Raw genomic sequence first — 55,512 nt, forward strand, 5'->3', positions numbered from 1 at the left:
GGTGGCGAGGTGATCGAGTTTCACCTGGACGCACGGTCCGGGGTCGCGCCGTACATGCAGCTCATCCGACAGGTACGGCACGCGCTCCGGCTCGGAGTTCTGAACGAGGGCGACAAGCTGCCCACCGTCAAGGAGGTGGTGGCCCGGGTCGCGATCAACCCGAACACGGTGTCCAAGGCGTACCGCGAGTTGGAGTACGAGGGCCTGGTCACCGCCCGGCCGGGGCTGGGCACGTTCGTCACCCGCACGCTGGTCGGCGACTCACTGAGCAAGCACGAACCGCTGCGGCAGGGCCTGGCCCGCTGGCTGACCGAGGCACGGGAGGCGGGCCTGGACGACGAGAGCATCGAGGCGCTCTTCCTCAGCAGCTTTCGGGCATTTTCGGAGGCCCGAGGATGACTAGTGCCCTGATCACGGACTGTCTGACCAAGCGGTACGGGCGGCGCTCCGCACTGAAGGACTGCACCCTGGACATTCCGGCCGGCCACGTAGTGGGCCTGGTCGGGCCGAACGGCGCTGGCAAGTCCACGCTGCTGCAACTCGCCTGTGGGCTGCTCGACCCGACCGCGGGGCGGATCGAGGTGCTCGGCGCGCGGCCGGTCAGCGGCTCCCCGCGGGTCGGGTTCGTCGCACAGGACACCCCGGTCTATGCCGGCCTGACCGTCGCCGACCACCTGCGGATGGGGGCGCACCTGAACCCGTCCTGGGACGGTGCGCTCGCTGAGCGGCGCATCGCCCAGGTCGGTCTGGACCCGGCACAGAAGGCGGGCAAGCTCTCCGGTGGACAGCGCGCCCAACTGGCCCTGACCGTCGCCGCGGCGAAGCGTCCCACTCTGCTGCTGCTCGACGAGCCGGTGGCAGCACTCGACCCGCTCGCCCGGCGCAACTTTCTGCAGGGGCTGATGGAGCTGGCCGCCGAGCAGGGCATGAGCATCGTGATGTCCTCGCACCTGGTCGCCGACCTGGAACGGGTCTGCGACCACCTGATCGTGCTTGTCGCCTCCCGGGTGCGGGTGGCCGGCGACGTGGACGACCTGCTCGCCACCCACCACCGCCTGGTCGGGCGGCGGCGCGACACCGCAGACCTGGGCGCCGGGCGAGCCCTGGTCGAGCAGAGTCACACCGAGGTGCAGTCGACCCTCGTGGTGCGCAGCACCGCGCCGATCGTCGACCCGTCCTGGCAGGTCGACCGGCTGGACCTGGAGGACATCGTGCTGGCGTACATGAGCGGTGCTACCGGCGACGGTCGGGTTCTGGAGGGACAACGATGATCTGGATGACCTGGCGGCAGTTCCGCACCCCGGCCCTGGCCACCGGCACCCTGTTGCTTGCGCTGCTGGGCGCTCTGGCGCTGACCTGGTCGGAGGTGACCGAGCTGGCCACGCAGACCGGATACACCGGCTGCCAGGGCGACGGCTGTCGTGCCGCCGCCGAGGCGTTCCTCCAGGCGCTGCAACCGGGATGGGCGAGTGAGGTCCACATCGCCTCCATTGGGTCCCTCTACCTACTGCCTGCCCTGGTGGGCATCTTCTGGGGCGCGCCGCTGGTGGCCCGAGAGTTGGAGTCCGGCACGTACCGCATGGTTTTCAGCCAGTCCGTCAGCCGCGGCCGCTGGCTGCTGGTCAAACTGGCGATCGGCGGCGCTGCCGCCGCGCTCGGTGCCGGCCTGCTCAGCCTGGTGCTGACCGAGTGGGCGCAGCCGATCGACGGGGCCTCGGCGGACCGGATGAACCCGCTGGTGTTCGCGGCCCGGGGGGTCGTCCCGGTTGGCTACGCGACGCTGGCCTTCGTGGTGGGTGTCGCCACCGGGCTGCTGCTGCGGCGGACCCTGGGCGCCATGGCGGTGACCCTGCTGGTGGTGGTCAGCCTCCAGATCGCCGCGCCGTTCGTGGTGCGCCCCTGGCTGGCCCAGCCGGTCACCACGGTCACTCCTCTGACGTTCGACGGTGACTTTGGGATCTCGATGAGCCCCGACACCGGGCGGATGACGGTCCACGTCGAGCCCGACCGCAGGGGTGACTGGGTCGTGTCCAGCACCACGATCACCTCGACCGGAGCGGAGTTCACTGGTCCGGCCGACATGACCAAGTGCGGTCCGAAAGTGTCCGGTGGGCGCGAGGCGTGCCAGAAATGGCTGGGGGAGCAGAACCTCAGCCTTCAGGTGAGCTACGTGCCCGGCTCGAAGTTCTGGGGCCTGCAATGGCGGGAGTTCGGCGTGCTGTTCGCGCTGACCGTCGTGCTGTCCCTGTTCTCCCTCTGGTGGGTCCGCCGCCGACTCGTCTGACGGCAGGGCTGTTGGGGCGCACGCCGAAATTGGCGGCCGAGGTCTGAAAGCACCTCGTTGACCGGGCGTACTCCTGGATCAACCGCTGGGCCGGTCGAGCTGGTGGAGTCGGCCGGTTTCCAGGTGGGAGATGTCGCCTTGGGAGTCGAGGGCGGCGTTGAGCAGCTGCGCGAGCGAGGTGCCGTACACGGGGACGTCGGCGGGCTCGTCGATCAGGCGCGCGAGGGCTTCGAACTCGTCCGACTGTGCGGCCGTCACCTCCTCGGCTCGGCAGAGGACCCAGTGGGTCGACTGCGTTTCGTCGTCGACGGCAGCGCAGATCTTTCGGCCGTCGGCGAGGTCGATGATCGTCAGGAGCGACCGCTCGTCCTCGCGGTAGATCCAACGGTGCTCGGCAACCGGCAGCAGCCGCCACGTGCCGAACAGGGTGGCGGCACCGATGCGCTGGTAGAGCGCCACGAGCTCGGCGGGCGCGTTGAACAGGTGTAGGGGCTGGGGCGGCGTGGTTTCGTGGTCGCGCACGATCCGGTCGATGACGTCGTCGATCTCCACCGCGCTCGGCGCGAGGTACCAGCCGGCGATGGGTCGCAGTCCACCGTCGTCGTCCTGCGCGACGCCGACCAGGCCGGCGTGCAGGGCGACCGCCCGGTTTTCGCCCGCCACCCGATCGTTGACGTTCACTGTCACCCGCGACAACGTCGCGGGGACCTGATCGGTGCGGAGGCCGGCACCCCGGTAGAAGCCGCGTCCGTCGGCTGTCGCGTCGCGCGGCTCGTCGATGGGCAGCTCCAGCATCGGATTCGGCCGGTCGAACATGCCCTCACCGCGAAGGTACGGGTACAGGCGCGTGGCCCAACCGGTGACCACGTCACCGCCGTAGGCGTCGACGGGGTTGTAGATGCGCCGCCAGAACGTCACGTCCTCATCCCCTGCCGCGGCGCGGACGAACTGGTCTGCGATTGGCGCGAGCGAGCGGCACCACTTCTGCAGGCCGAACCCGGCGAGCGCGTCCACCCGCGCGCGAATCTTCTGCCAGTCCGCCACGTCGCCGGTCAACGTGATCGACGGGATTCCGCACACGCATACCAGCCAGAGCGAGAAGTACGGCGAGTAGGCGTCGAGCAGGGCAACTCGTCCCGCGATCCGGTCGACGTCAGTGCTGGTGGAGAAGTCGCACTCGAACAGGTCTGCGTCGGTGATCTCGGCGGCGAGCAGTTCATGGAAGGACGCCACCAGGTCCTGCCAGGAAGCCTCGTCCTGCGGCATCTGCCCATCGACGGTGACGGTGAGCCGCTTACGGCCGGCGTGATTCACCAAGCGGGGGCGCAACTCCTCGGCGTGCAGCCGGATGTGTTGTGCGACCCCCTGCGCGATGGTCAACCACACCGCGTCGGGGGACAACACCAGCGGGCGATGATCGGCGAACGCCCGCCCGACGGCGTCGAGCAGTGGATGCACCCCGTCGGGCACGAGCACCGGCAACGTCGGATCGCCGCCAAACACCAACGCGTCATCGAACAGTTCGTTGAGCGGCCGGGTGGGCAGGCGCACGGTCGAGGGGCTCACCTCGTCGACCCGGAAGATCACCATCGCGAGACTCTAGCGCTCCTTCGCCCGGACCGGCGCCCGCCCTGTCAGCGCAGCTACTGCGATCGTCGGACCGCTGTCAGTCGGCGAGCGTCTGGCGGAACTCGGGGTCGTCGCATCGGTGCCGATCGGGCATGATGCTCTTCGCACCGAATCTGGCGGGGCCTTTCAACCCGTGCGACGTATCCGCGAAACCCCGCTCAGCTGGCCTGGCGAAGGCTTGGTTGCGCCGCCGATGGAGAACATTTTGCACTGCACGAAATGTGGAGCCGAACTTGAACACCCCGGCCAAGGCCACATGTGCCGGTCCTCGACACCTCCGCCCGCGCTCAGGACAGCAGGTTGGAACGTCGCGACCTGGTTCGTCGTCGGGTTTGCCGTTCTTCTCGCCCTAGCCGCGATCGCTGCGGCCGTCTTCGGCAGCATCCCGAGCGGCCGTGCTCGGCCACTACCCCCGTCCGGCGCTGGCGCAGCGATCGGTTTCGTCCTGGCCAACCTGATCCTGGTCGCCGCCTTCATCGGTCTAGCTGTCAGCGGGCTGATCTGGGGCCGCGGCACTCGCCAGCTTGCCGAGGCGCACGGCTCCTCCGGCCGCTCGTACAGCCGTCACTGGGGAATCCGCGTCTTCTCCTCCTGCGTCGTCTTCAGCACCCTCATGGCCTGGCTGGCCACCGACCAAACCGCCCCGGCCGTCCTGTTCGGCCAGGCGGGCTTGCGCACCCTCGGAGCCGCCGCGCTGATCGGGGGCGTGCTGCACAGTCGGGCGCGGGTCCTGCGGCTGATCGCCCACGTCGACCGAGTCGTCGCCGGACACTACTCGCCAGTCGCCGGGCAAGACGCGGCGTGGCCGCTGTCGCCCACTCCGACCAGTGACGACTGGAACGCCAGCCAATGGGACCCGGATGTGGTGCGCGACATCGAAGCTCGCCGTAATCGCGACAGAACCTGATCTCGAGGTACGGCCGGTTTCCAGCGCGACGACGATCGAGTACGGCTGGCCGGAGCACGCCGAGGGCCCATTTGCGATCCTCTGTGGGTTGGCCGCTCGACCCGTGGTCGAGACTCAGAAGCTGCTGACCAGCTTCACGAACGCCTCGTCGATCTTGGCGGGATCGGTGGCGTCGAAGGCCTTGCCCGACGATGCCTTGGCGATCCGGTCCAGGGTGGCGAAGTCCGACTCCCGGTCGAAGGCGATGCAGAACACCTTCACCGGACGCTGCGGGTCCAGGGTGACCTCGGCGAGCAACCGGGCCAGGTCGTTGTCCTTGTTGTACTCGTTCTTGCCGTCGGTCAGCACCACGATCGCGTTGATCCGCTGCGGGTCGTACCGGTCGAGCAGTTCTCGGTGTGCGGCCCGGACCGTCGCGTAGAGCGCGGTACCGCCGTCGACCTGCAGGCCGGCGATCTTACTGTTGATCCGCTTCTGGTCGAACCCGCCGAGCGGGACCTCCTCCCGGTAAGGGCTCTTCGGCCGCTGCTGCGTCTCCGAGGAGAACGACCAGAGACCCACCCGGTCTTCGGTGTTGAGCAGCGCGAGACCCTTGCCCGCCGCCGCCGAGGCCACCTGGAAACGGGTACGGGTGCCGACCATCGCCTGCATCGACCCCGAGGTGTCCAGCGCGATCAGGATGTTCGCCTTCTTGCGGAGGGTGCGCCAGCCGTCCAGCATCGCGCTGACCACCTCCGGTGCCGGCGGCTCGAAGTAGGTCAACCCGCCGCTGGGCTCGGCGCCGACGCTGGCAAGCAGCTCCGCCGAGGCGCGACGCTCGTGGTCCCGGAAGCCGAGGCGGGCGAAGCTCTCCTGCTGCGCGTCCTCGGTCAGGAACTTCTGGAAGTCCGCCGCTGCCGTGCGCTGCCGCTGATCGGCGGAGGGCAGCACCACGAACGGGTGGTCCAGGTTGAACGTGCCCTCCTTGGGGTGGACGGCGACCAGCGGGACGTTCGGCCGGCGGCCCCGCTCCTGCCCTTCCTGCCGAGGGCTCAGCGCACCCGTGTTGTAGAGGTCCACCAGCTCCTCCTGAAGGACGATGGCGCTCATGTCGTCCGTACTGCCCGCCCCGCCGGCCAGGTCCGCCTCGGCGAGACTGCGCAGCAGGTCCACCGAGTCGTCGCTGTAGTGCGACACGTTGGCCTCGATCCGGCGGACGAACTGGGTGACGTCCGGGTCGGCCAGGTTGGATCGGGTCAGGTCGCTGGCCTTTTGCGCCGCCGCGTAGTAGGTCGCGATGGTCGCCGCCAGCCCGGAGGTGGACAGGTTCGGGTTGTCCTTGCCGAAGGTGAAACGGCCCCACTCCGGCTTGCCGAAGCCCGCCCACCCGTCCCGTCCGGACAGATCCAGGATCTCGCCCCAGCCCAGCGACCCGCGCTTGCGTATCAGTTCGGCCTTGGGCTGCGGCATCGCGATCACCAGCGGGCTGTTGGCGATCGACGGGTACTGGTCCGGAGTCTGCAGTTCCCGCCCGGCGGCTTCGTCGAGCAGCCGGAGCTGGCCGGTCCAGAGGCTCGACGTCGGCAGCCAGACCTGTGGTTGCGGCAGGCCGGTGTGGGTCCAGCCGGTGGCCAGCGCCTCGGTGGCCTTGCCCGAGTTCAATGCGCTGACGTGCACCTGGGCGCAGCCGCCGCCGGTGATCGACCGGTCGCTGCTGTTGTAACGCTCGGCCAGGTCGACCAGCAGAGCCGCCTTCTCCGTCGAGGAATTGACCTGGAGGATGGTGGCGCAGTCGTTGCCCGCTTCGCGCTGTCGGACGAACACGAACGCCCCGGCGATGACCACCAGCCCGGCGGTGACGGCGGCGGTGTACGGCAACCACTGCCGCGTACGCGTAGCGGGTGGGGCCATCGGGACGTCCTCCTCGGCGGGCGGCTGGTGGCAGTCAACCTATCGATCCGGCGCCAGTCGGCGACCCCGACCCCGGCGCACCTGTCACCCGCGGTCGGACCGTCCCCCGATCGCCGCCGCGACCAGCAGCCGAACAAGGTAGACCACGACGAAGGCGACCGCACCGACCGCGGCGGCCGGGCCGACAGCGCTCGACGCGACGTAGCCGGCGGCGGCGCCAACCGAACCGAGGAAGAGCGCGGTCGAGATGCCCCAGGCGTCGGGGGCCTCACGACGCAGCCTCCGTAACGCGCCGTCACCCCCAGCACCAACGCCAGGCTCCGCTACCGGCAGGTGTGCCGGCTGGGTCGGCCGGGCCTGGGTTGGCACCGTCGGCCGGGCCGGTGTCTGCGGCTGCGGCTGCGTCGAGGATGGTTGCGGTGTCGTCGACGTGACCTGGGGCAGCGGGTGGTTCGGCGTCGGCGCGCCAGCGGTTTCGTTGCCGACCTCCAGCAGGCTCTCCCGACGTAGCGGCTCGGTGACCCTGCCGTCCTGCCGGAGCAGCCGCACCAGCACGCGCTCGGCAGCCGGCCGGTCCGCCGGATCCTTGGCCAGGCACTCCCGAATCAGCTCGTCGAGAACAGGAGGCATCGCCGGCAGGTCGGGGGCATCGTGCAGCACCCGGTGCATCACGGCGAAGAGCGAGTCGTTGCCGAAAGGCGGTCGACCACCGGCGGCGAAGGCGATCGTGGCGGCCCAGGCGAAGATGTCGCAGGGTGGGCCGATCGCGTCGTTGCGGAACCGCTCCGGCGCCATGTACGCGGTGGTCCCCATGACCCGGCTGGACGCGGTCTCGGTGTTGCCCAAGGCTCGGGCGATGCCGAAATCGATCACCCGGGGGCCGTCCTCGCCCAGCACCACGTTGTCCGGCTTCAGATCGCAGTGCACCACCCCGGCACTGTGGATCGCCGCGAGCGCAGTGACGGTGCCGACCGCGAGCCGGTGCAGGGCGTTGCCGGTCACCGGGCCGCGCTCGCGGACGTGCCGGTGCAGGGTCAGGCCCGCGATGAACTCACTGACCACGTAGGGCCGCTCGCCGTCCACCTCGGCGAAGAGCACCTGCGCGGTGCAGAACGGGGCTACCCGGCGGGCGGCAGCGATCTCCTTGACGAACTGCGACCGCGCCCGTGGATCACTCAGATCGACGTTGACCATCTTGACCGCGACCCGGTCACCGGCGTCGTCCTCACCGAGAAAGACGACCCCCTGCCCACCCGCGCCCAGCCGTCCGACCAGCCGATACGGGCCGGCGGTGACCGGGTCGTGCGTCCACAGTTTCGCCAACCCTGGCACCGGCGGGCCGGCCAGCTCTGACATCCCGACTCCATCAGTGTCGTGCCCGGCCACCGGCGGCGCAGGACACGGCCATCGTGCCATGTCGGATGCCAGCCACCGAGGACGTTCGACGACCTGCGGGATCCGCGCCCAAATCGAGCAGGCGGGCACCGGTGGGGCTCTCGCTCAACCGGCACCCGCCTGCTGCTCCACGTATCGTCGATCTCGATGGTCGAACCAGGATGCGCGTCGTCAGAACCGTGCGCGGTTCAAGGCTTTCTGGAGTGCGGCGATGGTCGCGTAACCCCAGAACCCATCGACCGCCAGTCCCGCAGCGATCATGGTGTTGAGGTGTCGTTGCAGGGCCTTGATCGTGCCCGGTCCCATCCCACCGTCCACGACGAGGCCGGCATTGCTCCAGTTGTTCAGATGGCTCTGCAGGGCGCGGATCGAGGCAGGTCCCCACTGTCCGTCGACAGTGGTGCCGAGGGCGCGCTGGGTGGCCCGAATGGTTCCCGGTCCGAAATCCCCGTCGACGGCCAGGAGTGCGCCCTCGTCGTAGTAGGCCTGGTAGGCGGCCTCGGTGCCGGGACCCCAGAGGCCGTCAGCGGTGACACCGAGTCGGCCCTGCAGCCAGCGGACACCGGTGTCCGTGCTCGGACCCCAGAAGCCATCGACCACCAGGGCCGGCGAGTAGCCCATGGTGTTGACAGCCCGCTGTTGGGAGGCCGTGGACCGCACTGACGACATACCGCCGCCGGGAGCGCTGCCGTTGATCTGGGCCTGGTACGCGACCTCCGTGTTGGGGCCCCACAGTCCGTCGGCCGTGACGCCGAGCCGACCCTGTAGCCAGCGCACACCGGCGTCTGTCTTGGGCCCCCAGAACCCGTCCACGACCAGGGCAGGCGAGTAGCCCGCGTCGTTGACCGCCTTCTGCTGGGCGGCAACCGTGCGTACGGACGTCATGCCGCCGCCCATGCCACCGCTGCTCGGCGGAGGGTCGGTCATCCCGGGAACGTCGTCCGAAACCATGCCGCCCTGAACCCAGGTCCGGAGTTGGGAGCCGGGGCATGCTGTCGAGTTGCCCGAAAGCCCACCGTGCCAGGTTTTGGCAAGTGTTCTGCCGCTCAGCGCGTTGGCGCGATCGTAGATAGACCGGATCGAGCGGAGCACTGCCGGTGTGACGTCACCGTCGGAGCCGATGAAGCACACTCCGAGGTGCGTGACGTTGTGCCCACTCGCGTGAGCGCCCTCGACTTCCCAACCGCGGCCCTCGTAGACCCGGCCGGCCACATCGACCAGAAAGTTGTACCCGATGTCCGACCAGCCGTTGCTGTCCATGTGGTAGTTCTGAATCTGCCGCGGTGTCGTCGCGCTCGTTCCCGCCGAATAGTGGACCGTGAATCCGGTACGTGTCGTGATGGGGACCCGCGTGACCGCGGCGGGAGGCCGCGCCCCCCATTGAGAGCGCAGGATGGTGTTCAGCGGCGCCGGTGGGCTCGGCGGGATCGGCGGCGGCTCCAGCGAGCCGTTCGTCACATACGGGTAGAGCGCCGCTCCGGGGCATTCGGTCGTCGCCAGATCCCGGTGTCCCCTGATTCGTGGTCCCGCCTTGCCGACCAGCCGCAGGTGGCCGATGAGGTTTCGGATGGCGGCCAGCATCGCGGCGCTCGGCTGGTCGTCGGAGCCCCAGGGAAATCGCGTCGAGCCGATGAGGCTCATGATGGCGTAGTAGTCCTGGTTCGCCCCCTTGGTTTCTGTGTCGTTGGCCGCCGAGCGGACTCCCATACCGCGACCTTCGAAAATAACGCCATGTTGGCAGACGACGAAGTTGTACGCGATATCGGTCCCCTCGTCCTCCATGCCCGTGGCCTGTATATCGCGCATCTGCCCGAAGCAGTCGTTGTGATTGGCGGCTGGATCCCACCCGTCGGTGTTGCCCTTGTAGTGGATGGCGACGCCTCCCTGCCAAGGCATCCAGGTATACGTCTGATCCGGCTCCGGCGGCTTCGCTCCCCACTGGGCGCGAGAGACTATCTGGACGTCGGCGGCGGCCATTGTGGCGGCTCCACGTGTCGGTGGGGCCGACCGTGCGCTCGCCGCTGGTGTAGGCAGAAAGGCAGAGACTGCGGCGGCGGTGCCGCCGATGAGTGCGGTACGGCGGTTTATCATAATTGGGCCCCTTAGAGTGGAACCTGAGCGGAAAGCGTGGTGGCCCGTGTCATGGCAACACGGGCCACCCTCGGGTGCAGATCAGGTGTTCACGCTGACCCATTCGGAGCAGCTCGCAGAGGAGATGCTGTTGCTCGGGTAGTTACCCGAGCAGGCGCGGAACACCACGGTCTTGAGGGTGACGCCCGGCTGGCTCTCGGGGAACGATTTGTTCATGTAGCGGTGGCCGCCGTAATAGCCCGCGGTGTGCCAGATTCTTCCCTGGCGTACGATCGCCCCGTAAGGGCTCACCTCGTCGTCGAAGAATCGCCAGTCGATGACGACGGGATAACCGTCCTCCCAGGTGTCCTCGATACGGAACCACTCCCCGTGCGGGGCGAAGCACGCATAGGCGTTGGCGCTGCTGTTCGTGCAGGCCCAGTCCACGAGCGGGCCGGGGCCGATCTCATCGGTGGCGAGCTGCTTCCCATCGGCGGCGGCGGCCGGAGTTGCGGTGGCGACGACGGCGACGGCTGTGGTGAGCAACGTGGCCACAACACTTCGTAGCTTTCGGCCCATTGTTGTTCCTCCCGTAATGTGTCGGCACCCGATCGATTCACCCGAATGTCGGCCTGAGTGCCACTAGGTCGACGGTAATGATTCGAGCACGGCGGGAGGCATCGTCAGTGGTCGCTGGGTGTACGGATCTGTACGAACTTGTACGGTCGGCGGGCGTCTGCTGTTCGTACACGTTCGTACGCGCTGGCCGCGCCGCAGACACCTGCGCGGCCGGCGTCGCGCCTGCCCGGTCCGATCGCGGGAAAACTCACCAACTCGCGATGGTGGGTGGACCTGGGACGGGGCCGGTGCCGTCGGGGATCGCCCGCGTAACCGTTGCCTCGTCCCGAATCTGGTTGGCAAGCACGATGTCTCCCGTCATGCGGTGTGCTTCGGCCAGGATGTCGAGGCCGGTAGCCAACCAGGTAGGGGAGCCGACCTGCCGCCACAGCTTGACGGCGGACTCGGCTCGGCGTCGGGCCAGGGTCGGCCGGCCGGCCGCGAGTTGTGCGGCCGCGAGCGCGTTCAGCACAGCGGCCTCACCCCACAGGTTGCCGAACTCACGGTAGGTCCAGAGGCTCCGCGCGAGCAGGCGGCGTCCTTCCACGTGCTCACCCTGTCGGACCAACAGGTCTCCGAGCCAACAGGTCGCGTGTGTGGCGGTGAGCCTGTCCCCGAGGTCCTCGCTGATCGAGACGGCCTGCCGGAAACAGGTGGCCGCGACCGGATAGTCACCGAGCAATCGGTGAGCCTGTCCCAGGGCTCGCAAGGCTTGCGCTTCGCCGGGGCGGTAGTTGGCGGATCGGCTCAACCGTAGGCACTCCTCAAACCGCTCTCTGGCGGCCTCGACCCGGCCCTGCTCGAGGTCGATGACGCCGATGCCGTTGGTCGCGTAGACGAGGCAGTTGAAGTTGCCTGTCGCGCGGGCGAGGGCCGCCGCTTGCTCGAAGTGCCGCACCGCTGTCGCGTACTGGCCGAGCAGCCGGTGAACGTACGCCAGCCCGGCCGTCGCGCTGGCCCGGTAGGCGGGGCCCAGGCCGTCGGCGAGCAGGAGGGCCTGCTCGAAGTGGTACAGGGCCTCCGGGTAGCGGTCGAGGATGGTGGTGAGTTCGCCCAGGCAGCGGTGAAGCTTGGCGGCGCTGCGACGATCACCCGAATGCAGGGCCGCTTTGAGTGCCCGGCGCTGGAGTCGTTCCCAGTCACCGAAATGGGTGCCGACCTGGAAGAACGTCGTCAACGACGTAGCCAGCCCGGCGGCGGGCGCGACCTCGGTGGCGTCCAGCGCCTGCTGAATCACCGCGATGAGGAACCTGCGTTCGTCGTTGAACCAGACCACTGGGTCGACGAGAAGCTGATCGGTGTCCGAGGCTGGCAGCCGCCAGGACATCAGTTCTGTCTGCGTGATGCCGTGGAAGTCGGCGCTGAGGATGTTCGCGGCAAGGTCGGCGAGGTGCACGCTGGCACCGACCAGCCGGCCGAGCGCCGCCGCCCGGATCTCCCGCGAGATCTCCCGTTCCGCCCTCTCCCGACCGAGTAGCCGCACCAGGTCGTGCAGCCGGTAGCGGATACCGGTGTCGCCGATGGGACCGACCTCGGCCAGATGTACCTCGACCAGGTCATCGAGAATGGCCTCCGCGTGGGGCAGGCTGGTGTCCAGCAGCGCGGCCAAGGCCCATCCGGCGAAGTCCGGTCCGGGCAGCAGACTGAGCAGTTGCAGGGACTGCTGTGCCGGTGCGGACATTCCTCGGTAGGTCAGTTCGAGGCTGGCCCGTACGGCAACGTCGCCGACGGCCAACTCGTCGAGTCTGCGCTGCTCGTCGGCGAGCGCTCGGGCGACCTTGGCCAGCGGCCAGTGCGGTCGGGAGGCGAGGCGGGCTCCGGCCACCCACACCGCGAGGGGCAGGCCGCCGCAGGTCTCCACGATGAACCGGGCCGCCTCGGACTCGGCGGTGGTGCGGCCCCGACCCAACATTTCGCGGAGCAACGCGAGCCCCGCCGTGGAGTCCAGGATGTTCAGCGGTAGGCGCCGGCTGCTCAGATCCGCCAGTGTGCTCCGGCTGGTGACGATGGCGGCGCACCGTCTGCCGCTCGGCAGCAGATTGCTGACCTGCCGGGTCGTCAACGCGTTGTCCAGGATGATGAGCATCTCGCGCTGCGCCAGCAGGGTGCGGTAGAGGTGGATCCTGCTGGTCAGGTCGGGGGGCATCGCGTTGCTGCGTACGCCGACAGCACGTAGGAAGGCTTCCAGGACCGTGAAGGGATCGGCTGGATCGTCACCGAAGCCCTGTAGATCGATGTAGAGCTGGCCATCCGGAAACCGGGGGGCGAGCAGGTGCCCGAGACGTACCGCGAGTGCCGTCTTGCCGACCCCAGCCGGTCCGGTGACCAGCAGGGTCACCGGGGCCGTGGCATCCGGGTCGAGCAGCCGGCGGGCCTCGGCCACCTCGTCGTCCCGTCCCACGAACGGCGACACCACCGGTGGTAGCAGGAACGGGGCGCTCTGCCGTCCGGCTGACCCGTCCAGGCGGTGCCCGACGTATTCCTCGGAACCCGGCGCTGTGGCGCCAGCCGGCGGCGGTGCGCCCGGCGGGTCCGGAGTCGGTCCGGGTACGACCCCTGCCGTCGCCGGTTGATCGCACAGGACCAGGGCACGGCGTGCGGCGATCCATTCCTGCACTTCCGCCGGGTCGCTACCGCACGCCCGCACCAGGGCGGCCACGATGTCCTCGGATGGCAGCGAGAGCCGGTTGAGCGCGCTCGCGACGGTGCTGGCCGGCAACTGATCGCCGGCACGCCGGGCCTTCCGCTCCAGCGTCCGGTACGAGAGCCCGGACGCCGACTTCAGTGCGCGCAGCCGGGCGACGAACTCAGCTGCGGTCCGCACCGCACCAGGAGGTTGCGGTGTCGACACAGACCGCACCCTACCAACGCGTGTCGCTACGGTTCGATGTTCGGCCCGCCCGAGCCCGTCCGGCCGGCCGCGAGGCGGGGTGTGCAGCCGCCAACAAAACGCAGTTCGAGCGTCCATCGTGGAGCCTGAACGGGGTGTACCGTCGCCGCATGACGGTGCTGCAGGAGTTTGTCGCCGCTCTTTCCAGCGGCCGGATCCAGGTTGTCGACCTCACCGCTCCGCTCTCGGACCAGACCCCGATCCTGGGTCTGCCCGAGCAGTTCGGCCAGACCTGGCCGTTCCAGCTCAGCGAGATCAGCCGGTACGACGACCGCGGTCCGGCCTGGTACTGGAACAACTTCTCCACCGGCGAGCACACCGGCACCCACTTCGACGCCCCGGTGCACTGGGCCACCGGGCAGCAGGGCGCTGACGTGTCGCAGGTCCCGGTGAGCCAGTTGATCGCCCCGGCGGTGGTGATCGACCACGCCGCCGACGCCGCCGACAACCCTGACTTCCTGCTGGAGATCGAGCACGTCAAGGCGTGGGAGGCGGAACACGGCGCCCTGCCCACCGGCGGCTGGCTGCTGTACCGCACCGGCTGGGACGCGTACGGCGACGACCCGGAGCGTTACGCCAACGCCGGGCGCACCCCGGGCATCTCCGTGGAATGCGCCCGTTGGCTGGCCGAGGAGTCGCCGATCCAGGGCGTCGGGGTGGAGACGGTCGGGACCGACGCGGGCGCCGCGCACTCGTTCGACCCGCCGTTCCCGTGCCACTCGTACCTGCTCGGCCAGGACAAGTACGGCCTGACCCAGCTCCGTAACCTGGCGCAGTTGCCGGCGACCGGCGCGGTGGTGATCGCCGGACCGCTGCCGATCGTCTCCGGGTCCGGCAGCCCGTGTCGGGTCCTCGCGCTTGTCGAACGGTAGGCCGGGCCACCGATGCGGGTAGCCGAGGTGGTCGGGCGGGTCCTGTACGGACACGGCGCTCGGCACGTCTTCGGGGTGGTCGGCAGTGGCAACTTCCATGTCACGAACGCGCTCGTCGCGGCCGGTGCCCGGTTCGTGGCGGCGGCCCACGAGGGCGGCGCGGCGAGCATGGCCGACGGGTACGCCCGCACCTGCGGCACTGTGGGACTGCTCTCGGTGCACCAGGGTCCGGGCGTCACCAACGCGCTGACCGGCCTCACCGAGGCCGCGAAGAGCCGTACCCCGATGGTGGTCCTGGCCCCGGAGGCGACAGCGCCGCGGTCGAACTTCTTCATCGACCTGCCGGCGCTCGCCGCCGCGGTCGGGGCCGACTTCCACCGGGTACGCGCGACGCACGCGGCCGAGGACACGAGCGCGGCCTACCGGGCCGCCGCCCGGGGCGCGACGGTGGTGCTGGGCCTCCCGTTGGAGGTGCAGCAAGCCGTGACCGATCCGTGGTCCGGCCCGGTCCCGGCGGCCGTGCCGACCCCGGCCACCGTCCCGCACGTCGAGCCGTTGCTGGCTGCGGTCCAGGCCGCACGTCGACCGGTCTTCATCGCCGGTCGGGGCGCCCGGGCAGCCCGGGAACCGCTGACCCGGCTCGCCGACGCGTGCGGCGCGCTACTCGCGGTCTCGGCCGCGGCAAAGGGGCTGTTCGCCGGGAACCCGTGGAACCTCGATGTGGCTGGCGGCTTCGCCACTCCGCTCGCCGCCGAGCTGATCGGCGCGGCGGACCTGGTCGTCGCCTGGGGCAGCACGCTGAACATGTGGACCACCCGGCACGGCGAACTGATCCCGCCCTCCGCCTTCGTCGTCCAGGTCGACCACGACCCGGCCGCGTTCGGGGTGAACCGTCCGGTCGACCTGACCGTGGCCGGTGAGGTGACGGCGGTCGCCGAGGCGCTGCTCGCTCGGCTGGGCGTCGGCTCGACCGGGCCCGGGCCCGGGACCGGCGGGTGGCGCACGCCGGAGCTGGCGCATCGGATCCGCGACCACGGCCGCTGGCGGACCGTCCCGTACCGGGACGAGAGTACGGCGGCGCGGGCCGATGCCCCGGCGACGGTCGACCCGAGGACGCTCTCGGCCGCCCTGGACGACCTGCTGCCGCCCGATCGGACGGTGGTGGTCGACTCGGGCAATTTCATGGGCTACCCGTCGATGTGGCTCGACGTGCCGGACGTGGCCGGATTCTGTTTCACCCAGGCGTTCCAGTCGGTCGGGCTCGGCCTGGCCAGCGCGCTCGGCGCGGCGGTCGCCCGGCCGGACCGGCTCACCGTCGCCGCGGTCGGCGACGGCGGCTTCGTCATGTCCGCTACCGAACTGGTCACCGCCGTCCGGCTGGCGCTACCCCTGCTCGTGGTGATTTACGACGACGCGGCGTACGGGGCGGAGGTGCACCACTTCGGCCCGGACAGGCACCCGTTGGAGACGGTCACCTTCCCCGAGACCGACCTGGCCGCGATCGCCAGCGGATACGGCTGCGACGGGTTGACCGTCCGGACTGTCGATGACCTCGGACCGGTACGCCAGTGGCTCGCTGGTCCGCGTACCCGTCCGCTGGTGATCGACGCCAAGGTCAGCGCCGGACGCGGCTCATGGTGGTTGGAGGAGGCGTTCCGTGGCCACTGAGCCACTGCCGTACCGAGGCCAGGCCGGCACCCAGCGCTCCCGGGTGTCAGCCGGGCAACGCCCGGACGGGTCGGTGACAGGCCGTCATAGCTGACGTACGTTGGCGCGATGGCCACTCTTTGGACCTTGGGATGCGATGCCGACGATCCCCAGCGGATCGCCGCCTTCTGGGCGTTGGCCCTCGGCTATGTCAAGGAACCCGGTTTCGACGAGCCCGACAACGCGTCCATCGTCGATCCGGACGGCCGCGGCCCTGCCATCAGCTTCCTCAAGGTCCCCGAGGGCAAGTCCGCCAAGAACCGTATGCACATCGACATCCGGGTGGCCGGTCCGGGCTCCGGGGACATGGCCGAGCGCGCCCGGTTGATCCGGCAGAAAGTGCCCGATCTGGTTGCCGCCGGCGCGACGGTGGTCCGTGAGGAGTGGTACGGCGATGTCCTCGGGCACGTCGTCATGCTCGACCCGGAGGGCAACGAGTTCTGCGTCGCGTGATGCCGTGACCACTGCTGCTGCGGTGCCGTGGTCGGCCGATCGGGCAGCACCGGCGGGACCGTTTGCGGGTGGAGCCGGCGGGTAGAGGGAATTCATGACCACGCCTGAGCAGAGTCAGCAGGAGAGAGCCCTCGAGACCGGCGCGGTGTATCAGGACGCCGAGGGACGCCGAACGACGGATCCCGGCTCCGGGGCCGCAAACGCCGACAGTGAGGCCGACCGCAACGCAGAGCACCTGAGGCGGGGCGAGGTTGGGCCGCGCGTCCCAGAGGAGTAGCGGGCAGGGGTGTGTGGAGAGCACCTCGGGTAGCGGCGCCGTCTCTCCTTCGCAGCGTCGCACGACCGCGAGCAGTTGCTCGACGCGGGCTCACCCCACGGGTCGGCGATCCGGCCCACCACGATGTCCTCCTTCCGGTGATGGCGCGGGCGCCGCCCACAGCGGCATCGGCCGGCCCGACACCCGTCCGTACAGCCAGTCGACGACCGTGACCAGCACCACCGCGCATGCCGCGACGAGCAACTGCGTCGGGGTACGGAGCAGGCCCAGGCTCACGATCAGTGTCGTCGCACCCGCAGGGGCGTGCGACGCCTTCAGCAACACCAGCACCGATGCGGTCACCGCCAGCGACCCGGCCGCCGCTTCCGCCGCCTGTCGGCGACGCGCCGCCCGGGACAGGACCCGGGCGGCGCGTCGCCGACATGGAGGATGTTGCCTGGTGCGGGTACTAGTTGCGCCTGCTCCACTGCTGGTTGGCGCCGCCGTGGCACGCCCAGAGGTGAAGTTGAGTCCCATTGGCCGTGCCGGATGCGACGGCGTCGAGGCACAGCCCCGACTGGGCGCTGGTGATGGTGCCGTTGGAGTTCACATTCCACTGTTGGTTGGCTTGGCCGTTGCAGTCCCAGATGAGGACCGCGGTGCCGTTGCTGCTGCCCGCCCCGCTGGCGTCCAGGCACTTGTTGCCGTAGACGGTCAGGGTGCGGTTGGCGGTGTGGGTCCAACGCTGGTTGGTGCCACCGTGACAGTCCCACAGTTGCGGGCGGGCGCCGTTGGCGGTGCTGGAGTTGGGGATGTCGATGCACCGGCCGGACTGGCTACCCGCGATCAGCACGTTCTGCTGGCCGGGCGGCGGGGTCGTCGGCGGGGGAGTGGTGGGCGGCACGTCCGACCCGAACTGGGTGAAGAACCGCCACACCTCCTGCTTGACCCAGCTCCGCGCGCCGCTCTCACAGCCCGCGCACCCGTCCACCGGGCCCTGCTGGTGGCCGCCGTCGAACGCGGCCCAGAGCACCGGGTATCCGGGCTGGCAGGAGTACGCGGTGGTGATGTGGGTCAGGCTGCCAGCCCTCGGTTCGGGTGGGCTCTGTGCGGCGCATCCGTTGTTGCGGACGAACCTGTCGCGAAGCGACCGTCCGCTCGGAATGTTGTCGTTGATGCCGTGAATCCCCAGGTACGCCACGGGCTGGGTGCCGCCGCTGCATCCGCTGATCGCCCCCGGGGCCGCGATTGCCGCGACCGCACGGAACACCGTCGGCCGGGAACACGCCAACGAGTAGCTCATCGCGCCGCCGTAGCTGAACCCGACCGAGAAACGTTGTGTGGTGTCGACGCAGAGCGCGTTGTCGATCGCGCGGATCATGTCGTCGGTGAAGGTCACGTCCTCACCGTTGGAGTTGCCCCAGCCGTTGTTGAGGCCCTGCGGCGCCACGAAGATCGTGCTGTTGTTCGCCTGCGAGAGCATGCCGTAGTAGGCCCACGCGGCTCCGTCGGAGCCGCCGCCCGCGACCTGGCTGGCGGTGCCGCCCAACCAGTGAAACCCGAAGGCCAGCCGGTGGGCGTAGGTGTTGTTGTAGTTGTCGGGCAGCCGAAGGATGAAGCTGCGGCTCTTACCGCTGCTCTGGATGGTGTGGGTGCCGCTGGTCAGTCCGGGCGCCTTGCCGCAGCCGGCAGTGGTGGCCGCGGCAGCCGGTGCGACGGTCGTGAGGACGTACGTTCCGACGGCGATGAGAATCATGACCGCCATGGCTGCCCCCAGCCAGGGGGCGGAGAGTCTGCGAAGTGGCACGGTTGAGCCTCCTTGTGTGTGGTGGAACATCCGTTGGGTCGATCCCCGTCCCGGGAACCTCGCCGGGCTCAGCTCCGGCTCCAGCGTTGGTTGGCCGCGCCGGTGCAGTCCCAGATCTGGACGCGCGTGCCGTTGGCAGTGCCGTTGCCGACCATGTCCAGGCACCGGCCCGAACCGACTCCGGTGATCGAGCCGTCGGTGTTGAGCCGCCACTTCTGGTTGGACTGGCCGTTGCAGTCCCAGATGATCACCGAGCTGCCGTTCGCGGTGCCGGCGCCGTTGACGTCGAGGCACTTGCCGCCGAAGACGCGCAGCTCCTGGGCGGCGGTCGAGGTCCAGCTCTGGTTGCTCTGCCCGTGGCAGTCCCAGATGATCGCCGCCGCGCCGTTGGTCTGCGAGGCGCCGTTGACGTCGAGGCACCGTCCGGAGGACGTGCTGCGCAGGGCCGACGTGCCGCTCGGTGGCGGGGTGGTCGGTGGCGGCGTCGTCGGGTCGGTGCTACCGAACTGGGTGAAGAATTTCCACACCTCGCCTTTGGTCCAGGTCCTGGCTCCGCTGTCCCCGCCGCCGTCCACGGGGCCGGGGGTGTGCCCGCCGTCGAAGGCGGCCCAGACCACCGGATAGCCGGACCGGCAGCCGGAGTAGGTGGTGGTGATGTGGGTCAGGCTGCCCGCCCTCGGCTCCGGTGGGCTCTGTGCGGTGCACCCGTTGTTGCGCACGAACGTGTCGCGCAGGGACCGTCCGGCGGAGACGTTGAGCACCGCGTCTCCGATGCCGTGGATCCCCATATACGCGACCGGCTGGGTGCCGCCGCCGCACCCACTGAGCTGCCCGCCGGAGTAGACCGCGACAGCGCGGAAGACGCTGGGCCGGGAACAGGCCAGTGAGTAGCTCATGCCACCGCCGTAGCTGAAGCCGAGCGCGAAGCGTTGCGTGGTCTCGACGCAGAGGTCTGCCTCGATCACCCTGACCATGTCGTCGACGAAGGTGACGTCCTGGCCGCCGGGGTTGGCCCAGCCGTTGCCGTTGCCCTGGGGGGCGACGAAAATGGTGCTGTTGTTCGCCTGCTGCCGCAGCCCGTAGTAGGACCAGGCCGCCCCGTCGGACCCACCGCCGTCGACGTCGTTGGCGGTGCCGCCGTTCCAGTGGAATCCGAAGATCAACCGGTAGGCGTGGTTCCTGTCGTAGTTGTCAGGAATCCTCAGGATGAAACTGCGGTTCTGGCCGCTGCTCTGGATGGACCGTTGGCCGCTTGTCAACGTGGGCGCCTTGCCGCACCCGGCCGTGGCTGCGGCCGCTCCGATGTTCGCGGCCGACGCGGTGGTGCTCACACCACCGGCCAGTGCCCCCGCGCTCACTGTCACGACGACGGCCGCCGCCGTCGCCAGCAATCCAAGGATGGGTCTACGTCTTGTCATGAAGGGGCTCCCGCCACTCGGCACGAACTTGTTGAAAGGGGTCCACGGCAACCCGGACGCCGCCACGACGCGCCGCTGCGGGTCACCCCGTCGACCACGTTCGCCGCGGAGGAACCCCGGAAGACGCGATGTGCCGACGACCCCCGGCCGGCTCATCGACACAGGTTTCTGCCACTGGTCTCGCCGCCCACGCAGGACCAGTCGGTCGTCGAATCGATGGTGGCCACACCGTGCGCCCGAACACCACGCGACCGTTCGCCCGACGGTGCCGGAGCACCTGGTTCGGCGTCGAATCGATTCGCCCCGACGCTAGATCGCGCAGTGAAAGTTGTCAATGCCGTGTCCGGCAGGTTGCGGGCCGGGTGGCCGGTCAGGCGCTCGTGAGATCTGCCGCGCCGAAGGAGACCGCGAATCGCTTGCACCAGATGGAGACGCTGCGGAAGTCGCGTGGGTCCACCGACGCCGGTAGCTCGTACACCTGGTTGCCCTTGTTGCCCTTGAGCTTCGCCAGCTCGACCCATTCGCCGTCGTCGAACACCCGCCAGCCGGCCGTGCCCCGGATGACCGGTTGGTCGGTCAGCCACACCCGCAGGTCCGGACCGTTCGACGTGCTCAGGTCCCGGATGACGAGCCGGTGGCGCCCATCGGCGAGCCGGTGGATCTCGGCACTGCCGGTCGTCCGGTGCTCATGGGTGACGAACTCGCCGACGGTCAGGATCTCGTTCGCCGCGGGCGTGACCACCGAGGCCGCGGGGACCGGGCTCGCGGACGTCGGTGCCGGGGCGGCCGAGGTCGTCGCCACGCGGGGTACCGCTTCGTCGACGTAGGTATCGGTGAACAGCTTCCACGGCTGGAACCAGTAGAGGCCCAGCATCGCCATGACGACAGCACAGGCGAGACCGGCTCGGACCACCGGCGACCGGAACATCCGTTTCCCCACCCCCGCAGCGTACGGCCGCGGTCGCCGTCGAACTGTTCGCGAACCCTTTCGGAACTCTTACGACGGTCACCGCTCCGTATCTGCCAGCGCCTGTCCGCACGGGCAGACTCCCTGGTCCTCCGGCAACGTCTTCACCGCGTCGCCGAGCAGGAGGCGCAGGCGATCGATGTTCCGGGCGAAGACCGTGAACACCTCCTGCTGGGTCACGCCCTGACCAACCTCGACGCCCGAGTCGAGGTCGGTCACCAGGGACAGCGCGGTGTAACAGAGTGCGAGTTCGCGGGCCAACACCGCTTCCGGGTGGCCGGTCATGCCGACGACCGACCAGCCCTCCCGTCCATACCACAACGATTCGGCGCGGGTGGAGAACCGGGGCCCTTCGATGACGACCATGGTTCCGCCGTTGACCGGCTGCCAACCGGCGGATCGGGCGGCGTCGAGGACCGTGGCCCGTCCGACCGGGCAGTAGGGGTCGGCGAAGGGCACGTGGACGACCTGGGGAAGCTGCCCGTCCGCGCGTGGACGTCCGTCGTAGTAGGTCTGCTCCCGGCCGCTGGTCCGGTCGACCAGTTGGTCCGGTACGACAAGGGTCCCCGGGCCTAGCTCCGATCGCAGGCCGCCCACGGCACCCGGCGCGAGCACCTGACGGACGCCGAGTGCGCGCAGCGCCCACAGGTTGGCCCGGTAATTGATGCGGTGTGGGGGGAGGGTGTGCCGACGCCCGTGGCGGGGCAGGAACACCACCGGCCGCCCGGCGACACTCCCGACGGACAACGCGTCGCTCGGCGGCCCGTAGGGCGTGTCGACGGTGGCCTCGGCGACGTCGTCGAGGAACTCGTAGAAGCCCGACCCGCCGATCACGCCGATCGGCTGGCGATCGGTCGCGTCGATGTCTCCTGCTGACATGGGTACCCCTCCTGGGCGACGAGTGGAAAACGGGTGGGGCCGACTCAGGGACGGTCGGTCGGGCGGTTCGCGACGCGCCGGTCGACAGTGGTGGCGACGATTAGGACGATCATGATCACGGCCCAGAGGACGGCCAGCCCGACGGTGAGCCCCAGCGGGTAGTCGCGGTCCGGTAGGCCGGGGTTGGGAGGTGCCGAGGGCGGTCGCCACAGCAGGGGCACCGCGATCAGCAGCAACGTGGCGCTGGCCAGCAGACCTGCGGTGATCCAGGCCAGGCGTAACCGGTTCTTCACCAGTCGACCCAGCGCCAACCCGACCAGCCCGACCAGCGGTGCCACCAGGACGTCGTGCACCACCGGGCCGCCGATCAGCCACGGCAGGGCGGTGCCGAGCTGGGGGAGGAGCAACCAACCGCCGTAGGCGGTGGCCGCGGCACCGACCACGAACAGGAGCAGCCGGACGGCTCTCACCGCAGCACCTCCAGCCGGGCCACCCACTTGGTCTGCAGAACGCCCGGCCGGCTCGGCGCGATGAGTCGGCAGGGGTAACCGTGGTCGGGCGACAGCTGTTCGCCGTTGATCCGCAGGGCGAGCAGGGTCAGCGGGTCGCGAGCATGGGCCGCCGGGAGTGTGCTGGCCGCGTACAGGCCGTCCGTTTCCAGCGAGGTGATCCGTACCGGTCGGCCGGTCGGTGCGCCAGCCCAGCGAAGCAGCTCGACGACAGGCACGCCGGTCCAGTCGGCCGAGACGCTCCAGCCCTCGACGCAGGCGATCGGCAGCTCTGCCGTGCGGTGTGGCAGGGCCGCGAGTTCGGCCAGGGACAGGGTCTCTCGCCCGCCCGGCCAGACGATCTCCAGCCGCCAGTCCGGGGGAACGGCGATGCGCGCGGCAGCCGCCGTACGGTTGATCGGTACGCCCTGCGGCCCGGACGCGGACCGCCACGCCAGCGGCGACACCCGACGCAGCCACGGCACTGTGACCCCGGCGGTGGCCAGCACGGCGATGCCGGCGACGCCCGCCGAGGTACGCAGGAACGCGCGTCGCTCGGACGAGTTCGGATCGTCAGGGCCCGGTGCCGCAGCCGGCACTGCTCCGCTGCGCCGCAGTGGCGTGCTCAGCGCGGCGCGGGCGACCGGGAGCTTCACCGCGACGTGCAGCAGCATCGCGCCCGCCACCAGCCAGGCGACCGCATAGTGCGCCGTCGGGAAAAAGAATCCCCACGGGTACGACTGGGCGACGTTGAACAGGCCGGTGACCAGTTCGAAGAACGCGGCGCAGACCAGTACCAGAACGGAGATCCGTTCGAGGGCGTGGGCGGACAACCGGATCGGCTGGCGCACTGGCGGACGGACAAACAGCCGGGGGTAGACGCTCCACAGCTTGGCCAGCAGCAACGGAATCGCCGCCACACCGGAGAGCACGTGAACGCCCTGGGTGACCCGGTACAGGTTCACCGGTCGGGTCGGCCAGGTGAACCAGCCCGGCGGGTGCTGGAGGTAGTGGCTGAGCAGTCCGGTGCCGAAACACAGCCCGAACGTCACCCCGAGCCAGAGGCCGAGCCGGGCGGTGACCAGCGGCGAGTGCGAGGGAGCGGTGAAGTCCTCGGGGGTGGGGATGCGTGGCCGGCGGATCATGAGCGCGCCAACTCGACGAACCAGCGTGCACCGAACCGGAAACGGTCGGCGACCCGCAGGCCGGCAGCGGCGGCGGCACGGGCCATTGCCTCCGCCCCGACCCGCGCCCATCGGAACGCCGGCCCCCGCAGTTCCCGATCGCCGGACGATCCGGACAGGACGTACGCCTGTCCCTGCCACAGCCCGGCCCCCGGGGGCTCCACCTCGACCAGCAGCGTTCCGTCGGCCGCGATCAGGGCGCCGCATCGGCGCAGCAAGCGGACCGGGTCGCCACCGATGCCGATGTTGCCGTCGATCAGCAGGGCGTGCGCCCACCTGCCCTCGCCGGGAAGTGGTTCGAAGACGTCGCGTCGTAGAGCGACCACCCCCCGGTCCTGGGTCAGACGTACCGCCTCGGCGGAGATGTCCACCCCCAGTGCGACGAGGCCGCGCTGGGCGAGCGCCCTGGTCAGCCGGCCGGGGCCGCAGCCGAGATCGATAGTGGGTCCGGTGCAGCGTGCGGCGACGGACTCGATCGCCGGTTCGGGCGGGCCGTGCCAGCGCCGTACCGGCAACAGGTCACGTCGCCCGTCGGTGTGCACCAGCCAATGGTCGGGTTGGGACGCAGGCCTCGGGCCGACCGGTGTGCGGCAGGCGTCCTGGGCGGCGGACCACCCGCCGAGTCTGCCCAGCACCACATCGAAACCGTCGAGACTGATCGTCGAGTTCACTGGGGGTGTCCGCTCAGCAGATGGCCGCCCACCGACGCGACGGCGTCCGCGAACCGGGTGCCGGGTAGGTCGGCCGCGACCGCCAGCGCCGTCGACCAGTCGTCGACATCCCGCTGCACGGGCAGGATCGCCGGGCGTACGCCGTGCTCGCGTAGCGCGGCGAGGGTGCGGCGACCGGTGTCGTCGGTCGACATGGGTACATCGCGTAACGCGCTCGCGTGCCGCGGATCGCGTAACCCGAGTGCCCACCAACCGCCGTCGAGCGCCGGTCCGAACACCGCCTCGTGTCCGGCGAGCCGCTCCAGCGCGGTGGTGAGCAGGGCCGGCCGGATCTGCGGGGTGTCCATGCCGATCTGGAGCACCGGCCGGCCGGGAAATGCCGCAGCGGTGTCGGCGTGGGCGTTCGCGAGGCGGTCGGCGAACGTGCCGCCCCGCTGCGGAAGCAGGTGCCAACCGTCCAACGCGGCGGTCAATTCCGCGCCGTACTCGGCATCGGCGAACCGACCGGTGTGGGCCAACACGGGAATGGTCGAGGCGGTGGCGTGCACCGCCGCGAGGGTGTCCAACAGCGACGCCGCCGCGATCCGTGCCGCCTGGGTGGGATCAGCGGGCGGGCAGAGGCGGGTCTTGGCCAGCCCGGGGACGGGGGCCTTCGCGACCAGGAGCAGGACGTTCACCGGCCACCACCGGTGTCGGCGCGCAGCACTCCGGCGAAGTCCCGGGTCGCCCGCAGCGTGCCCCGGAACGACCCGGAGACCTTCGAGCTGGTGCCGGCGGCCCGCGGCGCGTACGCGACGTCCGATTCGAGGATCCGCCAGCCTGCTCCGGCCGCGCGGAGCAGCAGCTCCAAGGGGTAGCCGAACGCGCGGTCGTCGACCCCGAGGCCCAGCAGCGCCGCCCGGCGGGCCACCCGGATCGGGCTGATGTCGTACACCGGCGCACCGCGACGCCGCAGCAGGGCGGCGACCAGCGCGTTCCCGGCGCGGGCATGCCAGGGCCAGGCATCCGCCGAGACCGGCCGACGCCGCCCGACGGCGAGATCCGCCCGACCGTCGAGCACCGCCGCGACGAGCCTGGGCAACTCGGCCGGGTTGAACGAGCCGTCCGCGTCGAGCACGCAGACCAGGTCCGCCTCCGCCGCCAGCAGGCCGGTGTGCACGGCGGCGCCGTACCCGCGACGCGGCTCATGGACGACCCGGGCCCCGTACGCGGCAGCGACGACCGGCGAACCGTCGGTGGAGCCGTTGTCGACCACGATGGCGCGGTAGCCGGGCGGTAGCCCGCTCAGTACGGCAGGCAGTGCGGCCGCCTCGTCCAGACATGGCAGCACCACGTCGATCGTTGTGTGCATACCGGCGACGCTAGGCCCGCCCTGGACCGTCGCGACCGCTGATCGTCCTTACGAATCGCTTACACGGGAACGGATCTTACGACTCGCTGACGTCTCACCGTCTGGCCGCCGAATCCCTGGTCGCAGGTCGTAGCGTCGGCCGTCACCATGACCAAGATGACCCGGCCGGGACGACCCCGGTCCGCCGACCTGATCGTCCTCGGCGCCGAGGTGGCCCTGCTCGCCGTTGCCGTCGTCGTCGGCGCCCTGCTCAACCATCAGGGCGTCCGGCTGCACGCCGACGCGGCGCCGCTCTACGCGAGTTGGCAGCCGCATCTGGGGCCCGGCACCCCCGCCGCGCTGCTCATCGCGGCGCTGTTCGTCTGGCGGGGCGCACGATGGGCAACCGACACGTCGTGGCCGCGGCTGCTGGCGGTCGGCTATCTCGCCTCGCTGCTCTGGACGCTGTCGCTGGCCCTGGTCGACGGCTGGTCCGCGGGGTTGACCGAGCGGCTCACAGTGCAGGCCGAGTACCTGCACGAGGTGCCCCGGGTCACGGACGTCGGCATCATGCTGTCCGGCTACGCCGACCGGATTCTCGACTTCCAACCCGACTCGTGGTCCACCCACGCCGCAGCTCACCCACCGGGAGCGTTGCTCTTCTTCGTCTGGCTGGAGCGGATCGGCCTGGGCGGCGGGACCGCGGCCGGGCTCGCCTGCGTGGTGCTCGGCGCCACGGTGTCGGTGTCGGTTCCGGCGACGTTGCGGGCACTCGGTGCCGAGGACGCGGCCCGGGCGGCGTGGCCGTTCCTGGTGCTCCTCCCGGGGGCGGTCTGGGTGGGAGCGTCCGCGGACGGGATCTTCGCTGCGGTGGTCGCGGCCGGGCTGGCGCTGCTGGCGGTGGGCGGCCGACCAGGGGCAGCGCTGGGCGGGTTGCTCCTCGGCTTCGCGCTCTACCTGTCGTACGGGTTCGTCCTGGTCGGGTTGCTCGCGTTGACTGTGGTGCTGCTCCGGGCGAGGGACCGCCTCGGCGTGCTCTTGGTCGCGGCGACGGCGGTCGCGGCGGTCGTCGCCGTGTTCACCCTCGCCGGCTTCTGGTGGCTGGACGGCTACCACCTGGTGGCACGTCGTTACTACCAGGGCTGGGCGGCGGATCGTCCGTACGGTTACTGGGTCTGGGCGAATCTCGCCGCCCTGCTGCTCTCGGCCGGCCCGGTGGTCGGGCCGGCGCTGCGACGGGCGGCGGTGGCCGCCGCATCGATCCGAGCACCGCGCCCACCGCTCGCGACAACCCTCCGAAAGCAGATCGCCAGCGCCGGGCCTACTGCGTGGTTGCCCGTCGCGGCGACGGCGGCCGTGCTCGCGGCGGACCTGTCCGGGCTCAGCAAGGCCGAGGTCGAGCGGATCTGGCTACCGTTCGCCGTCTGGCTGCTGGTCGCCACCGCGCACCTGCCGCACAATCACCGACGGTGGTGGTTGGCAGCCCAGGCCGCCACGGCCCTCGCCGTCAACCACCTACTGTGGACGGTGTCGTGACCGATGCCGGATCCCGCATCACCGCTGTGGTGAAGTCGGCGATGCCGGCGGCGAAACCGACTCGGGCGGTGAAACGCAGCACCCGGGCGGCGCGTGCCGGATCGGCCACGACGTGCCGTACGTCCGCCGCCCTACCGCCCCCCACCGTGATCGGCGATGGCCCGCCCATCGCCGAAGCCAGCTCGTGGGCCAACTCACCGACGGTGTGCGGCTCGCCCGAGCAGACGTTGATCGGGGTCAGGGGATCCGGTGCCGGTGTCGTGAGGGCCAGCAGGTTGGCCGCGGCCACGTCGGTCACGTGCACGAAGTCACGCCGTTGCCGGCCGTCCTCCAGCACCCGGGGCGCTCGCCCGGCGGCCAGGGCCGACCGGAAGATCGACGCAACCCCCGAATACGGGGTGTCACGAGGCATTCGCGGACCGTAGACGTTGTGATACCGCAGGGCCCACACCGACCCGCCGGTCTGCCGGGCCCAGGCCCCGGCGAGGTGTTCCTGGGCCAGCTTGGTGGCGGCGTACGTGCTGTGCGGCTCCAGCGGCGCGTCCTCGGGCACGAGACCGGGGGAGAGCGCCTGGTCGCAGCGAGGGCAGGTCGGCTCGTACTGGCCCTCGGCTAGGTCGACGGCCCGACGGCCGGCAGGCCGGACGATCCCGTGGGTGGGGCAGTGGTAGCGGCCCTCGCCGTAGACCACCATCGAGCTGGCCAGCACCAACCGGCGCACCCCGGTGGCGTGCATCGCCGCGAGGACTGTGGCCGTGCCGAGGTCGTTGTGCGCGGCGTACCGGGGGGCGTCGGCCGGGTCGACGCCATGGCCGACCATTGCTGCCTGGTGGCAGACCGCGTCGACCCCGGCCAGTAGCCGGGTCAGCAGCTCGCTGTCCCGTACGTCACCGACCACGAGGTCGTGCCGCTCGGTCCAGGGCGGCGCCGTCGCACAGTGCGCCTCCGGCAGGAGCGCGTCCACGGCCACCACCTCGTGCCCGTCGTCGGCGAGCAGGTCGGCGACGTGTGAGCCGATGAACCCGGCCGCACCGGTGACAAGGATCCGCATTCCGGTCACCGTATGACCTCCCGTACGCCCGCGCGGGTTCGCGCACGCAGCCGTAAGAACCTCGCAAGGTTTGCCGGGGCGGGCCGACCCCGGTGCGTGGCTACGCTGGGCCGATGGACATCTGGGGGAGACGTTGACGAGGCGGAACGGGGAAGGTCCGTGACACAGCGAGTGCTGGTGGTCGACGACGATCAGACCGTGAGCGACGTCATCCGTCGTTACCTGGAGAACGACGGCTTCCAGGTGAGCCTGGCGGCGGACGGTGCGGCGGCGCTGGCGGCGGTGGAGCGGCAGGCGCCACACCTTGTCGTGCTCGACCTGATGCTGCCCCTGATCAACGGCCTGGAGGTGTGCCGGGCGCTGCGGGTACGCCCGGACGGCGTACCGATCGTCATGCTCACCGCGCGCGGCGACGAGTCCGACCGGATCCTCGGGCTGCAACTCGGCGCGGACGACTACCTGACCAAGCCCTTCTCGCCCCGGGAACTGGTGCTGCGGGTCCGGTCGGTGCTCCGTCGCGCCGGCGGTGGGACGCCACCAGAGCGGCCCGAGGCGCTCACCGACGGCAACCTGGTGGTGCACACGGCCTCCCGAACCGCCCGCCTCGCCGGTGCGGATCTGGCGCTGACATTGCGCGAATTCGACCTGCTCGTCCACCTCATGCGGCATCCGTCCCGGGTCTTCGGCCGGGCCGAGCTTCTGGAGCAGGTCTGGGGCTGGAACTTCGGGGATCACTCCACCGTGACCGTGCACGTACGCCGGCTGCGGGAGAAGATCGAGGCCAACCCGGCCGATCCGCAGCGGATCGTGACCGTCTGGGGCGTCGGCTACCGCTACGAGCCAGCCAATGCGTGACGTACTCCTGATCTTCGCGATCGCCCTCGGCGCGGCACTTGGCATCGGGCTCGCCGGCGCGGTGCTGCTCCGCGCGCTCCGACGCAGCTCGATCACCGTGCACCTCAGCGTGCTGCTGACCACCACTGTGGTCGCCGTCGCCGTCGGGGTGATGGCCGTCGCGGAAGCGATGTTCCTCTCCGCGCACGACCTCGAGGTGGTCCTGATCACCGTCGCGGCGGCAGCGGTGGTCAGCCTCGCCGTCGGCGGGCACTTCGGCCGGCGACTGGCCCGCGCCGCGGTCTGGCGCGACCAGGCCCGGGAGCGGGAACGGCAACTGGAGAAGGGCCGGCGCGACCTGGTCGCCTGGGTCTCCCACGACCTGCGGACCCCGCTCGCCGGGCTGAGGGCCATGGCGGAGGCGCTGGAGGACCGGGTGGTTCGTGATCCGGACACTGTCGACGAGTACCACCGACGGATCCGGCTGGAGACCGACCGGATGACCCAACTCGTCGACGACCTGTTCGAACTGTCCCGGATCAACGCGGGAGCGTTGCGGTTGTCGTTGACGGCGGTGCCGCTCGGAGAGGTCGTCTCGGACGCGCTGGCCAGCACCACCCCGCTGGCCGACGCCCGCCGGATCAAGCTGATCGCCAGCGAGTCGGGGTGGCCCACTGTTGCCGCGAGTGAACCGGAGCTGGCCCGGGTCGTGGCCAACCTGCTGCTCAACGCGGTCCGCTACACCCCCGAGGACGGCACCGTACGCATCGAAGCCGGCCGGGAGGACGACCACGCCTGGCTGTCGGTCGCCGACACCTGTGGCGGCATCCCCCCGGCCGACCTTCCCCGGCTGTTCGACATCGCGTTTCGTGGTGAACCGGCCCGCACGCCCGGCCCCGGCGACGGTGGGGCGTCCGGAGGGCTGGGCCTGGCCATCGTTCATGGCCTGGTGGAGGCACATGGCGGTCGGGTCGAGGTGCGCAACACCCCCGACGGCTGCCAGTTCATGGTCCGCCTGGCGACCGCCTGAGGCAACGTTCCCTCGGGGTGGCGCCGCTTCGCCAGGAAACTACGTGAGCGCTGCATGGCTCATTTCATGCCAGCCGGGCCATCGCCAACGCTCGACTGCGGGCCAGGTTGTCGCGAGACCGGTGGAGAGCGCGCCGCCGAAGGCCACTGTCCCCTCGTGGGACGCGTAGGCGATCCAGTCGTGATGCTCGTCGCTCCAGAGCCCTTCGGGTCCGGTGTACCTAGGGGCGAAGATCTCGACATCCAGCAGGCGGTCGGCGCCGTCCTCACTCAACTCGACCACCCGGCGGCGGCCCAGCTCTCGCAGCACCCGGCGGACCTGGTCAACGCCGTCGTCCTCCCACATCGAATCCCCGGTCAGCACCAGCACGTCGTGTGGAACCTCGCCGCTCAACAGGGGGTGCCAGCAGTCGTCCCGCACACCCCATCGGTGCCGCAGCGACGTGCGCCAGGCTGATGACTCCTGAGACGTCAGCACACGGCGGTACGGGAGCGGGTCGACGCTGAGGTCGGGCTGTGCCAACCACCGCTGCACGTTCGCAGCGAACAGCCGACGCTCGTCCGCGATGGCGTCTGCCCCAACCTCGTCCTGCGCTGACGCGGTGAACGGAGAGTTCGCGCTCTCGGCAGCGGCGAGGAGGTAGTGAGTCACCACGTCAATGCCGGGGAGGTGGTCCGGGTCGAGGCGCTCAACCTCCGTGAGGATGGCCGCCACCACGTTGTAGCGGGGAAAGATCCGCTTCGCCTCCGTGGTGTAGTGGTACCCCTCGGGGTGGCGGCCATCGTTGGGCAGATGGTGGTACCCAGTCTGCAGCTCGTCGTACCGCTGCGTCAGGTAGCGCCTCGACGCCCAGTGCAAGGTGTTGGATTCCACGAGAGCATCCTCTCCGATGTGGCGCAGGTGTCCGTGTCGCTGGAGATGCCCGCGCCGTGGGTCCGGACGCGTTGGGCGTACCATCGCATCCTTCGACGATCCTCGATGGAACGTCTGCATCGCGGGTCCACACTATTTGCCGGATCTGACTACGCTTTCCCCTGTCTCGGACGCGATCGATGGAGGGCGCATGTCGGTGAATGAGCCGGCGAGCGGGGAGTTCGCTCGCATGCTGGACGCGACGGTGGGCGCGTTGCGCGCCGCTGGGGCCGCGCCGGAGGACGAGGAGACCGCGCGCCTGCGTCGGGTCGGTGAGTCCGCCGAGGGGCAGGTCCGTGCCGAGTTTGGCGCTGATGGCCGGCTGGCGTCGCTGACGCTGGACCCACGGATGATGCGGCTCAGCTCGGCCGAGGTCTGCGACCACGTGATCGCGGCCGTGAACGCGGCAATCGACTCGATGCGCGGCGGCGGCCCGTCGGTGGCATCCGGCGACCTCCAGCAGCTCACCGAGCAGCTGGAACAGGTTCGTGACACGGCCGTGCCGCGGCTCGGTGCGTTCCTCCAGGCGCTCACGGACGCGCAGGAGCGGATGGCCCGAGGAGGTTCCCGCTGAACGGCTTCGAGGTCGAGCCCGCGCTGCTTAGATCCGGTGGCGATGAGGTCATCGGCGCCGCCGAACGCTTCATCGGGCAGTTAAAGAGCTTCGAGGCAAAGATGCAGAGGTACGGCGAGAGCGGGACGCCGACGACATTGGCTCGCTGATCGGCGTCGAGCCGATCACCGCCCTCGGCTGGATCGGCTACACCTGCCGATCCTCGCGTTCACGGTGGGAGCTGCAACTCGGCGGCCCCTGCGACGTTAGTAATCTGAAGCTCCTACACGGCACAACAAACTGGGAAGTCGGCGGGCAAATCTGGCAACAGATCAGGAAGCTCCCCGATGGCACACCGATCCGGATCGAGGTGGTGGATTGAACCCCGAGCTGCGGGAGCTCATCGCGGAGTTGCGCACCGACCTGGAGTCGGATCAGCCGGCGACGCTGGTGTGGGCCCAGATCGACGAGGGCGCTCCGGCCGACCAGATTCCCGCCGGTCTGCCGCAGTCGGTCCGGGAGTTGTTGGAGACCGCCAACGGCCTCCGAGCCGGCGCGTTCGACCTTCGCGGAACCGACCTACTCGACGCCATCCAGTACTACATCGAGCTGGTGCCCGAGTTCACCGGTGTCGCCGACGAACCCGCCGAGTGGCTGGTCTTCGGCACGCTGAGCGACGAGCCGCTGCTGATCCGCCGCGACACCGGCGCGGTCTGGTACTTCCCGGAGGAGACCACCGACGAGTGGTTCATGCGTGAGGCGTTCTTGGAAGTCGCACCGGACCTCGACTCATTTCTCGCCTACTACGTCTTCGGAGCCGGGTACGGCGAGGTCGGCTATGACGACGACAAGTGGTGGGGCTTCCTCGACGAGCAGGGCCTGACCACGCCTGGCGACGAGAACGAGGAGACGGACGAGTGACCGCGACGCACGAGGAACTCACGGCGCTCTGGGGCGCCGAGGGGATGATCTACTTTCCCCTCGACCGGTTCGACGACGTCCTCGGCCCGCTGACGCCAGAGGTCTTCCCACCGTTCGGGGCCATCCCGGTCGACGTGCCGATCCTGTTCACTGTCGACGTCAACGTCTCCGGCATGGAGTTGTTCTCCAAGCTGAAGATCGAGATCGGCGAGGCCAGCCCGCGCATCCACATCGTCCTCGGCAGTTCGCCCGAGGACCCGCAGCTGCTCTTCTGCCTCGACGCGCTGACCGGAGCCGTCGTGTTGCTGGACCTGGAGACCCCCAACTTCGAGACGGTCAACGCGACCTTCGCCGCGTTCGTCGAGTTTCTCTACCGGCTCGGAGGGCTCATCGCGACGGACCCGGGCGGTCGGGCTCGCGCCGCCCGCGCCGCCGCTATCCGCGAGGAGCTGATGGGCGTCGACTCGTCCGCTTTCGCCGACCCGAAGTCCTGGTGGAGCATGGCCTTCGATCAGCTGGAATCCACCAGCGGCTAGCCTCGTCGCCATCGGCCGGTCAGACCAGCCAACGGCCATCACGCATCAGGTCACGACCGGCGATTTCGTTCTCCTCCCGCCACGCCTGAACGCGGCGAGGCGTCACCCGGAAGTACGCGTAGCGGGTTGTGCCGATCCGCGCATCCCAGAGTTTCGCGGCGAACGCGTCGGCCAGATCGCCGGGCACGGTTTCGCGGGAGAACGTCTCGACGGTGCCTTCGATGAGTACCACGTCGCGGGTCGTGCCGACCGATATCCGCACCCGGCCGGAAAATCGCAGATTGCGTGCGGCCGGGCTGGACTCGGCTGTGGCCAAGATGAGGGCCTTGCTGTCCCAGAGGAAGGAGAGCGGCACCAGGTGAGGATTGCCGTCCCGGTCCGCTGAGGCGACCCATGCATCGAGGTCGTGGTTGAGGCGGGCGAGCGTGTCCTGCTTACGTTGCGTCGGATTGCGCGGCGGTTCGGGCTCCACGTCTGAATCCTCCATGAATTCGCCTCGCTTCACCGTCTGCCGAGCTCTCGATCACCTCGCGGCACCAGCATGGACGCAACCGGCGCGGTCGAGGTGGAGTTGATGCTGGGGGCGGACGTGGCCAGGACCAAGGAATACCTCGCCACCTTAGGCACCGAGGAAGCCCGCGAAATCCTCGACGAGATCGTGTGGGTGCAGGAGTCGTACGACGCCGGGCACTACGCAGCTTTCCTCGGCAGGTACTACCTGACTACCTGATTGGACGTCTCGTCGGTCGCCGTAGACTTTGATCATGAGGCGATACCTCACGGAGGTCGCGGCCGAACTGCAGGCACTCGAGGTGCTGGACTTCGACGTGATGCGGCTCGACGCCAATGGCAGCGACCAGCTCGACGCGATCTGTGCGGAGTTGGCCGAGCGGGATGACCCTCAGCAGTGGGCGCCACTGCTCTACGCCTTGATGGAACGCCTCGACACGGCGGATCTGGGTAGTCCCGGCCCTCTCGTCCACACCCTGGAAACCTGGCGTGGCTACCGTCGGATGCTGGTCGAGTCGCTGCGGCGCAAACCGACTCCGTTGACCGTCTGGATGGCCAATCGCGTGCTCAACGGGAATCCGCCGGACGCTCCTCAATGGCTGCGACTGCTGCAGGAGGCGGCGAGCCATCCAATGGCATCGCCTCACGTCCAGGCCGATGCCCGCGATTTCCTGACCTACCAGGCCACGCGTTCCTAGCGGCAGCACCGGCCTTCCGGTCAGCTCAACGAGGATTCATTCCCGGGCTCAATGACTTGGCCCATTGTGCTCGGCGAGCTCCTTCAGGTTGAGCAACTGTCGTCGAGCCATGATCAGGTCGCCGACGGACAGCCCGGGTGCGGCCCAGCGGGCCGTCTGCATGACGACCTTGAGTAGCAAGCGCGTCGTGTTGTGCTCCTGAGGCACGAGGACGTAGGACATAAAGGCACCCATGATGGTGCTCGTCAGCTGCCGGCCGGGGTCGACCGAGACGATCCTGCCGAGCTTTCGTCCGCCAGCGGTTGTGAAAGCCTCTCCGACCTGGGGCGCGGGTAGGCCTTCCAGCTGTCGAGGCGAGCGGTGGCCGAGGTTGTCGATCCAGTCGTACGAGTACGGGGCAAGTCTCAGTTGGGCCACCCACGGCCACACCGCTGCGGCGGGCACGTTGACCTGTACTCCGCGCCACGCCTGAAGAGTGGGTGAGACGACGAAGTCGTCGCAGGGATAGGTACGTAACGTCTCGCTGGTGGTCACGCCCCACCGGTCACCGATCACGCATCCATCTTGCGCCATGCATGAACTCCAGCGGCATGCCTGATTGTGCGGCTCAACCGACCCGCTGGGCCAGCACCTGCCCCGGCCAGGACCCGGCCAGGAAGGTTTCGGTGGGAGTGAACCCGTGGCGCTCGTAGTACGCCACCAGCTCACCACCACCGCCCGCCCAGCAGTCGACCCGTATTAGCCGCACGCCGGCCCGCCGGGTTTCCTCGACGGCGTGTGTCAGCAGGACCGACCCGAGCTTCTGGCCGGCGAATCGTCGGTCGGAGACCAGGAGGCGAACGTACCGCTCGGGTTCTTCCGCGGGCGCGATCGGTGCCCGCGGATCGGGCCCGGAGCCCAACACCAGGGCTGCGGCCGGCGTTCCGTCCACTTCCGCGATGTACGCGAGGTTCTCGGTCAAGTACCGATCGACCTGTTCGGCCCTTTCGGGCTTCTCCGAAAACAGCGTCGTGCCCCACTGCTCGGTGTTGCCGCGGTCGTTCATCCAGACCACCGCGGAGTCGAGCATGTCCAGTACGGCGGGTGCGTCGGCCAGGCCACCGTGTCTGATACGTACGGCGCGGGTGGTGTCGTCCATGGCCGAAGGGTAGTCCGAGGGCGGGGCCAGGACCGAGGGCATCATCGGTCCTGGCCCCCGCCCTCGGGTTCAAAACCTCCGGAGGCCAAAGTCCGATTCATCGCCGCCAGTAGGCGCTCAAGGGTTCTGCGGTCGCTGTCGGTCAGGCCACTGAGGATGGCCGCCTCGTTGGCCAGATGTTCCTCGATGAGCCGGTCGGTCAACGCCACGCCGGCCGGAGTCAGCCCGACCACCCTGCCGCGCGCGTCGGCTGCGGAGACCGAGCGCGACACGAGGCCGCGGGCGATCAGTCGGTCCACCCGCTTGGTCACGGCTCCGGTGGTCACGAGCATCCGTTGGCTCAGTTGGCCGGCGGTGAGCGTGTAGGGCTCGCCCTCGCGGCGCAGCGCCGCGAGCACGTCGAAGTCGCCGTTGCCGAGGTCCGCCGCGGCGAACGGCGGCCGTAGGGCCGCATCGAGTACGGCGGCCAACTGTTGGATGCGACCGATGATCAGCAACGGGGTGGGGTCGAGGTCTGGTCGCTCGCGACCCCACTGAGCAACGATGTCGGCGATCCGGTCGTCATCCACTGTTGCATCTTACCTTCCACGGAAGATAAATTCTCTTCCGTGGAAGACAACTCGACTCGAACGTCGGCTCCGGTGGTCACGGCGTACGTGGATCCGTCCTGCCCGTTCGCCTGGATCACCTCCCGCTGGCTCATGGAGGTCGCGAAGATGCGGCCGCTCACTCTGCGGTTCGAGGTGATGAGCCTCGCGGTGATCAACGAGCACCGTGACCTGGAGCCCTGGTACCGCGAATTCAACGACCGGGCGTGGGGGCCAGCCAGGGTGTGTGTGGCGGCAGCCGAACAACACGGCTCCGCCGCCCTCGCACGGCTGTACCCGGCGCTCGGTCGCCGGATCCACGACGCCGGCGACAAGGACTTCGGCACCGTCCTCCCGCTGGCCCTGGCCGAGGCCGGCCTCCCCGCCGACCTGGCCGGCGCCGCCCACCGCAGCGACCTCGACCCGCAGATGCGGGCGAGCACCGCCCACGCACAGCAACTGGTGGGCGAGGACCTCGGCACTCCGACTGTCGTCGTCGACGACGTGGCCTTCTTCGGCCCTGTGCTGAGCGCGATTCCTCGTGGCGAGGAGGCCGTCCGCGTCTTCGACGGCGCTCGCCTGCTCGCTGGCTGCCGGGCTTTTTCTGAACTCAAACGCGCCCGGTCCGACGCCCTCACCTTCGCGTAGCTCCACCACTGCCACTGGGGGAGCTGTTCACCCCCGCACCGGTCGACCCAGGTCTGTCGATGCCTTGTCACCGGATGTTCGGCGTCGCGTCGACTCGAATCGATAGTGTGCGTTGGCCGCCACCACCGGCGGTTCGTGCGGAGGGACATCAATGCGCAGGACAACGGACTGGTCGGCCCGCGCCCTGGGCGCTCTCGCGGGCGCGGTCGCGCTGGTGGCGGCCCTGCTCCCGGCGGCCCCGGCCACTGCCGCGAGCGTGGGCTTCAGGGCGGCCACGCTGAACATCTACTACGGGCTGAGCCAGGCCGACTTCGCGCACGACCTGAACCTGATCGCGTCGAAGGCCGACCTCGTCGGTCTCAACGAGGTCGGTGCCCGCAAAGCGTTCCTGACGAGCTGGGCCGCCGACAACGGCTGGTGGTTGTACGCGCCGGGCGGGACCAACCAGGCCGGCGAGGCGTTGATCGCCAAGAAGAGCATGTTCGACGTACTCGACAAGGGTTCGATCTTCGTCTGTGACACCAACGGTCCGGGCGAGGTGCCGCCGGCGCGGTACAACAACTGGGTCAAGTACCGGCACAAGGCCAGTGGCCGCAACGTGACCCACATCAACGCCCACGCGGTGGCCAGCATCGAGACCTCCGGGCGGCCGGAGGACCTGCCGCGCACCAGGTGCGCCGAGGCGCAGTTCCAGGGTCTCAAGGAGCTGGCGGTCGACAAGCAGGACGAGGGCCAGGTCATCGTGAGCGGAGACCTCAACGTCGACTTCAGCGCCGACCGGAACTACGGGTACGCGAAGTTCCCGTGGCAGGTCTTCGAGGCCAACGAGCTGCCGAACCTGCGCTCCAACTACAACCTCTACGGCGAGAAGGGCACCGGAACACACGGCAACCGGCACATCGACTACGTCTACTTCTGGAAGCGGCTGCCCGAACACCAGCTGATGTGGATGACCGATTACGACATCGTCGGTGCCACCAGGTCCGACCACAGCGGTGTCGTCGCCACGTTCTCCATGCAGAGCTGACGCGCCCGCCCTCGTCGGCTACGACTTCAGGCGCTCGGGATGTCCCCGGTGCGCCGCCCACTCGGGCGCGAGGATCGACATCACCGTGGCGTCCACCCAGTCGTCGCCGTCGTACAGGACCTGGCGCAGCACACCCTCGGCGACGAAACCGACTTTTTCGTACACCCGGCGGGCCCGGGGGTTGAAGGCGAACACCTCCAGCGAGATGCGGTGCAGGCCGAGGCTCTCGAAACCGTGGCCGACGACCAGGCGTACCGCCTCGGTGCCCAGGCCACGGTCGCGGCCGGCGGCGACGAGCAGCGTGCGGAAGTTGCAGTTCCGGTTGACGGGGTCCCAGTCGTTGAGGACCACCTCGCCGACACAGGCCCCGGTGACGCGGTCCACGACCGCCAGGTCGAGTCGGTCGGTCTGCGCGTTGCGGCTGCCGTACCAGGAACGCATCCGCTCCTCGTCGGGAGCATCGTCGGCCGGGCTGCCGGTCAGCCGGGCCACCTCGGGGTCGGCCACCGCCGCCCGGAAGGTGTCCAGGTCGTCGTCGACGAAGGGCCGCAGGATCACCCGCTCACCGGTCAGGGTGGGCTTGATCGAGAAGTCGGGGGTCGCCTGGCGACTGGACATCGACCGATCTTCGGCGCGATCCCGGCAACAGGCAACCAGTTTCCGGGGGCAGGATTCGAGGGTGATCCTGATCGTTCCTGCGAACCCGCTGCGTCCACGCCGTCCGGACGAGCACTTCACGGCTGAGGCTGAGGCGGCCCGTGCTGCCGGGTTCCAGGTTGCGGTGGTCGACCACGACGCCTTGGCGCGGGGCGGTGACGTACATCGGGCGGAGGCCTCGGTCTCGGGCAGCGGTGCTGCGGTCTATCGCGGTGTCGTGTGGAGAACCAGTGGTGAGCAGTATCGGCGGGCGCATGAGCTGCCCGGCTGGTACGCGGCGCTGGCGGCGGCCACTTCGGTGTCGGTGTGGACCCAGGGCTCGGATCAGGCAGATCTTGACCATGCGCGCGTCGAGCTTGGGGCGGGGCCGGCGGTACTGCGTGACTACACCAAGTCGATGAAGCACTACTGGAACGACGCGGCCTTCATTCCCGAGCTCGGCGACGCGGTGGCCGTCTGGAGAGTGGCGATCCGGTCCCTGGAGTTGCGCGAGGACGACTTCGTGGGCGGGTTCGTGCTCCGGCGCTTCGAGCGGTTCACCTCCGCCGAGGTACGCACCTGGTGGGTCAACGGCGACTGCGTCCTGATCGGCCCACATCCGGACACCCCGAACGACTGCCCTTCGGCCGAGATCGACCTGGAGCCGGTCGCACCGATGGTCGCCGGCCTCGGGTTGCCCTTCGTCACCGTGGACCTCGCCCTACGCGCCGACGGCGTGTGGCGGGTCATCGAGCTCGGCGACGGGCAGGTCAGCGATCTACCAACCACCGTCGAGCCCGAAGGGATGATCGCCGCCCTACTCGGCCCGCCGCGCCCCTAGCGCGCGCACCGCGGTCGACGACACCGCGGCCAGGTCGGGCTGCGCCGGTAGAAACACCGTGGGCACACCCAACGACTGGTTCATCGAAGCGAGCTGGTACTCAGCCCGAAGGTCGGTGGTGTTACGTACGCCGCGCACGATCACTCCTACTTCCCGGAGACGACAGAAGGTTGCGGTCAACCCGCTCCAGGCCGCAACGGTGACTGAGGTCCACGCGACTGGCAGGACGGCCCGGACAGCGGCCGCTCGCTCCTCTTCGTCGCTGCCCGGATGCTTGATGCTGTTGACCGCGACGAGCACCACCACTTCGTCGAAGAGAGCGCGTGCCCGGTTCACCACATTCACATGCCCAAGAGTGAAGGGATCGAAGCTGCCGGGGTAGACGGCTCGCACCCGTACGCGGCCGGGGGTCCGTGCTGTCGGATGCGACGATTCGGGTGTCACGACCGCAGGACCCGCTGCGCATCGCGGACGACCTGCTCCGAAGCGATCGCGGCCCATGAGGCGAACAGGTCCCGGAAGTAGGCCCCGTGCCGGTCCGCCACCGCAGGATCGTGCTCGATGACGTCCAGTTCGTTGACGATACTCAGGTCCACCAGCGACCGAAGTTGAGGCTCATCGGGCGTCCGCACCTGACGTGTGAAACGGTCAAACACCTCGGTGCTCATGGTCCGACTGTAGGCATCGACGGTCGACTCCGAGGGCCGCCGGACGTGGGCAAAATGTCACAGCGCGCCGTGGGCATACCTGGCGTCGCGGCGGCCGCGAGCACGTCGTCGCGGTCGAAAATGCGGGGTACGCGCTGCGCTGGTGCCGCACACTCGCCATCATGCTGGCATCGGTTCGTAGCGTCGGGGATCTGGCCGCTGCGCAGGCGCAGGGTCATCGGGTCAAGTTCCTGTTCTTTTGGGGGCACCAGCCCGAGCGGGACGGCAGTGTCGGCGCAGGCTGCTTGAGCCAGTGGTGGCCGGCGCGGTTCACCGCCAACAAACTGCCGTTCGCTACAGCGGAGCATTACATGATGTGGCGCAAGGCCACCCTGTTCGGCGACCGCACGATGGCGGAACAGATCCTCGCCGCGCCGCATCCCCACGCCGCGAAGGTGCTGGGCGGACGCGTCGCGGCGTTCGATCAGCAGACGTGGAGCGAACACCGCTTCGCGATCGTGGTCGCCGGCAACCTCGCGAAATTCGATCAGCATCCTGCGCTCCGGGCATTTTTGCTGGCTACCGGGCAGCGAGTCCTGGTGGAGGCCAGCCCGCTCGACCGGATCTGGGGTATCGGACTGGACCGCGACGATCCGGCTGCCGGCGACCCCGGCCGTTGGCGAGGGCTCAACCTGCTCGGCTTCGCGCTCATGCAGGTGCGCCAGGCGCTCGAGGATCAAGGCCGGCAGGGGGCGGTTCCGGCGTGACTCCCGGCTCCGCCAGACGTCCCGTGATCTTTCTTGACGTGGACGGAGCGCTGATCCCGTTCAAGGCCCGACCCGCTGGCCTAAGGCGTCCGTCGGGCGGTACCGACGGGCGGCAGATGACAAGTACCGGCAATCCCCTCCTTGATCGCCTCAACCCAGATGACGGTCGTCGACTGCTCGCCCTGGGATGCCGGTTGGTCTGGGCGACGACGTGGATGGCGGAAGCGAACGAGGTCGTCTCGCCCCGCCTCGGGTTTGCGGAACTGCCCGTCGTCGACTGGCCCGACGACGACGAGGAGACGATGCGTGGCCTGCACTGGAAGACCGCGTTTCTGACCCAGTGGGCAGCCGGACGACCGTTCGTGTGGCTTGACGACGAGATAACTGACGTCGACCGCCGATGGGTAAGGGCTCATCACCCGGCGCGGGCGCTGCTGCATCGCGTTGACCCGTACACGGGGCTGACCGAAGCGGATTTCGTCACCATCCGTCGATGGCTCCAGGAGGGTGACGGCATTGCCTGACCGAGGCTGTGGATGACGGTTGGCGTGATCGGGGTCGCGGGGGAGCGGCCATGGTCGATCCCTTGACACTGGTCGATGCGATCGCTAACACTTGTCCGCAACGCGAACTTAACGAGCCGAACACATTGTGCCTGTAGCCGCGTGACGCGCCAGAGGTGTCTCGTGCTGGCACGTCGCCCACTGTCGAACCGCCAAATCCTGAGCCAGGACCCGACCCATTTCTGTTAACGCTAACATAGATGATCTTGTCGAGAGGGGTCGGGACCGTGGTTCCACGGCGTATGACAGCGGCATCGCTGTCGGGAGCATTGACCGTCCGTCTACGGGCCCTCCTCGTGCTCTCCACAGTGGCCGCCGCGTCCTTCGTGGTGATGGCCGACGGGCCGGCGCATGCCGCCACGCTGCCGACCGGCGCCGTCTCGCTGGAGGCGGTCAACCAAGCCGGACGGTACGTCCGGCACATCGACTATCTCGGTCAACTCGACCCGGTGACCACCAGCAGCGCCAACCAGACCAAGCTCGATGCCACCTTCACCGTGGTAAACGGTCTGGCATCGCCGACCTGCTACTCGTTCCAGACCAAGACAGGCATGTTCCTGCGGCACCGCGACTACCGACTCCGGGTCGACCCGAACACCGGCGACCCCGCGTTCCGGGCCGACGCCACCTTCTGTGCCGTGGAGGGCTCGGTCAGCGGATCGGTGGCGCTCGTCTCGTACAACTACCCGAGCCGGCGGATCCGGCACCGCGACTTCGCGCTCTGGCTCGATGCCTACCAGGACACGGCCGCGTTCCGTGCCGACAGCGCCTTCCGCCTCGTCGCGCCTTGGGCGCCCAGGACCACTAAGGGACCGGTGATCCCGGGTCTCTTCGCCGACCCGCACATCACAGTGTTCAACGGCCGCTACCACCTCTACCCGACCACCGACGGGTACGCGAGCTGGGCCGGCACCTACTACAAGGCGTTCTCCTCCACCGACCTGGTCAACTGGACCGACCACGGCGTGATCCTCGACCACGGTCCGGACGTGTCCTGGGCGGACAACTCGGCCTGGGCGCCGGCGGTTGCCAGCGCCAACGGCCGCTACTACCTGTACTTCAGCGGTGGCGCGGCCAGCGGCAACACGGCCAAACAGCTGGGCGTGGCGGTGGCCGACAGCCCCACCGGGCCCTTCCGTGACGCGCTCGGACGACCGCTCATCCGCAGCGACCAGTTCTCCGGCGGGCAGACGATCGACCCCATGGTGTTCACCGACGACGACGGGCAGTCCTATCTGTACTGGGGGCAGGGCGTCGCGCGGGCGGTGCGGTTGAACGCCGACATGGTCTCCTTCGACGCGGCGCAGGCGCGGGTCATCACCCCGTCGGGCTACAACGAGGCGCCGTTCGTGTTCAAGCGCAACGGTCTGTACTACTTCATGTGGTCGGAGAACGACACGCGCAGCGAGGACTACCGGGTCGCCTACGCCACCGGCTCCTCACCCCTCGGGCCGTGGACCAGGCGCGGCGTGGTGCTGCAGAAGCGCCTCGACGTCGGCATCAAGGGCACCGGTCACCACTCCGTGGTTCGGGCACCCGGCAGCGACACCTGGTACATCGCCTACCACCGCTTCGCCGTTCCGGCCGGCAACGGCACCAACCGCGAGACCGCCATCGACCGGATGGAGTTCAGCACCGACGGCACCATCCGGCCCGTCGTACCGACGCTGTAGCTGACTGGTAAGCCCCTGCGCGAAGGAGAGAGACACATGTCGAGAGTCCTCGCCCGGCTCTGCGCGGTTGCGGTGGCCGCGAGCCTGCTGTTCACCACATGGTCGGCGGCTACACCGAAGGAGGCGGCCGCGCTCGACCCGACCGTCGGCTACCTGATGGCGCACTTCACCGGCGAGTCGTCCACCGACCAGCAGATCTACCTCGCCCACAGCACCGACGGCCTACGCTGGACCGACCTCAACAACGGTGGGCTCGTGCTGCGGTCCACCGTCGGCACCCGCGGCGTCCGCGACCCCGCCCTGGTCCGCTCGCCGGCCGGCGACAGGTACTGGATCATCGCCACCGACCTGTGTATCGGCTGCGGTCAGGACTGGTCGGCCGCGATCAACAACGGCAGCCGCAACCTCGTCGTGTGGGAGTCCACCGACCTGGTCAACTGGTCGGCGCCGTGGCTGCTGAACGTCGCCGGCGCGATCCCGGACGGACGCAACGCCTGGGCTCCGGAGGCGATCTGGAACCCGGCCACCGGCGACTACGTCCTCTACTGGGCGACGAACGTCCCGCTCAACGGCGCGACCAAGCACCGCATCTACTACGCGCGCACGGCGAACTTCCGCAGCGTCACCACCCCGCAGGTCTTCGTCAACCGGCCGGGGAACCAGGAGATCATCGACACCCAGATCGTCGAGGTGCCGGCCGGAGTCGGCGCCTACCGCTACGTCCGGGCCTCCCGGGACGGCCAGATCGCCATCGAGGGCAGCAACTCCATCCTCGGCACCTGGACCAGCCTCGGGAACCTCTCCGGCATCGGGTTGACCGGCGCTCAGGTCGAGGGCCCGATGTGGATGAAGTACAACAACCGCAACGAGTGGGTCCTCTACCTTGACCAGTACTCCAGCGGACGCGGGTACCTGCCGGTCTTGACCACCGACCCGTCGAGCCCGGGCAGCTACCGGCTCCCGGCGTCCGGCTCGTACGCCATGGGTGGCACCAAGAAACGGCACGGTTCGATTCTCAACCTGACCGCTGCCGAACAGAACCGGGTGCTCGCCCGCTGGCCCGCCACCACGGTCAACCGGATCCAGTCGTACAACTTCCAGGACCGGTACGTGCGGCACTACGACTACGACGTCCGCATCGACCCGAATGTCAGCCCCGCGCAGGAGGGTCAGTGGCGGGTGGTGCCCGGGCTGGTCGGCTCCGGCACGGTCTCCATCCAGTCGGTCAACTACCCGGGCCACTACCTGCGTCACTACGGATACGACTTCCGGCTGGAGGCCAACGACGGCACCGCCACCTTCGCGGCCGACGCCACCTTCCGGCAGGTCGCCGGGCTCGCCAACTCCTCGTGGACGTCGTTCCAGTCCTACAGCCACCCGGACCGCTACCTCCGGCACTACGCCTACCTTCTCCGGCTCGACCCGGTGTCCGACGCGCAGAGTCGTGCCGACGCCACCTTCCGTGTGACCAGCTGAACCTGGTCCTTCTTCAAGGAGTTCTGACTGTGGCACTACATCGACGGGTGCTCTGCGCCCTGGTGGCTGCGCTGACGGCGATGGTTGGCATCGTCGTCGTCGCGTCGTCGCCTGCTACTGCAGCCACCAACCAGTTCCGAGGCATGAACTGGGCCGTGTTGGGTGACAACTTCAAGACCGGCCCCCTCGTCGTGCAGGGCCTGAGCTCGTCCGACAGCAACGCGACTGTCCGGGCCAAGGCCAATGCCCTCTACGACGACATGGCGTCCACCATGGGGGTCAACACCGTCCGGCTGCCCATCAACACCCACACGGTGGGGACGGCCTGGTGGGAGGCGTACCGAGGCGCCATCGACGCGGCCACCGCCCGCGGCTTCAAGGTCATCCTCGCCTACTGGGAGGACGGCGCGGCCTCCGGCGGCAGGATCACGAACCTCGCCGCGTGGAACGCGATGTGGTCGACGGTGACCAACACGTACGGCACGAACACCAACGTCTACTTCGAGCCGATGAACGAGCCGCACGGCTACAGCTCGGCCGAGTGGCGCAACGTCGCGGCGAGCTGGCTCACCTACCACTACTCGGCGGTGCCCGGCCGGGTGCTGATCGGCGGCACCGGCTTCAGCCAGGACCTGCGCGACATCTGCAACGACAGCCGCTTCAACGCGACGCTGCTGTCCTTCCACCACTACGCCTTTTTCTACGGCGCGATGACCTACGACGCCTTCCGCAGCCACATCCAGACCCGCCTCGGCAACTGCGCCTCCCGCGCGGTCGCCACCGAGTTCGGCGCGCCCATGAACGACGGCCGCAACTACGCCGACGCGGGCAGCACCGACAACTTCGTGCGCTACATCCGCGCCGTGGCCCAGGTCATGCGCGACAACCAGATGGGCGGCACCTACTGGCCCGCCCTCGGCGGCAAGACCGGCACCATCGGCTACGACTGGTACTCGATGTTCGCCCTCACCGGCAGCGGCACCGACCTCAACCTGACCGTCCGCAACACCTCCGGCGCGGACCGGATCCGGTACGCGTGGGGCGACACCGTCGGCGATGGCCCGACCACGCCCCCGCCGTCGACGGGAACGTTCTACCGGATCGATGTGCGGCACAGCGGTAAGGCCATGGACGTCCAGCAGCCGAACACCGCCAACGGTGCGCGCATCGGCCAGTACACGTACGGCGGCGGTGCGTGGCAGCAGTGGCAGTTCCAGGACGCCGGCAGCGGCTACTGGCGCATCGTCAGCCGAAACAGTGGCAAGTGCCTCGACGTGGTGAGCGCGTCGACCGCCGACGGCGCCGAACTCGTCCAGTACACCTGCGGCAGCGGCACCAACCAGCAGTTCCAGATGGTCACCAACGGTAACTACTTCCAGCTCCGGGCACGACACAGCAACAAGTGCGTGGACGTACCGGCCGCGTCGACCGCGGACGGGGCGGTCCTCAAGCAGTACTCGTGCAACAGCGGCACCAACCAGCAGTGGTCGCGCACCACCGTCTGACTGTCGTGCCGACGTAACGACCGATCACTGTTGCCTTCCCGAGCCGGACAACGACGGGTTGCCTGTCAGCAATCCGTCGTTGTCCGGGCGGCGGGCCGCTCCGTACCAGGTCCTCATGAACCAGTACGTCGTCGACGACGCCGGGCAGACCTCTGGCTTCGGCGCCTACTCCCTGACGTACATAGGGCCGGACCTCTCCGGGGTCGACGCTCCCGACGGTGTCACGCCCGGCCGGTGGTGGACGCACTACGTCAACTCCAGTCCGGTCGTCCGGGCGTACGCCGCCGCCCGGGGCGTGCCGGCTACCCCGGAAAGGACCACCATCGAGGTACGGGGGCATCGGCTGATCGCGACCACCGAGGCGGACGGCGTACCCGTGATCAGGACGACAGCCCGCGTCGGGCGCACCGGCGACGCCGTCAACCGGGGCCAGTTGCGCTATCTCACCCGGCTCGACGGCAGGCTGCTCAGTGGCAACTACCCGTTCGTGGCGGAGCCGGTCGACCCGTTCGAGGTCGAGTCGCTGGAGTTCCTCGAACCCGACCACCCGGTGTACGCGCTGCGTCCGGCCGACCCGCTGGAGATCGTCTGGGGCTTCTACTCACCACGCGCGTCGTTCGCCTGTCCGGGAGGCGAGTCGGCAATCGGCTGAGCCCGTCACCTGACCTCTGAAGGTCTCCAAGACGATCGCCGGCGCGGGGATCGGCGAGCCGGCGGTGACAACGTCTGCGCTGTCACCGCCGGGCGGGGCCTCTATCCAGCGGCAGTTACGGCAGCGGACGGCCGAGGCGGGCGCAGGTGGGGGTTCCGTAGGTTCCGCCCGTGAAGGCGGGGAACTTCAGGGACGCGCGTGACTGCGGCCCGAACTGGCCGTCCGCGCTGATGCCCGCCTTGCTCTGGGCGAACTTCAGCGCGTTGAAGGTCAATTGGCCGAACGCCGCGTCATCGCTGAGCAGCGGCTTCCCGGCGGGTGCGAGATAGCAGTCGTTCAGGGCCCACTGGAGGGCCAGCGTGCCCGGCCCGGCGTCGCCCCAGACCAGCGAGCACGGCAGGACGCCGTACTTGCCGACCGGCGCGGCGACCCGATAACCCGCCTGGTTGCTGACGGTGTCGTAGGACTCGCATTCCGGCTGACTGCGAGCGTGGGCGGGGCTGGCGGCGACGAGCGTGCCCGCGAGCACGGTCATGAGCAACGCGAGCAGTGCTGCCAAACGTTTCATCGAGCTCTCCTTCATTGCAGTGTCGTCCGGTGCCCGGGGCCCCCGTCGGGCTGCTCCCCGGGCAGTCGGACTCTTCGGCGGACACCCACCGCACGGCTCGTGTCCTGGAGTCAGGCTGGTTCGGGGCGAGGTTGTCCGACAGAGCGGCGGTACCGGACAAACAACGACGGACAATCCTGTGGACGTCTGCGCAGCCGTAGCTCGGTCACGATCCGTGTCGAGGTGGTAGCCGACAGGCAGCATTTAACGACTGTTTCGCTCCAGCGGGGGAGCAGTCAGCTGGGCCTGGCGTTGCGCTACCGTCAAGGCGCGCACCCTCGGCGTCGATCACTCCGCGTCGGCCGGCCGTCGACGGCGCGCAGGACCCCACCAAATCCAAGGAGAACCCGATGCCGGAGCCTGAGCCCGCCCAAGACGACCCCGCGGTGGCTGCCGACACCTCAGCGACGGCCGAGACCGAGGCCGAGGCCGAGGCGTCGGCCGTTCCCACGAATCGGGCTGCCCGACGCGCGAAGGGCAAGGTCGCCTCGCCTCAGCCGCATGGCAAGGGTCAGCACCTCGGTGGCCGGGGCTCGGTCCAGAGCCCTCGCCAGTATGGCAACCGCCGTAGCGGTTGATCAGCAGATCCCGCTGCGGCGCTCGTGATCTCGACCCGGCCGGCCCGGAGCCTCGGCGCCGGTCCAGCACCGGTGTCGCTCACTGTGCGGCGTGAGCCGACCGTGCACAGTGGAATCCGGAAGCCGGAGTACGTCGGCTTTGTCGTCGACCACAGGTACGGTTTCGGTGCTCGACACGTACGGGCATCGGCGGCACATCGTCGGGGCGGCAGCGGCCAGCCCGGTGGCGACGGCCGTGGAAGGGAGCGATGGTGGCGCAGCGGAGAGCACTGGTGGTTCGGGGCGGTTGGGAGGGACACCAGCCGGTCAAGGCGACGGAGTTGTTCCTCCCCTTCCTCGAACGTAGCGGCTACGCCGTACGGGTCGAGGAGTCGACAGAGATCTACGCCGACGCCGCCGAGATGGCCGAGACCGACCTCGTCGTGCAGTGCATGACGATGTCGCAGATCACCGCGGACCAGGTGGCCGGCCTCAGCGCGGCGGTCATCGCCGGCACGGGCTTCACCGGCTGGCACGGTGGCATCGTTGACTCGTTCCGCGCGTCATCCGAATACCTGCATCTGGTGGGCGGCCAGTTCGCGACCCATCCGGGCCGGGAGCCGTGTGAGCGTCGCGGTGGCCCGGAGGACAACTTCCTACCGCACACGGTGCGCATCACCGACCTCGGCCGGGAGCACCCGATCACCGCGGGCATCGAGGACTTCGACCTGGTCACTGAGCAGTACTGGGTGCTGCACGATGACCTGATCGACGTGCTGGCCGTGACCACCCACCCGACGCAGGCGTGGCATCCGTGGCACCGGCCGGTCACCTCGCCGGCGATCTGGACGCGCCTGTGGGGTGCCGGGCGCGTCGTCGTGACGACCCCGGGACACAGCCTCGACGTGCTGGAGCACGCGGATGTCCGTACCGTCATCGAGAGGGGAATGGTGTGGGCGACCCGCACCGCGTCGGCGTCATAGGTCTCGGGGTCATCTCCCGCGCGTACCTGGACACACTCGCGGACCACAGTGAGGTCAGCATCGTCGCGGTGGCCGACCTCGACGCCTCCCGGTCGGCCGAGGTCGCGGCCACGATCCCCGGAGCCGAGGCGTTGAGCGTCGAGCGCCTGCTCGCCCTCCCGGACGTGCAGACGGTGCTCAACCTCACCATCCCCGCGGCGCACGCCGACATCTCGCTGGCCACGATCGACGCCGGCAAGAACGTGTACGTCGAGAAGCCGCTCGCCGTGACGTTCCCGGACGGCCGCTCGATCATCGATCGGGCCGCGTCGGCCGGCGTCCGCGTCGGCTGCGCGCCGGACACCGTCCTGGGAACGGGTACGCAGACGGCGCGGGCGGCGATCGACGGCGGGCTCATCGGACGGCCGATGTCAGCGTCCGCCGTCATGGTCACTGCGGGGCACGAGCGCTGGCATCCCAACCCCGACTTCTACTACGCCCCGGGCGGCGGCCCGATGCTGGACATGGGGCCGTACTACATCTCGGCGCTCATCCACCTGCTCGGGCCGGTCCGGGCGGTGACCGGAGCCGCCAGCCGCCTGCGCGCCGAGCGTGTCATCGGCTCGGGCCCCCGCGCCGGTGAGCGGATCCCGGTGGGGGTGGACACCCACCTCACCGGCGTACTCGAGCACGCCAATGGTGCGCTCTCCACCATCACGACGAGCTTCGACGGCGTCCGGACGACGGCCGCACCGATCGAGGTGCACGGGGAGGCCGGCACGCTCGCCGTACCCGATCCGAACTACTTCGACGGTGAGGTCCGCCTCTTCGCGCTCGGCGGCACCGAATGGCGCGCTCTCGAACCGCTTGCCGGTTACGCCAAGGCTTCCCGGGGCATCGGCCTGATCGACCTGGTCCGGGCCGACGATCAGCGTCCGCCGCGCGCCGACGGTGACGTCGCACTGCACGTACTCGAAACGATGACCAGCCTGCTCCGGTCGGCGGCGGAAGGCCAGCGGATCGAGCTGACGACGGTGGTGAAGCGGCCGGCGCCGGTCCCGCTCACCCCGATCGAGGACTGGAAGGCGTACGGTCGCTGAAGAGGGCCAGACGGTGCTCGCGGGTCTGCGGCCCGCACTCGCCGACTCCGAAGCTGTGGTCGCCGTGAGGCAGCAGGCAGTTGAGCTGATCAATGCGGTCGCTGTCGTGCCCCGCAGTGAGCCGGTGACAACGTCGACCCGGTCTCGCCATGGCCCTGCAACCCACCGGGCGTGGGCGGGGGAGGGCATCGCCTCGACCTCGGGGCCGCGCGTGAACTGCTCCAGCGCGCTCTGGGTGAGCGCCACCCAGAGCGGTTCGTCGGCGGGACGGTCACGCAGCGCGGCGGCGGTGCGCAGGCTGCGGTCGAGGTAACGGGAGTCGATCGCCTCGGCCTTGCTGCTGGTGGAGACGCCGGAGGCCATCCGACGCGTCACACGCCGTCCGGTACGCCATGCCCAACCCATCGCTGGACCTGCTCGGCGGCTTGGTCGGCAACGGCATGCCCCACCGGGCGAGTCAGCAGGTCACTCAACGCGAACATGTCCAGGACCCGCCCCACATAGGTCCACTTCGGCACCAGGGGCAAATCTGCGGGCTGTTGCTCGGCGAAGCCCGCCTGGAAGCCATCCAGGAACCCGGCGGGATAGTCAGCGCCGAACCGGGCCATGTTCGCCGCATCGCCGTACGGGCAACCGGAATAGCTGAACTCCCAGTCGAGCAGCGCATCCACTCGCCAACCGCCGCCCACCCGAGAGGCCAGAATGTTCTTCGGGTTGATGTCGGCGTGCACCAGCCGAGTCTGGCCATCGATGCCTTCCAGCGCCGTCGCGTGAGCCGCGCACAACTTCACCCAGGCGCGACGCGTCTCGCCGTCGAGCCGGCTGTCGGGAACCGCAGCCATACAGCCCTCCGCGACCTCCACCAACTGCTGCGACCAGGGGCGCTCCTCCTTGACGGTGAGATCCCCGTCCACGAAGAAGCCTCGTCGATCGAACGTCACAGCAGCGACTCGCGCCACGACCCGTCCGACCTCGGCCCCCAACTCACCCGCCTCCAACCGCCCAAGATCGCCGCTGGCGAGTACTCCACTCAGCGTGACGCCGTCCACATACTCGATGACCATCGCGGGGCGCACCCGCCCGTCTCCGATGGGCATGACCAACAAGACGTTCGGGACCGGCACATACCGGCGGGCGGCGTCCATGACCCCCGCCTCAATCGTCGGGTCAGTTCCTCCAAACCGGGCCACGACCCGATGGTCAGCAAGCGTGAGAAGGCAGGTCTCGTGAGAGAAACCGCCCGCCAACACAGATGTCTCCACGACTCTGCTACCCAGGGCTGCCGCGATCCCCTCAACTTCCTCGATCCGCATCGGCCCAGTCAATCAAGACACCACGACATCCGAGTCTCGGCGCTCACGTTGACGGGCGGAGGGGCCGGTCGGCGCCCACAATGGGGGAGTGGCACCCGCCTTCGTCCTGCATCACCACCGCAAACCACGACCGCACTTCGACCTGCGGCTCGAGGAGGACGGTGTGCTGCGTTCGTGGGCGGTGCCTCGCGGTCTGCCGGACAGCCCCAGCGACAACCGACTCGCGATCGCCGTGCCCGACCACGACCTCGATCACCTCACCTACGAGGACGTCGACAAGTCGATAGCCGACATCGGCACCTGGGAGGAGCATGACCGCACCGACCGCCGGATGCTGTTCACGTTGCACGGCCGCGCGGGTCGCCGGCGATACGCACTCATCCGCACCGGCGAGGGGTGGCTGCTGCACCTGACAAAGGAGCAGCCCCCGGACCAGCGCACATAGTTGGTCACAGGCTCTGGTGGTGCTCGTACTGAGACGGCCTGGACACGGTGTGGTTGCGCGCCAGATGATGGACGGTGACCGCGTTTCGGGAAGTGCGCATGCCCCGTCGGCCCCCTGCCGCCGTTCGAGCCACCCTCCAACGTCACCACCGGCGACAGCCGCAGGCTCCCTGGCCCGCGCACCGAGTCAAGATCAGGCTTGATGTGCCTGGCCTGTCCGCCTCGACAATGCGACAGCTACGCGTGCTCGATCGCCTCTACAACTGGCCGGACAACTGGACCGCCTCTGCCATAGTGACCTGGTGCCGACCGCCGGCCAAGTATCGCGGCTACGGCTACGCCCGCACCCAAGTTACCTGGCACCGTGACCACGACTGGCGAGCCAACTCGGATGATCCCCGCGCCGTCATCCACATCGCCTTCGGCCGGGTCTCCCAGAAGGCCCGCCGGGAACTGCGTCGACTTGTCACTCCAGTCGACGAGAGTCGCCAGAGAATATGGCTGAACAACCCGTTCGCCGACCCCGACCTCCCCTGGTGGCTACGAACGTTGGACTACTGAACCCAGACTTGCCACCTCCGCTTGTGCGCCCGTCCCACACGGTCGGGTGCCACCGCCGACTCGATAGGCCTTAGCATCGCCGGCATGGCGACACGGCTTGTTCAGATCAACATGAAGGCTCGGGACGACTCCGCGCTCGGCGGCTTCTGGGCGCAGGCGCTCGGTTGGGGAGTCTCCAGCGAGGGACCCGGCGTGACCAACCTCGAACCCGAGGGCTTCGTCTACCCCGATCCGGTGGCTGTCTGCGTCGACCTGATCGTCTCTCCGGAGCCCAAGACGGTGAAGAACCGCGTGCACGTGGACCTCGCCACCACCTCGAAGGCCCACCAGGCGCAGGTGGTCGCGCGCCTGACGGATCTCGGCGCGACAGCTGCCGAGGTGGGCCAGGGTGACGTGCCATGGACGGTTCTGGCCGACCCGGAGGGCAACGAGTTCTGCGTGTTGGACCCCCGACCGCTCTACCAGGACACCGGGCCCATCGCCGCCGTGGTGGTCGACTGCGCGGATCCGCGAGCCATGGCCCGGTTCTGGAGTGAGGCCACGGACTGGACCCTGCACGAGGTGACCGACCAGGGGGCGAGACTGCGGTCAGCCAAGGGCGTCGGTCCCTATCTGGAGTTCGTCCGTACGCCTGACGTGAAGAGCGGGTGGAACCGCGTTCATCTCGACGTCCGTCCGTACCCCGGTGACGACCTCGAGGCCGAGGCGGCCAGGCTGCGGAGCCTCGGCGCGACCCCTATCGACCTGGGTAAAGACGTCCCGTGGAGGGTGCTCGCCGACCCGGAGGGCAACGAGTTCTGCCTCCTCACCCCGAGCTGACCCCAACCCCCGTCGACAGCTCACCGTAGCCCGCGGCAGGGTCCCGACAACGGATCGAACGATGAGCGCCGCGGCTCAGGCCGAGGTACGGGGGGCGGGTAAAGACCGCGCCGTGCACCGCAGTCTAGGGCTCGAAAGAATGACCTCGCTGCGATATCGAAGGGCACCCACCGGGTTCGGGCAATGGCCCTGTTGCGGCGAAAAGCGGCAGTTCGTGGCCGTAGTGAGGCCCCATCGGAGACGTTGGCTTTAGGGCAAACACCCCTCTATGGTGGGGGCATGCCGCCGGTGACCGACCGCTCGCCCGCCGCCACCGAGGTGGCGGCGGGCGGTGCTGTGCGCGTGCCGACGGCGACCCGCCCCAAGGCCGACATGCGGGTGCCGGTTGTCCGCGCGCCGCGCACCGCGCCCACGCACACAATGCCGAGCCCGATGCGAGCCGGCCGAGGCCCACCTGCGGAATCGTTGCATACCCAGAACGACCGCCAGGGCGAAGCTATCCAAGCTTCGGCCCTTTTTGTTTTCCCAACCATTCTCACCCCTGGAAAGGCGAACCATGAGCGTCGATAATCGTCGTACTCTCGACCAGAGCTGGCTGGCTGACCTGCGAGCGTCCCTGGCGGACGACTTCGCCACCCAGACGGCTCGGCTGCGGGAACTGACCGAGCTCAACGCGGACACCGGCGACCCCGGCGAGGCCCACACCCAGGCGGCGCTGCTGCTGGCCACCCGCCAGAACATCGAGCAGATCACCGGTGCCCTGAACCGGATCAGCGATGGCACCTACGGTGCCTGCCAGAGGTGCGGCCAGAGCATCCCGGCCGAGCGACTCGAAATTCTTCCGCACGCTCGTTTCTGCGTGCCGTGCCAGGAGAAGCAGAACAGGTGACGCCCGGTGTGGCTGCCGTGCCGGCGGCACGGCAGCCACACCGTCCCGTGCGAGAGGGGCCAGCAGACCCCTCGGCCATGCTGCCGTTCCCGGCGCCGGTTGCCAGCGGATCTCCGCGGCGTTACGTTGAGATGCCATCGATGAGCTTCTACGTCGCAAGGTACGGGGGCCGCATGTCCACGTCTGTCACTCGTCGCACCGTCCTGGCCGGTGGGGCCGGTGCCGCTATCGGCCTGGCCCTGCCCGGCCTCGCCGCCCACGCCGGTGGAGATAATCCCACCAGCGTGAGCTTCACCCTCGACGCGAGAACGCTCGACGGCGGTGAGCAGGTCACCTCGGTCACCCTCGACACCCGCCGGCTCGGTTCGATCGACCCGGCCGGGCTGACCCCCGGCACGTTCACCGTGCACGCAAAGGCCACCAGCCCGATCCCGATCGCTCCCGGCGATCAGATCTTCAGCGAGTACGACCTGGACCGCACGGTGACCGCGGCCCGACTCGACCGGCACGGGAACATCGTGCTGGAGTTGAGCCACGCCGAGGGTCAACCCGGCGGTGGCACGCTCGGCTACATCCTGAGCAGGGGTCGCAACGTGCGGCTGGACCTCGTCTACACCATCACCCAGAACACCCCGCTCGTCCGGCGGCACGGTTCGCCGGTCACCATCAGCCGCTTCGTGCAGGCAGGGCTGTCGAACCCCGAAGTGGACGCCTTCAGCTACCACGTCTCGGGCTCGGGTATGAAGTACCGGCTGTACTCGCCCGACCACTCGCCCCGGCACGGCCGGCGACCGTTGATCGTCTGGCTGCACGGCGGCGGCGAGGGCGCCTCGCTGCCGGACGACTACTACGACAACGAGACCACGCTGCGGGCCAACCGGGGAGCGCTCGGCTTCGCCACCCCGCAGGCTCAGCGGATCTTCTCCGGCGCGTACGTCGTCGCTCCGCAGAGCACCTCCTACTGGATGGAGGACGGCCCCCGGTTCGCCCCGCTGATCCGCGAGATCATTCAGGACCTCGTACGCCGCAAGCGTGTCGACCCGGACCGGATCTACGTGGTCGGTTGCAGCAACGGCGGCTACATGTCCCTTGAGATGACCTCGACCTATCCCGACCTGTTCGCTGCGTCGGTGCCGATCTGCGGCGTCGTCGAGCCGCTCAGCGGGGAGGGCCCGCCACTGATCACCGACGCGGAGTTGGCGAAGATCCGGACGCCGACCTGGCTGGTCACCTCTCGCGACGACGACACGGTGCCACCCGAGACCAACACGATCCACGCTCACGATCTCATCCCGGGATCACTGATCAGCCTGTACGACCACGTCGTCTGGAACGGCTACCAGTTCCCCGGCCACTGGTCCTGGATCTATGTGGCCCGCAACGACCCGAGCCTCAACGGCACCCACATCTGGCAGTGGATGGCCCGCCGTCGTCGGTGATCCGCCGCCCGGGGCCACGTGCGCGTGCCGCGGCATCAGCCGGCATGGATCACCGCTTGCGGCGTAGCTCCCGCAACACTCCGTGCCGGCGCACCGCCCACGCGAGACGCCGGACGCGCGGGTGCCACACGAACAGCACCGCCGCCCGGCGGAGCAGGCCGAACCGGTTGTCACTCAGTTGGTTCTCGATCGCCTGCCAGATCAGCTCGCGCACCTTGGCGCTGGCCAGCACCGCCCGCACCTCACGGCGCACCACAGGATCCTCGGCCGCCGACGCGATGGCGGCAGCCTGACCCGGCCGGTCCGCCAGCGGCTCCACCGCCGCCGCGACGAGCGGCCTGCGTACCTCGTCCTGCTCCAGCAGC

The 55,512-nt window shown here is 69.3% G+C and carries 59 protein-coding genes (1 of these 59 cut by a window edge); 31 read left to right on the forward strand and 28 right to left on the reverse strand.

The annotated features are described in order from the left end of the window. Positions 1-9 precede the first annotated feature (9 nt). From ACLJOK_RS05810 to ACLJOK_RS05820, 3 genes are read left to right on the forward strand one after another with little or no spacing between them, the layout of a single operon-like run. A complete protein-coding gene (locus ACLJOK_RS05810; protein ID WP_112583335.1) occupies positions 10-399 on the forward strand; it encodes a GntR family transcriptional regulator in 390 nt (129 codons plus the stop codon). Then, a complete protein-coding gene (locus ACLJOK_RS05815; protein WP_410816621.1) occupies positions 396-1,271 on the forward strand; it encodes an ABC transporter ATP-binding protein in 876 nt (291 codons plus the stop codon). Before ACLJOK_RS05810 ends, ACLJOK_RS05815 begins: the two co-directional genes overlap by 4 nt. Beyond that, complete coding sequence (locus ACLJOK_RS05820; RefSeq protein WP_410816622.1) at positions 1,268-2,284, forward strand: ABC transporter permease subunit; 1,017 nt, start codon at positions 1,268-1,270, stop codon at positions 2,282-2,284. Before ACLJOK_RS05815 ends, ACLJOK_RS05820 begins: the two co-directional genes overlap by 4 nt. A 78-nt stretch (positions 2,285-2,362) precedes the next feature. On the opposite strand, the gene ACLJOK_RS05825 is transcribed toward ACLJOK_RS05820, so the two are convergent. Further along, complete coding sequence (locus ACLJOK_RS05825; protein WP_410816624.1) at positions 2,363-3,874, reverse strand: DUF4419 domain-containing protein; 1,512 nt, start codon at positions 3,872-3,874, stop codon at positions 2,363-2,365. A 232-nt stretch (positions 3,875-4,106) separates the two neighbouring features. Here ACLJOK_RS05825 and ACLJOK_RS05830 point away from each other — a divergent pair, with 232 nt between their 5' ends. Then, complete coding sequence (locus ACLJOK_RS05830) at positions 4,107-4,820, forward strand: hypothetical protein (protein ID WP_410816625.1); 714 nt, start codon at positions 4,107-4,109, stop codon at positions 4,818-4,820. A gap of 114 nt (positions 4,821-4,934) precedes the next feature. Here the strand turns inward: ACLJOK_RS05830 and ACLJOK_RS05835 are convergent, their stop codons facing one another. From ACLJOK_RS05835 to ACLJOK_RS05855, 5 genes are all read right to left on the reverse strand, one after another. Beyond that, positions 4,935-6,710: a substrate-binding and vWA domain-containing protein gene (locus tag ACLJOK_RS05835; RefSeq protein WP_410816626.1), complete on the reverse strand. Its 1,776-nt coding sequence runs from the start codon at positions 6,708-6,710 to the stop codon at positions 4,935-4,937. An 84-nt stretch (positions 6,711-6,794) separates the two neighbouring features. Further along, positions 6,795-8,066 (reverse strand): protein kinase domain-containing protein, encoded by a 1,272-nt coding sequence (locus tag ACLJOK_RS05840; protein ID WP_410816628.1) that lies wholly within the window; start codon positions 8,064-8,066, stop codon positions 6,795-6,797. 210 nt (positions 8,067-8,276) lie between these two features. Beyond that, positions 8,277-10,082, reverse strand: coding sequence for an N-acetylmuramoyl-L-alanine amidase (locus tag ACLJOK_RS05845; protein ID WP_410816630.1), 1,806 nt, complete (start codon positions 10,080-10,082; stop codon positions 8,277-8,279). Positions 10,083-10,277: 195 nt separating this feature from the next. After that, positions 10,278-10,730, reverse strand: a complete 453-nt coding sequence (locus ACLJOK_RS05850; protein ID WP_410816632.1) for a hypothetical protein — start codon at positions 10,728-10,730, stop codon at positions 10,278-10,280. 271 nt (positions 10,731-11,001) lie between these two features. Then, entirely contained in the window at positions 11,002-13,617 is a 2,616-nt protein-coding gene (locus ACLJOK_RS05855) for a tetratricopeptide repeat protein (RefSeq protein ID WP_410816634.1), read from the reverse strand. A gap of 176 nt (positions 13,618-13,793) precedes the next feature. Here ACLJOK_RS05855 and ACLJOK_RS05860 point away from each other — a divergent pair, with 176 nt between their 5' ends. The 3 genes from ACLJOK_RS05860 (at position 13,794) to ACLJOK_RS05870 (ending at position 16,715) form a co-directional block, all read left to right on the forward strand. Continuing rightward, positions 13,794-14,555 carry a cyclase family protein gene (locus ACLJOK_RS05860; RefSeq protein WP_410816635.1) on the forward strand — a complete coding sequence of 254 codons (762 nt, stop codon included), beginning with the start codon at positions 13,794-13,796 and terminating at the stop codon, positions 14,553-14,555. Positions 14,556-14,567: 12 nt separating this feature from the next. Next, positions 14,568-16,223, forward strand: coding sequence for a thiamine pyrophosphate-binding protein (locus tag ACLJOK_RS05865; RefSeq protein WP_410816636.1), 1,656 nt, complete (start codon positions 14,568-14,570; stop codon positions 16,221-16,223). Between the two features lie 108 nt (positions 16,224-16,331). Continuing rightward, positions 16,332-16,715 (forward strand): VOC family protein, encoded by a 384-nt coding sequence (locus ACLJOK_RS05870; protein WP_210783709.1) that lies wholly within the window; start codon positions 16,332-16,334, stop codon positions 16,713-16,715. Positions 16,716-17,082: 367 nt separating this feature from the next. Here ACLJOK_RS05870 and ACLJOK_RS05875 read toward each other — a convergent pair whose 3' ends face one another. The 10 genes from ACLJOK_RS05875 to ACLJOK_RS05920 form a co-directional block, all read right to left on the reverse strand. Further along, a complete protein-coding gene (locus ACLJOK_RS05875) occupies positions 17,083-17,508 on the reverse strand; it encodes an HPP family protein (protein ID WP_410816637.1) in 426 nt (141 codons plus the stop codon). Next, positions 17,441-18,727 carry an RICIN domain-containing protein gene (locus ACLJOK_RS05880; RefSeq protein WP_410819275.1) on the reverse strand — a complete coding sequence of 429 codons (1,287 nt, stop codon included), beginning with the start codon at positions 18,725-18,727 and terminating at the stop codon, positions 17,441-17,443. Before ACLJOK_RS05880 ends, ACLJOK_RS05875 begins: the two co-directional genes overlap by 68 nt. A gap of 119 nt (positions 18,728-18,846) precedes the next feature. Then, positions 18,847-20,196: a ricin-type beta-trefoil lectin domain protein gene (locus ACLJOK_RS05885; RefSeq protein ID WP_410816639.1), complete on the reverse strand. Its 1,350-nt coding sequence runs from the start codon at positions 20,194-20,196 to the stop codon at positions 18,847-18,849. A gap of 370 nt (positions 20,197-20,566) precedes the next feature. Next, a complete protein-coding gene (locus ACLJOK_RS05890) occupies positions 20,567-21,136 on the reverse strand; it encodes a DM13 domain-containing protein (protein ID WP_410816640.1) in 570 nt (189 codons plus the stop codon). A gap of 66 nt (positions 21,137-21,202) precedes the next feature. Then, positions 21,203-22,042: an S-methyl-5'-thioadenosine phosphorylase gene (locus ACLJOK_RS05895; RefSeq protein WP_410816641.1), complete on the reverse strand. Its 840-nt coding sequence runs from the start codon at positions 22,040-22,042 to the stop codon at positions 21,203-21,205. Between the two features lie 44 nt (positions 22,043-22,086). Further along, complete coding sequence (locus ACLJOK_RS05900) at positions 22,087-22,512, reverse strand: hypothetical protein (RefSeq protein WP_410816643.1); 426 nt, start codon at positions 22,510-22,512, stop codon at positions 22,087-22,089. Continuing rightward, entirely contained in the window at positions 22,509-23,675 is a 1,167-nt protein-coding gene (locus ACLJOK_RS05905; protein WP_410816644.1) for a molybdopterin-dependent oxidoreductase, read from the reverse strand. The genes ACLJOK_RS05900 and ACLJOK_RS05905 overlap by 4 nt, the downstream gene beginning before the upstream one ends. Then, positions 23,672-24,256 (reverse strand): class I SAM-dependent methyltransferase, encoded by a 585-nt coding sequence (locus ACLJOK_RS05910; RefSeq protein WP_410816646.1) that lies wholly within the window; start codon positions 24,254-24,256, stop codon positions 23,672-23,674. Before ACLJOK_RS05910 ends, ACLJOK_RS05905 begins: the two co-directional genes overlap by 4 nt. Positions 24,257-24,381: 125 nt before the next feature. Beyond that, positions 24,382-25,062 carry a DUF2064 domain-containing protein gene (locus ACLJOK_RS05915; RefSeq protein WP_410816647.1) on the reverse strand — a complete coding sequence of 227 codons (681 nt, stop codon included), beginning with the start codon at positions 25,060-25,062 and terminating at the stop codon, positions 24,382-24,384. Then, positions 25,059-25,736 carry a glycosyltransferase family 2 protein gene (locus ACLJOK_RS05920; RefSeq protein WP_410816648.1) on the reverse strand — a complete coding sequence of 226 codons (678 nt, stop codon included), beginning with the start codon at positions 25,734-25,736 and terminating at the stop codon, positions 25,059-25,061. Before ACLJOK_RS05920 ends, ACLJOK_RS05915 begins: the two co-directional genes overlap by 4 nt. A gap of 147 nt (positions 25,737-25,883) precedes the next feature. Here ACLJOK_RS05920 and ACLJOK_RS05925 point away from each other — a divergent pair, with 147 nt between their 5' ends. Then, positions 25,884-27,251 carry a hypothetical protein gene (locus ACLJOK_RS05925; RefSeq protein ID WP_410816649.1) on the forward strand — a complete coding sequence of 456 codons (1,368 nt, stop codon included), beginning with the start codon at positions 25,884-25,886 and terminating at the stop codon, positions 27,249-27,251. Here the strand turns inward: ACLJOK_RS05925 and ACLJOK_RS05930 are convergent. Beyond that, positions 27,223-28,302, reverse strand: coding sequence for an NAD-dependent epimerase/dehydratase family protein (locus ACLJOK_RS05930; protein WP_410816651.1), 1,080 nt, complete (start codon positions 28,300-28,302; stop codon positions 27,223-27,225). The genes ACLJOK_RS05925 and ACLJOK_RS05930 overlap by 29 nt on opposite strands. Before the next feature lie 159 nt (positions 28,303-28,461). On the opposite strand from ACLJOK_RS05930, the gene ACLJOK_RS05935 reads away from it, so the two are divergent. Then, positions 28,462-29,157 (forward strand): response regulator transcription factor, encoded by a 696-nt coding sequence (locus tag ACLJOK_RS05935; protein WP_410816652.1) that lies wholly within the window; start codon positions 28,462-28,464, stop codon positions 29,155-29,157. Beyond that, entirely contained in the window at positions 29,150-30,166 is a 1,017-nt protein-coding gene (locus ACLJOK_RS05940; RefSeq protein ID WP_410816653.1) for a sensor histidine kinase, read from the forward strand. The genes ACLJOK_RS05935 and ACLJOK_RS05940 overlap by 8 nt, the downstream gene beginning before the upstream one ends. A gap of 39 nt (positions 30,167-30,205) precedes the next feature. Here ACLJOK_RS05940 and ACLJOK_RS05945 read toward each other — a convergent pair whose 3' ends face one another. Continuing rightward, positions 30,206-31,039: a hypothetical protein gene (locus ACLJOK_RS05945; RefSeq protein WP_410816654.1), complete on the reverse strand. Its 834-nt coding sequence runs from the start codon at positions 31,037-31,039 to the stop codon at positions 30,206-30,208. Between the two features lie 190 nt (positions 31,040-31,229). Here ACLJOK_RS05945 and ACLJOK_RS05950 point away from each other — a divergent pair, with 190 nt between their 5' ends. The 3 genes from ACLJOK_RS05950 to ACLJOK_RS05960 all read left to right on the forward strand — a co-directional run bounded on the left by ACLJOK_RS05950 (position 31,230) and on the right by ACLJOK_RS05960 (position 33,088). Continuing rightward, positions 31,230-31,652, forward strand: a complete 423-nt coding sequence (locus ACLJOK_RS05950) for a YbaB/EbfC family nucleoid-associated protein (protein WP_410816655.1) — start codon at positions 31,230-31,232, stop codon at positions 31,650-31,652. 357 nt (positions 31,653-32,009) lie between these two features. After that, positions 32,010-32,552 carry an SUKH-4 family immunity protein gene (locus ACLJOK_RS05955; protein ID WP_410816656.1) on the forward strand — a complete coding sequence of 181 codons (543 nt, stop codon included), beginning with the start codon at positions 32,010-32,012 and terminating at the stop codon, positions 32,550-32,552. Further along, complete coding sequence (locus ACLJOK_RS05960) at positions 32,549-33,088, forward strand: SUKH-4 family immunity protein (RefSeq protein ID WP_410816657.1); 540 nt, start codon at positions 32,549-32,551, stop codon at positions 33,086-33,088. Before ACLJOK_RS05955 ends, ACLJOK_RS05960 begins: the two co-directional genes overlap by 4 nt. A gap of 19 nt (positions 33,089-33,107) precedes the next feature. Here the strand turns inward: ACLJOK_RS05960 and ACLJOK_RS05965 are convergent, their stop codons facing one another. Then, on the reverse strand, positions 33,108-33,560 hold the full coding sequence (locus ACLJOK_RS05965; RefSeq protein ID WP_410816659.1) for a pyridoxamine 5'-phosphate oxidase family protein: 453 nt from the start codon (positions 33,558-33,560) through the stop codon (positions 33,108-33,110). Between the two features lie 69 nt (positions 33,561-33,629). On the opposite strand from ACLJOK_RS05965, the gene ACLJOK_RS05970 reads away from it, so the two are divergent. Together ACLJOK_RS05970 and ACLJOK_RS05975 are read left to right on the forward strand one after the other, a co-directional pair. Beyond that, complete coding sequence (locus ACLJOK_RS05970) at positions 33,630-33,818, forward strand: hypothetical protein (RefSeq protein ID WP_410816661.1); 189 nt, start codon at positions 33,630-33,632, stop codon at positions 33,816-33,818. A gap of 34 nt (positions 33,819-33,852) precedes the next feature. Next, positions 33,853-34,296 (forward strand): hypothetical protein, encoded by a 444-nt coding sequence (locus ACLJOK_RS05975; protein ID WP_410816662.1) that lies wholly within the window; start codon positions 33,853-33,855, stop codon positions 34,294-34,296. A 48-nt stretch (positions 34,297-34,344) separates the two neighbouring features. On the opposite strand, the gene ACLJOK_RS05980 is transcribed toward ACLJOK_RS05975, so the two are convergent. From ACLJOK_RS05980 to ACLJOK_RS05990, 3 genes are read right to left on the reverse strand one after another with little or no spacing between them, the layout of a single operon-like run. Continuing rightward, entirely contained in the window at positions 34,345-34,851 is a 507-nt protein-coding gene (locus ACLJOK_RS05980; RefSeq protein WP_410816664.1) for a polyketide cyclase, read from the reverse strand. Positions 34,852-34,903: 52 nt separating this feature from the next. Further along, positions 34,904-35,434, reverse strand: a complete 531-nt coding sequence (locus tag ACLJOK_RS05985) for a GNAT family N-acetyltransferase (protein ID WP_410816666.1) — start codon at positions 35,432-35,434, stop codon at positions 34,904-34,906. 41 nt (positions 35,435-35,475) lie between these two features. Next, positions 35,476-36,003 (reverse strand): MarR family winged helix-turn-helix transcriptional regulator, encoded by a 528-nt coding sequence (locus ACLJOK_RS05990; protein WP_410816668.1) that lies wholly within the window; start codon positions 36,001-36,003, stop codon positions 35,476-35,478. Between the two features lie 39 nt (positions 36,004-36,042). Here ACLJOK_RS05990 and ACLJOK_RS05995 point away from each other — a divergent pair, with 39 nt between their 5' ends. Then, complete coding sequence (locus tag ACLJOK_RS05995) at positions 36,043-36,669, forward strand: disulfide bond formation protein DsbA (protein WP_410816670.1); 627 nt, start codon at positions 36,043-36,045, stop codon at positions 36,667-36,669. Positions 36,670-36,820: 151 nt separating this feature from the next. Further along, positions 36,821-37,696, forward strand: a complete 876-nt coding sequence (locus ACLJOK_RS06000; RefSeq protein WP_410816672.1) for an endonuclease/exonuclease/phosphatase family protein — start codon at positions 36,821-36,823, stop codon at positions 37,694-37,696. A gap of 18 nt (positions 37,697-37,714) precedes the next feature. Here ACLJOK_RS06000 and ACLJOK_RS06005 read toward each other — a convergent pair whose 3' ends face one another. Next, positions 37,715-38,314, reverse strand: coding sequence for a GNAT family N-acetyltransferase (locus ACLJOK_RS06005; protein WP_410816674.1), 600 nt, complete (start codon positions 38,312-38,314; stop codon positions 37,715-37,717). Positions 38,315-38,375: 61 nt separating this feature from the next. Here ACLJOK_RS06005 and ACLJOK_RS06010 point away from each other — a divergent pair, with 61 nt between their 5' ends. Continuing rightward, on the forward strand, positions 38,376-39,173 hold the full coding sequence (locus ACLJOK_RS06010) for an ATP-grasp domain-containing protein (protein ID WP_410816677.1): 798 nt from the start codon (positions 38,376-38,378) through the stop codon (positions 39,171-39,173). Here the strand turns inward: ACLJOK_RS06010 and coaD are convergent. Both coaD and ACLJOK_RS06020 read right to left on the reverse strand, forming a co-directional pair. After that, positions 39,150-39,617: a pantetheine-phosphate adenylyltransferase gene (coaD, locus tag ACLJOK_RS06015; protein WP_410816679.1), complete on the reverse strand. Its 468-nt coding sequence runs from the start codon at positions 39,615-39,617 to the stop codon at positions 39,150-39,152. The two genes, ACLJOK_RS06010 and coaD, sit on opposite strands and share 24 nt — an antisense overlap. Further along, on the reverse strand, positions 39,614-39,841 hold the full coding sequence (locus ACLJOK_RS06020) for a hypothetical protein (protein WP_410816680.1): 228 nt from the start codon (positions 39,839-39,841) through the stop codon (positions 39,614-39,616). Before ACLJOK_RS06020 ends, coaD begins: the two co-directional genes overlap by 4 nt. A gap of 161 nt (positions 39,842-40,002) precedes the next feature. Here ACLJOK_RS06020 and ACLJOK_RS06025 point away from each other — a divergent pair, with 161 nt between their 5' ends. The 6 genes from ACLJOK_RS06025 to ACLJOK_RS06050 all read left to right on the forward strand — a co-directional run bounded on the left by ACLJOK_RS06025 (position 40,003) and on the right by ACLJOK_RS06050 (position 46,456). Next, positions 40,003-40,587 (forward strand): NADAR family protein, encoded by a 585-nt coding sequence (locus ACLJOK_RS06025; RefSeq protein ID WP_410816681.1) that lies wholly within the window; start codon positions 40,003-40,005, stop codon positions 40,585-40,587. Further along, a complete protein-coding gene (locus ACLJOK_RS06030; protein ID WP_410816683.1) occupies positions 40,584-41,111 on the forward strand; it encodes an HAD domain-containing protein in 528 nt (175 codons plus the stop codon). The genes ACLJOK_RS06025 and ACLJOK_RS06030 overlap by 4 nt, the downstream gene beginning before the upstream one ends. Before the next feature lie 281 nt (positions 41,112-41,392). Then, complete coding sequence (locus tag ACLJOK_RS06035) at positions 41,393-42,823, forward strand: family 43 glycosylhydrolase (RefSeq protein ID WP_410816685.1); 1,431 nt, start codon at positions 41,393-41,395, stop codon at positions 42,821-42,823. Between the two features lie 36 nt (positions 42,824-42,859). Then, positions 42,860-44,299 (forward strand): glycoside hydrolase family 43 protein, encoded by a 1,440-nt coding sequence (locus tag ACLJOK_RS06040; RefSeq protein ID WP_410816686.1) that lies wholly within the window; start codon positions 42,860-42,862, stop codon positions 44,297-44,299. A gap of 29 nt (positions 44,300-44,328) precedes the next feature. Then, positions 44,329-45,804: an RICIN domain-containing protein gene (locus ACLJOK_RS06045; RefSeq protein WP_410816688.1), complete on the forward strand. Its 1,476-nt coding sequence runs from the start codon at positions 44,329-44,331 to the stop codon at positions 45,802-45,804. Between the two features lie 115 nt (positions 45,805-45,919). Then, entirely contained in the window at positions 45,920-46,456 is a 537-nt protein-coding gene (locus tag ACLJOK_RS06050; RefSeq protein WP_410816689.1) for a hypothetical protein, read from the forward strand. Between the two features lie 115 nt (positions 46,457-46,571). On the opposite strand, the gene ACLJOK_RS06055 is transcribed toward ACLJOK_RS06050, so the two are convergent. Next, the gene (locus ACLJOK_RS06055; protein WP_410816690.1) at positions 46,572-47,024 is read right to left on the reverse strand and encodes a peptidoglycan-binding domain-containing protein; all 453 of its coding nucleotides are present in this window, start codon (positions 47,022-47,024) and stop codon (positions 46,572-46,574) included. An 865-nt stretch (positions 47,025-47,889) separates the two neighbouring features. Here ACLJOK_RS06055 and ACLJOK_RS06060 point away from each other — a divergent pair. Both ACLJOK_RS06060 and ACLJOK_RS06065 read left to right on the forward strand, forming a co-directional pair. Then, positions 47,890-48,603, forward strand: coding sequence for a ThuA domain-containing protein (locus ACLJOK_RS06060; RefSeq protein WP_410816692.1), 714 nt, complete (start codon positions 47,890-47,892; stop codon positions 48,601-48,603). Then, positions 48,573-49,682 (forward strand): Gfo/Idh/MocA family protein, encoded by a 1,110-nt coding sequence (locus ACLJOK_RS06065; protein ID WP_410816694.1) that lies wholly within the window; start codon positions 48,573-48,575, stop codon positions 49,680-49,682. The genes ACLJOK_RS06060 and ACLJOK_RS06065 overlap by 31 nt, the downstream gene beginning before the upstream one ends. A gap of 371 nt (positions 49,683-50,053) precedes the next feature. Here ACLJOK_RS06065 and ACLJOK_RS06070 read toward each other — a convergent pair whose 3' ends face one another. After that, positions 50,054-50,995 (reverse strand): phosphotransferase, encoded by a 942-nt coding sequence (locus ACLJOK_RS06070; protein ID WP_410816695.1) that lies wholly within the window; start codon positions 50,993-50,995, stop codon positions 50,054-50,056. A gap of 88 nt (positions 50,996-51,083) precedes the next feature. Between ACLJOK_RS06070 and ACLJOK_RS06075 the strand changes: the two genes are divergently transcribed. The 5 genes from ACLJOK_RS06075 to ACLJOK_RS06095 all read left to right on the forward strand — a co-directional run bounded on the left by ACLJOK_RS06075 (position 51,084) and on the right by ACLJOK_RS06095 (position 55,147). Further along, on the forward strand, positions 51,084-51,440 hold the full coding sequence (locus ACLJOK_RS06075; protein WP_410816696.1) for a DNA polymerase ligase N-terminal domain-containing protein: 357 nt from the start codon (positions 51,084-51,086) through the stop codon (positions 51,438-51,440). 227 nt (positions 51,441-51,667) lie between these two features. After that, complete coding sequence (locus tag ACLJOK_RS06080) at positions 51,668-52,000, forward strand: hypothetical protein (protein ID WP_410816698.1); 333 nt, start codon at positions 51,668-51,670, stop codon at positions 51,998-52,000. Between the two features lie 84 nt (positions 52,001-52,084). Further along, positions 52,085-52,819, forward strand: coding sequence for a VOC family protein (locus tag ACLJOK_RS06085; RefSeq protein WP_410816699.1), 735 nt, complete (start codon positions 52,085-52,087; stop codon positions 52,817-52,819). A 556-nt stretch (positions 52,820-53,375) separates the two neighbouring features. Next, the gene (locus tag ACLJOK_RS06090; RefSeq protein WP_410816700.1) at positions 53,376-53,708 is read left to right on the forward strand and encodes a TraR/DksA family transcriptional regulator; all 333 of its coding nucleotides are present in this window, start codon (positions 53,376-53,378) and stop codon (positions 53,706-53,708) included. Between the two features lie 173 nt (positions 53,709-53,881). Further along, on the forward strand, positions 53,882-55,147 hold the full coding sequence (locus ACLJOK_RS06095) for a prolyl oligopeptidase family serine peptidase (RefSeq protein WP_410816701.1): 1,266 nt from the start codon (positions 53,882-53,884) through the stop codon (positions 55,145-55,147). Between the two features lie 49 nt (positions 55,148-55,196). On the opposite strand, the gene ACLJOK_RS06100 is transcribed toward ACLJOK_RS06095, so the two are convergent. After that, positions 55,197-55,512, reverse strand: partial view of a hypothetical protein gene (locus ACLJOK_RS06100; RefSeq protein ID WP_410816702.1) — the 3' portion only. 209 nt of this gene lie beyond the right edge of the window; the window shows 316 of its 525 coding nt (coding positions 210-525); the start codon falls outside the window, past its right edge — the gene reads right to left on this strand; it ends in the stop codon at positions 55,197-55,199.

The sequence above is a fragment of the Micromonospora sp. 050-3 genome (assembly GCF_046549335.1).
Taxonomy (GTDB): Bacteria; Actinomycetota; Actinomycetes; order Mycobacteriales; family Micromonosporaceae; genus Micromonospora; species Micromonospora trifolii.

Bases quoted from the DNA above. Each gene is read 5' to 3' on its own strand.
- ACLJOK_RS05815 (WP_410816621.1), top strand. From the start codon at position 396: ATGACTAGTGCCCTGATCACGGACTGTCTGACCAAGCGGTACGGGCGG.
- ACLJOK_RS05820 (WP_410816622.1), top strand. From the start codon at position 1,268: ATGATCTGGATGACCTGGCGGCAGTTCCGCACCCCGGCCCTGGCCACC.
- ACLJOK_RS05825 (WP_410816624.1), bottom strand. From the start codon at position 3,874: ATGGTGATCTTCCGGGTCGACGAGGTGAGCCCCTCGACCGTGCGCCTG.
- ACLJOK_RS05830 (WP_410816625.1), top strand. From the start codon at position 4,107: ATGGAGAACATTTTGCACTGCACGAAATGTGGAGCCGAACTTGAACAC.
- ACLJOK_RS05835 (WP_410816626.1), bottom strand. From the start codon at position 6,710: ATGGCCCCACCCGCTACGCGTACGCGGCAGTGGTTGCCGTACACCGCC.
- ACLJOK_RS05840 (WP_410816628.1), bottom strand. From the start codon at position 8,066: ATGTCAGAGCTGGCCGGCCCGCCGGTGCCAGGGTTGGCGAAACTGTGG.
- ACLJOK_RS05845 (WP_410816630.1), bottom strand. From the start codon at position 10,082: ATGGCCGCCGCCGACGTCCAGATAGTCTCTCGCGCCCAGTGGGGAGCG.
- ACLJOK_RS05860 (WP_410816635.1), top strand. From the start codon at position 13,794: ATGACGGTGCTGCAGGAGTTTGTCGCCGCTCTTTCCAGCGGCCGGATC.
- ACLJOK_RS05865 (WP_410816636.1), top strand. From the start codon at position 14,568: ATGCGGGTAGCCGAGGTGGTCGGGCGGGTCCTGTACGGACACGGCGCT.
- ACLJOK_RS05870 (WP_210783709.1), top strand. From the start codon at position 16,332: ATGGCCACTCTTTGGACCTTGGGATGCGATGCCGACGATCCCCAGCGG.
- ACLJOK_RS05875 (WP_410816637.1), bottom strand. From the start codon at position 17,508: ATGGGACTCAACTTCACCTCTGGGCGTGCCACGGCGGCGCCAACCAGC.
- ACLJOK_RS05880 (WP_410819275.1), bottom strand. From the start codon at position 18,727: ATGATTCTCATCGCCGTCGGAACGTACGTCCTCACGACCGTCGCACCG.
- ACLJOK_RS05885 (WP_410816639.1), bottom strand. From the start codon at position 20,196: ATGACAAGACGTAGACCCATCCTTGGATTGCTGGCGACGGCGGCGGCC.
- ACLJOK_RS05895 (WP_410816641.1), bottom strand. From the start codon at position 22,042: ATGTCAGCAGGAGACATCGACGCGACCGATCGCCAGCCGATCGGCGTG.
- ACLJOK_RS05905 (WP_410816644.1), bottom strand. From the start codon at position 23,675: ATGATCCGCCGGCCACGCATCCCCACCCCCGAGGACTTCACCGCTCCC.
- ACLJOK_RS05920 (WP_410816648.1), bottom strand. From the start codon at position 25,736: ATGCACACAACGATCGACGTGGTGCTGCCATGTCTGGACGAGGCGGCC.
- ACLJOK_RS05925 (WP_410816649.1), top strand. From the start codon at position 25,884: ATGACCAAGATGACCCGGCCGGGACGACCCCGGTCCGCCGACCTGATC.
- ACLJOK_RS05930 (WP_410816651.1), bottom strand. From the start codon at position 28,302: ATGCGGATCCTTGTCACCGGTGCGGCCGGGTTCATCGGCTCACACGTC.
- ACLJOK_RS05940 (WP_410816653.1), top strand. From the start codon at position 29,150: ATGCGTGACGTACTCCTGATCTTCGCGATCGCCCTCGGCGCGGCACTT.
- ACLJOK_RS05950 (WP_410816655.1), top strand. From the start codon at position 31,230: ATGTCGGTGAATGAGCCGGCGAGCGGGGAGTTCGCTCGCATGCTGGAC.
- ACLJOK_RS05970 (WP_410816661.1), top strand. From the start codon at position 33,630: ATGGACGCAACCGGCGCGGTCGAGGTGGAGTTGATGCTGGGGGCGGAC.
- ACLJOK_RS05975 (WP_410816662.1), top strand. From the start codon at position 33,853: ATGAGGCGATACCTCACGGAGGTCGCGGCCGAACTGCAGGCACTCGAG.
- ACLJOK_RS05985 (WP_410816666.1), bottom strand. From the start codon at position 35,434: ATGGACGACACCACCCGCGCCGTACGTATCAGACACGGTGGCCTGGCC.
- ACLJOK_RS06000 (WP_410816672.1), top strand. From the start codon at position 36,821: ATGCGCAGGACAACGGACTGGTCGGCCCGCGCCCTGGGCGCTCTCGCG.
- ACLJOK_RS06005 (WP_410816674.1), bottom strand. From the start codon at position 38,314: ATGTCCAGTCGCCAGGCGACCCCCGACTTCTCGATCAAGCCCACCCTG.
- ACLJOK_RS06020 (WP_410816680.1), bottom strand. From the start codon at position 39,841: ATGAGCACCGAGGTGTTTGACCGTTTCACACGTCAGGTGCGGACGCCC.
- ACLJOK_RS06025 (WP_410816681.1), top strand. From the start codon at position 40,003: ATGCTGGCATCGGTTCGTAGCGTCGGGGATCTGGCCGCTGCGCAGGCG.
- ACLJOK_RS06035 (WP_410816685.1), top strand. From the start codon at position 41,393: ATGACAGCGGCATCGCTGTCGGGAGCATTGACCGTCCGTCTACGGGCC.
- ACLJOK_RS06040 (WP_410816686.1), top strand. From the start codon at position 42,860: ATGTCGAGAGTCCTCGCCCGGCTCTGCGCGGTTGCGGTGGCCGCGAGC.
- ACLJOK_RS06050 (WP_410816689.1), top strand. From the start codon at position 45,920: ATGAACCAGTACGTCGTCGACGACGCCGGGCAGACCTCTGGCTTCGGC.
- ACLJOK_RS06055 (WP_410816690.1), bottom strand. From the start codon at position 47,024: ATGAAACGTTTGGCAGCACTGCTCGCGTTGCTCATGACCGTGCTCGCG.
- ACLJOK_RS06060 (WP_410816692.1), top strand. From the start codon at position 47,890: ATGGTGGCGCAGCGGAGAGCACTGGTGGTTCGGGGCGGTTGGGAGGGA.
- ACLJOK_RS06070 (WP_410816695.1), bottom strand. From the start codon at position 50,995: ATGCGGATCGAGGAAGTTGAGGGGATCGCGGCAGCCCTGGGTAGCAGA.
- ACLJOK_RS06080 (WP_410816698.1), top strand. From the start codon at position 51,668: ATGCGACAGCTACGCGTGCTCGATCGCCTCTACAACTGGCCGGACAAC.
- ACLJOK_RS06085 (WP_410816699.1), top strand. From the start codon at position 52,085: ATGGCGACACGGCTTGTTCAGATCAACATGAAGGCTCGGGACGACTCC.
- ACLJOK_RS06090 (WP_410816700.1), top strand. From the start codon at position 53,376: ATGAGCGTCGATAATCGTCGTACTCTCGACCAGAGCTGGCTGGCTGAC.
- ACLJOK_RS06095 (WP_410816701.1), top strand. From the start codon at position 53,882: ATGTCCACGTCTGTCACTCGTCGCACCGTCCTGGCCGGTGGGGCCGGT.